The sequence below is a fragment of the Pseudomonas sp. JV245A genome (assembly GCF_032424515.1).
Taxonomy (GTDB): domain Bacteria; phylum Pseudomonadota; class Gammaproteobacteria; order Pseudomonadales; family Pseudomonadaceae; genus Aquipseudomonas; species Aquipseudomonas protegens.
In genome coordinates, this window is the sequence record NZ_VYKE01000023.1 from 1 (window position 1) to 57,369 (window position 57,369).

Genomic DNA, 57,369 nt, shown 5'->3' on the forward strand with positions numbered 1-57,369 from the left:
CTGGGCGATGGCCCGGGTCAGGTTGGTGGAATTGACTTCCGCCTGCATCAGGTCGTGACGCCAGGACTGTTCCAGTTGCAGGTACAACAGCCCGCACAGGCACAGAAACACGGTTGCGATGAAGGCCACCGCGGCCTTGAGCAGCGGCAAGCGCTTCAGGGTTCCACCAGGGGGATGATGAGGATCGTAGATGGGAACAGGCAAAAGGGTCGTCCTGACGGGAGTGGCCTGGGCTACAGGGCGGGTCCCTGGTTGTTTTCGAGACTGGCTGAACGGCCAGCGCCCTGCACAGTATAGGTTTTCTGGCCGCTGACCCGGGCCGGGAGCTCAGGCAGCAACCTTGAACGGCCCGGCTCCACCCTGGGGTTATCGGCCACCGCGAGCAATGCTTAAAGTGCCGATCGACGGCTCGAGCAATATTCGACAAACACCTCGGAAAGCGCCGCCAGCACAGTCTGGTCCGCTTCGGGCGCGGTGAACAGACGGTACTGCGCATCCGGCAACGGTGGCAAACCGTATTCCTCCCCCAGGGCACACAGCCCTGCCCCCAACTGGCTGGCCGCCATGGGTGCTATGGCGAACCCGGACAGCACGGCGGCGCGCAGGGCCCAATTGCTGCTGCAAAGCATAACCGTGCGCTGGGGAATGCCGGCCTGGGCCAGCCGGCCCAGGGCCGCGGCCCGGTAGGGGCAAGGCTCGGGAAACAGCGCCAGGGGCAAGGGGTCGGGCAAGAGCCCGGCAGGTTGCACCAGCCCGGCCCAGACCAGCGGTTCGGACCAGAGCAGGCGGCCAGGCTCGGCAGTTTCGCACAGCGAGCCCACCACCAATTGCAAATTGCCCTGGGCCAGCAGATCCAGCAGCGTACCGGGAATGCCAACCTGCACATCGAGCCGGATACCTGGGTAGCGCCCGGCAAAGTCCTGCAGCGCACGCAGCAGCCGGGGGTCGGCAAAATCCTCGGACAGGCCCACCCCCACGCGCCCGTGGAACGGCACCCGGGTCAGTTCGGTCCAGGCGTCGCGGTTCAACGCCAGGATCGCCCGGGCATAGGCCATCAACCGCTCGCCATCGGCGGTCAGCTGCTGCGAGCGGGTGGTGCGCTGGAGCAGCGGCTTGCCGACCTGCTGTTCCAGGCGCCGCAGGTGGCCGCTGACCGCGGACTGGGTCAGGTGCAGCTTGAGGGCCGCACGGCTGAACCCTTGTTCATCGACAACAGCAACAAAGGTGCGCAATAGCAGGGTATCGAACATATTTCAGAATGAAATCAATAAGACTTGAATAGACAATTTATATTTAAAAACAAGCTATGTTGCAATGACGGTCATCCCAACCCCAAGAGATTCGTCCATGACCCGGCTCCTGCACATTCAATGCTCGCCCCGCCTGCGCCGCTCCGCCTCCCTGGAAATCGCCCACGGCTTCATCCAGAGCTACAGACAGCAACGGCCGGACACCGAGGTCACCACCCTGGACCTGTGGAGCCTCGATTTGCCGGAACTCGATCAGACGGCCATGGACGCCAAATATGCGCGACTGGCCGGCCAGCCCCTGGGCAATGCCGAACAGCGGGCCTGGGCCCGGCTCCAGGCGCTGGCAGAGCCGCTGCACCAGGCCGACCTGTTGGTGTTTTCCATACCCCTGTGGAACTTCAGCATTCCCTACAAGCTCAAGCACTTCATCGACCTGGTTTCCCACCAGGGCATCCTCTTCAGCTTCGACCCCGAGAACGGCCTGCAAGGCCTGCTGCGCAACAAGACGGCGGTGGCGGCCTACGCCCGGGGCCTGGACTTTTCTTCCCGCTCCAGCACACCAGCGCCGGCATTCGATTTCCAGAAGCCCTATATAGAGGCCTGGCTGAATTTCATCGGGATTGCCAACCAGCACTCGCTGATCGTGGAAAAGACCATCCTCGGCCCGGACATCGACCAGGCCTCGCGACAGGCGGCCGCCGAGCAGGCACAGGCCCTGGCGCGGCAACTGGCGGTCCGCCAGTACTGAACCATACCCGGGCCGGCGCCGTGCATGTCCCTGCCCGCCAGCCCCACCCCGCTCTTTACCGCCGAGCCCAGGCACCCGCAGCGGGTAATACCCTCGCGGTTGTTTTGCCACTCATCCGACTGCCCCCGCCGCTGATCAAAAAAGCTGTAACGGCACCTTCACTCCATGCATTTCGGGTCTATAAACAATTCACAAAATCGTTTGCTTCGAATCACCACCCGTTCACCCATGCCCTTGTCGAGCATGGGGTGGTGCTGGAAGCTGGCCCCAAGGAGCGGGAGTTGACCGGAAGTACCACGCTGCAGCGTTTCACCTTCAGGCCCTGGCGTCATCGCGAACTGCTGCGGGCACTGATCGAACGCGAAGTAATAGGCCGCTACCGCGGCTCGATTGCCGGCCTGCTCTGGTCCTTTCTCAACCCCTTGCTCATGTTGCTGGTGTACACCTTCGTGTTCAGCGTGGTGTTCAAGGTGCGCTGGGGAACCGACAACGACTCGAACACCCAGTTCGCCCTGCTGGTGTTCACCGGGATGATGGTCTTCAACCTGTTCTCCGAATGCCTCACCCGAGCCCCCGGGCTGATCCTGAGCCACGTCAACTATGTGAAGAAGGTGGTGTTCCCCCTGGACATGCTGCCCTGCGTGATGCTCGGGGCGGTGCTGTTCCACACGCTGGTGAGCTTTGCCGTCTGGCTGCTGTTCCACCTCCTGGCCTTCGGCCTGCCGCCGCCCACCGCTCTGCTGTTTCCCCTGGTGCTGCTGCCCCTGGTGCTGTTCACCCTCGGGCTGTCCTGGGTCCTCGCCTCCCTGGGGGTCTACCTGCGGGATGTTGGCCAGGTCATCGGTGTACTGATGTCGGCCCTGCTGCTGATGTCGGCGGTGTTCTATCCGCTGAGCGCCCTGCCTGAGGCCTACCGGCACTGGCTCTACCTGAACCCCTTGACCCTGGTGATCGAGTCCTCCCGCGACGTGCTGATCTGGGGCGTGGTGCCCGATCTCGGCCTGTGGCTGATAGAGCTGAGCGTCGCGCTCGGCGTGGCCTTCCTGGGATGGGCGTGGTTCGAAAAAACCCGCCCGGGGTTCGCCGATGTGCTCTGAACTGGCGATCAAGGCCCAGGGCCTGGGCAAGTGCTACCCGATCTACGACCAGCCCCGCGACCGCCTGCTGCAACTGCTGCTGCCCCGCGGCAAGCAGCGCTATCGCGAATTCTGGGCCTTGAAGGACGTTGCGCTGGAAGTGCGCAAGGGCGAAACCCTGGGCATCATCGGCCGCAACGGCAGCGGCAAGTCGACCTTGCTGCAACTGATCTGCCGCACCAGCACCGCCTCCACGGGCAGCGTGACCAGCCATGGGCGGATCGCCGCCCTGCTGGAGCTGGGCTCGGGGTTCAATCCCGAGTTCAGCGGCCGCGAGAACGTCTACCTCAACGGTGCGGTATTGGGCCTCAAACGCGCGGAGATCGAGGCGCGTTTCGACGAAATCACCGCCTTCGCCAACATCGGCGAATTCATCGACCAGCCCACCAGGACCTATTCCAGCGGCATGCTGGTGCGCCTGGCCTTTGCTGTTTCGGTGTGCGTGGAGCCGGATATCCTGATCGTCGACGAAGCCCTGGCCGTCGGCGATGCTTCCTTCCAGTTCAAGTGCCTGGAACGCCTGGAGCGCCTGACCCGACAAGGCACGACCCTGCTGTTCGTGTCCCATGACATGAGCATGGTCAAGCGTTTCTGCAACCGTGCCCTCTACCTGCGCGACGGCGAAATCCGCGCCAGCGGTGCACCGGAGGCGATGGCCGAGCTGTACCTGCTGGACATGCGTGACGAACAGCGCCGCTGGGCCAGCGCGGGCGCCGTCCAGGTCAGCGCCAAGACACCGCTCAACCCGAAGCACGGCATGGCCTTCGGCACCCCTGAAGGGCGGATCACCTCAGCCGTGTTCAGCAATACCGGGGCGCTGTACTCAAGCTTTGCCCACGGCGACATGATCGAAATCGCCATCGATGCCCAGGTCAGCGACGCCATTGCCCGCCCCAATATCAGCCTGACCATCCAGGAAGCCCGGCTGCTGGTGGTCAGCGGGGTCAACGTCGCCCTGCAATGCGGCGAGTCCCGGCAAGGCTGGCGCAGCGCCTCGGTGTGCCTGCGATTCGCCGCCAACCTGGCGGCCGGGCGCTACCACATCACGCTCAAGCTGATGAATGGCGAAACGGAAGAAACCTCCCACCTGATTGAAAAGCAGGTGGCCATCCTGGCGTTCGACACCTTGCCGGGCAACAAGCACTTCCTGGGAATCGTCGACTTGCACATCGAACCTGTCACCCGCCCATCGCAGCAGCCCCAGGCAGTCGAGGAGCGTTCATGAGCGACAAGCAATGGCAAGTCGCGATCTTCGGTACCTTCGATGTAGCCAACTACGGCGACCTGCTGTTCCCCCTCATTGCCGAAGCAGCATTGCAGGCGCGCCTGGGCAAGGTGCGCCTGCACGCGTTCTCCTATCACTCGCGCAGCACGCCGCAATGGCCCTACCCCGTCACCTCGGTCAGTGAACTACCCCAGCTCATCGATAGCCTGGACGCAGTGCTGATCGGCGGCGGCTTCATCATTCGCTTCGACAAGGTCATCGCTGCCGACTACTACCCGCCCGACCCGCAGATCCACCACCCCACCGGGTACTGGCTGTCGCCTGCGCTGATGGCCCTGCAACACAATGTGCCGCTGATCTGGAACGCCCCCGGCATGCACTGCAACCCGATTCCATCCTGGGCGGCCCCGCTGGTCAGGCTGACCCTGGAGCAAAGCCCCCACGTCAGGGTGCGCGATGCCCTGTCTGCAAACACCCTGTCCGCGCTGAGCGAGCAGGCCCAGGTCGAGGTACTGCCGGATACCGCCTTTGGCCTGCCCAGCCTGATCGACCGGCAGCAACCCTCGGCGGCCTATCGCCAACTCTGTGCCCAGGCCGGCCTGACCGGGCCCTATCTGGTGGTGCATGCGATTGCCGGCCTGGAGAGCTTTCTCCAGCTATGGAAAACCCACAACGCGCTGTTCAGCCAGTGGCAGTTGCTGCTGTTGCCCATCGGCCCGGTGCTCGGGGACCATGAGTCGATTCTCGGGGCCGACCTGCCACGGGCCGTGCGCCTGCCGGCCTGGCCAGAGCCACTGCTACTGGCGGAGATCCTGGCCCAGGCCCAGGGCGTCATCGGCCACAGCTATCACCTGGCGATCACCGCCCTGGCCTTCGGCGTACCGGCCTTCTGTTCGGCCAACCTGAACCAGGGCAAGTACACCGCCTTGCGCGCATACCGCGGGATCCGCCCCCTGCCCGCCGAACAGCCCATCGATCCCCAATGGTTCCTGCAACACCTGAGCGAAACGGGGCCCTGCCCCGAGGTGATCGCCGCGCAAGAACAAGTGCAGCGCCATTGGGACCGGGTAGCCGAACTGATCGCCCAGGGCCCGCGCCCCACCAGCCAGGCGCTGAACCGCTTCTGGCAAGCCCTGCCCGGCCTGCTGGAGGCCCCCCTCCCGGACTGTCGCGAGGCAATCCTGAGCAAACAGGCCGAACTGGATGCGCTGAAAATCCAGGTACAGCAGTTGACGCTACTACGCCGCCACCAAACGGAACTCACCAGTCGGGTCGATGCCGAGCTGGGTCGAATCCATCGCTCCAACTCCTATCGCCTCACCGCGCCGTTACGCTCCCTGCGGCGCCGCCTGCAACATTTATTGGGAAGATGAATACGATGCTGAATCTGCCAATGCTGACCAGAGCCCCCTTGCACACTCAGCCCTTTCGCTGGGGGCGGATCACCGAACTGTATTCGCCCGCGGACGCCGCGGCCCTGGTAGCGACCTATCCCCGTGACTCCTTCAAGACGGTGTCCGGCTATGGCGGAGAAAAGGACTACGAGTACCAGGCGCGGCAACTGGTGGAAATGGGCACCGGGCGCATTATCCACGAGCACCACCTGAGCCCGGCCTGGCGCAGGCTGGCCAGCGAGTTGACCGCACCGGACTATCGCCTGGCGCTGTCGACGCTCACCGACATGGACCTCAGAAACGCTCCCATGGAGGTCAATGTCTTCCACTACGGGCCGCAGGCCTGCCTCGGCCCGCACCCGGACCTGGGCGACAAGCTGGTGACCCATATCCTGTACTTCAACGATTCCTGGAACATCGAGGACGGTGGCTGCCTGAATATCCTGGGCTCTGCCGACCCCACGGATGTGGTCGCGGTGATCCCGCCCCTGGTGGGCACATCGGCAGTACTGGTACGCGCCGAGAACTCCTGGCATGCGGTGACGCAGGTGGTAGCCAATTGCCGGACATCACGGCGCAGCATGACCGTGACCTTCTACCGGCCCGGCTCCCTCAGCTCAATGTGGCCCAGTGGCGACCAGAGCCCACTGCACAACTATGAGCCCGCTCATGACTAAGTCCCACTCGCAGGAGCAGGAGTCGACCCGGCTGCGGCTCGAGCACGCACAGGCCATCCTTCAGCGCAATGCCGCCCTGGCGCATATCGAACATATGCGGCGCTCGCGTTCCTGGCGCCTGACCCGCCCCCTGCGCATGCTGATGCAACTGCTGCGGCACGGGGTGATCAACGACGAGAGCGAGTACCCGACTCACCTGCCCTCTCTCGTCCAGCCTCTGCCAGCTTCCACCCCCTTGGAGCCCGATATCGTGGAGGACTCAGCACCCGGCTCTGCTGGTCAGTATTTTGACCTGCTGTGCTTTGCCAATATCGACTGGTCCGCCAGGTTCCAGCGACCACAGCAACTGATGACGCAGTTCGCTATCCAGGGTTATCGGGTGTTCTACATAATCCTTTCGCCGCTACCCGCGGCAGAACGGCCCTATACGGCGCACCCAGTCGCTCCCGGGGTCTTCGAAGTCACCCTGCGCGGGCATGCACGACAGGACTATTACGCCACCTGCATCACCGAAGGCAACCTGCGCGCCAATGCCGAGGCGTTGCAGGCCCTGGTGAGCGACTACCGGATCAAGACGGCGGTGTCGGTGGTTCACCTGCCCTATTGGACGCGCCTGGCCCTGCACCTGCGCAAGGCATACGGCTGGCCCGTGCAATACGACTGCATGGACGAATGGCAGGACTTCCCGAACATCGGTCAGCCCTTGCTGGACCAGGAACAGGTACTGGTGAAGCAGGCTGATCTGGTAACCGTCACCGCCTCCGTGCTGTACGACAAATGGGCCAGTACCAGCCGTCGCTGCCAGTTGGTTAGAAACGGGGTGGACTTCGACTTCTTTGCCCGATGCTGTACACCCAATACTCTGCTGGAGGAGCTTCAAGGCCCGATCATCGGCTTCTATGGTGCCCTGGCCGAATGGGTCGATTTTGAGCTGGTGGCGGCCATTGCCCGGCAACGACCAGAGTGGAATCTGGTGCTCATTGGCGATGTGTTCGTCCGTGACCTGGCCGGCCTCGACCGCCTGCCCAATGTGCACCTGCTGGGCCGCAAGCCTTACTCGCAGATGCCGCAATACCTGTACCACTTCGATGTCTGCATCATTCCTTTTCGCCTCTACAACGTGACCCACGCGGTGGATCCGGTGAAGTTCTACGAGTTCATCAGCGCCGGCAAACCCGTGGTCGCAGTGCCGCTGCTGGAGATGCAGATCTACGAGCCTTACCTGTATTTCGCCGACGGGCCGTCTGCCTTTGTCACGCAGATCGAAAGAGCCCTCGGGGAAACCGATCTGCAGCGCTGGAACCAACGGCTGGCACTGGCCAGGGAAAACGATTGGCGGCAACGCTTCGAAGACACGCGCGATGCGCTGGTCGAACTGTTTCCGAAGGTCTCGGTAATCATCGTCACCTACAACAATGTGCAGCTGACCCGCGGCTGCATCGACAGCCTGCTGCGCAATTGCGCCTACCCGAACCTGCAACTGATCATCGTCGACAACGCCTCGCGGGATTCCACCCGCAACTACCTGCGCTACCTGGCCCGCAGCGAACCCAATGTGAGCATCGTGCTCAACGAACAGAACCTGGGTTTCGCCGCCGCCAACAACCAGGGCCTGCGCCTTGCGCAGGGCCACTACCTGGTCCTGCTCAACAACGACACCGTGGTGCCCAGGGGCTGGCTCGCGCCCCTGCTGCGCCACCTCGACGACCCGGAGGTGGGGTTGGTGGGGCCGACCACCAATGCGGTGGGCAACGAGGCCCGGGTCAGCATCGACTACCAGGACCTCGACGACATGGAGGACTTCGCCGACCGGCGCGCCAGCCAGTACCGCGGGCGCTGCTTCGACATCCCGATGCTGGCTATGTTTTGCGTAGCGATGCGCCGCGAAGTGCTGGATCAGGTGGGCTGGCTGGATGAAGCCTTTGGCATCGGCATGTTCGAAGACGACGACTACAGCCGGCGAGTCCAGGCCGCCGGCTTGCGCACCGTATGCGCCGAGGACAGCTACATCCACCACTACGGCCAGGCCTCGTTCAAGGCCCTTATCGCCAGCGGCGAATACCAGCGGTTATGGGACAAGAACCAGGCCTACTTCGAAAGCAAGTGGGGGCCCTGGCAACCCCATCGTCAAGCACGCCGCAGAGCGAACGCCTACGCCACGGGAATGAAGCTCACCGACTGAATCTGCAGCCCGATACACCCACAAGGAAGATGCCGAACGTGCTGAAAAAAATAATTCAACAGCTCAGTGGTCGGGCAGTCGCAGCCCATGTTCCCCCGGACGACATGAGCGAGGAGCAGCGCAAGGCGCAGACCGCCGAGCACTGGTCACAGAACCAGGCCGGCTCGGATGCGTTTTCTGCGGATGTCTACTGGCTGGCAGTGCCTGCGGTGCAACAACGCCATCAGCAAAAGGCCACGGCCGGCAGCGGTCATGCTCACTGGGTACCCTATTGCCTGAACACCTTTCTGGCGGGCCGGTTACCGGTGCCGCGTATGCTGAGCATCGGCTGCGGCACCGGTACCCTGGAACGCGAGCTCTACAAACTCCAGGCCTTCCAGGACTGCGACGCCGTGGATATCGCCCCGGCGGCGCTGGACACCGCCCGGGCAGAAGCGGCGGCGCTGGGGACCCGGACCCTGCACTACAGCCTCACCGACGTCGAGCGGGTGCAACTGCCCAGCGCTCATTACGACGCCGTCTGGTTCAACGGTTCACTGCATCACATTCGCCAATTGGAAAAGGTCTGCGCCAATGTCCGCCAGGCCTTGAAGGCGGACGGCTGGCTGTTCTTCAACGAGTATGTCGGCGCCAATCACTTTGCCTTTGACCAGGCCCAGTGCGCAGCCATCAGCCATGCCTTCGCCCTGATTCCCCCGGCCATGCGCCGCTCTTTCGTCCAGGGTTCCTACGGTCAGGTGCAGAACAACGTACCGCTCCCTGATCCACAAGAGGTGGTGAAGGTTGATCCGTCCGAGGCGGTGCGCTCCCAGGACATCCTCAAGGTGGTGGAACAGCACTTCCAGATCCAGGCCCTCAACACCTGCGGCGGCACCCTGCTGCAATTTCTGCTGCATGGCATCGCCGGCAATTTCAAGGCCGATGATCCCCAGGCGATGCGGGTGCTGCGGATGCTGTTCGACATCGAAGACGGGCTGATCGAGTCGGGCACCCTGAACAGCGATTTCGTGATCGTTGCCGCGACCCCGAAACAGTCGGAGTCCGTGCTTTGACTCGCTCAGTATCCGGAACGCGGCAATGAGCACCGCCCTGTTCCAGCGCTGGCGTCGCCTCTATCACCGCCTGCCGCTGCCTTACCTGCTGAAAGCCTTGCTCCAGCGCCTGTATCACGGCGCGCTGGGACCTGGCTGGCGGGCCCTGCGTCGGCATCAGCGGGCCGCCAAGAGTTTCGTACCCGCTTGTAGCGTGCTACCGGCGGCCGACCCGCAATGGCCGGATTACGTGGTCTGGGGTGCCATCGACTGGGATTTCCGCCAGCAGCGTCCCCAGCACCTGGCCCGCGGCTTGAGCACCAGCGGACGCCGGGTTTTCTATGTCTCGGCCAGCCTGGAGGACGACGCTCGCGACGGTTTTACCTTGCGCCCGCTGGATGACCGAGGGCGGCTGTTCGAAGTGCGGCTGTTTGCACGCGCAGCCCCGCTCCTCTACCACGCTGCCCCGCAAGAGGCCGTGGTCCAGCAGTTGCGTCGCAGCATCGGCGAGTTATTGAGCTGGGCCCATTCGAGCCAGGTGATCTCCCTGGTCCAGCACCCGTTCTGGGCCCCCGTGGCCGGGGCGCTGCCGGCCAGCCGCCTGGTCTATGACTGCATGGACGACCATCAGGGCTTCGGCAACAACGCCCCGGACCTGCTGCAACTGGAGCATGAGCTGCTGCGCGAGGCCGATATCACGCTGTTTGCCTCGGCGTGGCTGGAACGCCACTGGAGTCGGCACTGCCCGCCTGCAAGCACCGGGCAACGCGCCGTATTGCGCAATGCCGCCGACTTCACCTATTTTTCCAAGCCCCCGGCCCAGTGTTATCAAGACCCGCAAGGCCGTCCCGTGATCGGCTACTACGGCGCGCTCGCCCAGTGGTTTGATGTGGATCTGCTGGCCGCTATCGCCGAAGCCTTCAGGCACTGCACGATCCTGCTGATAGGCGCAGATACCGGGCGGGTTGGTGCGCGCCTGCAGCGCCATGCCAACGTCAGGCTGGCCGGTGAAATCCCCTACGCACAGCTGTCCGCCTACCTGCAGGCCTTCGATGTCTGCATCCTGCCGTTTCGCATCGAGGCACTGACCCTGGCCACCAACCCGGTCAAGGTCTACGAATACCTGAGTGCCGGCAAGCCGGTGGTGGCGGTGGATCTGCCCGAGCTGCAGGAGTTCGGCCAGCAGGTATCCATTGCCAGGGATACCCCCTCCTTTATCGAAGCCATCGCCCAGGCGTTGCAGGAACCTGCCTGCGACAGCACTTCCCGCCAGCGCCAGGAATTCGCCGCACAACAGACTTGGGAGCACCGGGTAGAACAGTTGAAGGCCCTGGTGGAAGGCGAGCAAACCGGGCCCCTGATCAGCGTGATAGTAGTGACCTACAACAACCTGGCATTTACCCGCGCCTGCCTGGCCAGCCTGGCCGCCGATGCTCTGGGCCGCAATCTGGAGATCATTGTCGTCGACAATGCCTCCACCGACGGCAGCGTCGAGTTCCTTCGGCAGTGGGCCAGCGACAGCGCTCACTCGCTCATCCTCAACCCCGGCAACCTGGGTTTCTCCGCGGCCAACAATCAGGGCCTGGCCCGGGCTCGGGGCGAGTTCCTAGTCTTGCTCAACAACGACACCGAGGTCACCACTGGCTGGGCGCAGACCCTGCGCCGCCACCTGCAACGCAACCCGGGGCTCGGCCTGATCGGGCCGGTAACCAACAACATCGGCAACGAAGCGAAGATCGAGATCAGCTACCGCAGCCTCGAGGAGATGCCTGGCCGCGCTCGCCGGTACACCTGGCGCCATGTCGGCCAGGTGGTGCCCTGCGCCACCCTCGGTTTCTTCGCGGTCATGATGCCCAGGTCGACCTATGAGCGCGTCGGGCCCCTGGATGAAGCCTTCGGTCTGGGCTTTTTCGAAGACGACGACTATTGCCGCCGAGTCGAACAAGCAGGGCTGTCCTGCGCCTTTGCCGAAGACGTGTTCATTCATCACCATCTTTCTGCCTCGTTCAGCCAGATGCCCGGCAGCCAGCGCCAACAACTGTTTGAGCGCAACAAGGCCCTGTACGAGGCGAAATGGGGCCGACCCTGGACTCCCCACACCGCCAGGGAGCCATCATGAGGCTGGTCTATCTGTCACCGGTCAGCTGGCACAGCTTCGCGCAACGCCCCCATGAACTGGTGCGCCAGTTCCATGCGGCCACCCAGGCCCCCGTGCTGTGGGTCGAACCCTATCCCACGCGCTTGCCGGTACTGGCCGACTTGCTAACCCGCCCGCCATACCAGGGCCCGACCGTCCCCGTGCCGGACTGGCTGACCCTGGCCAGGCCCCGGGCCCTGCCCATAGAGCCCCTGCCCGGCTCGGGCTGGGTCAATCGCCTGTTCTGGCAGGAGCTCAAGCAACAGATCCGCCATTTTGCCCAGGCACCGACCCAGCTCGGCATCGGCAAACCCTCGAGGCTGGCCCTGCAACTGCTGCAGGAACCGATCTTCGCCGGCAGTTTCTATGACGTCATGGACAACGTACCGGCGTTCTATCGCGGCTGGTCGCGCCGTGCCATGCACCGGCGCCAGCACCAGACCGCCCGGGCTGTGGTCACCGCCCTGGCCTCTTGCACGACTTTGCAGCGCTACTGGCAACGGCAACAGGTCGATACCCGGCTGCTGCTCAATGGTTGCGCCAGCGAACGCCTGCCCGCCCTGCCCCTGTCCCGGCGCGCAGCACATGGAACACGCCCGGTGTTCGGCTACATCGGCACCCTCGCCAAGTGGTTCGACTGGGAATTCGTGCTTGCCCTGGCCGTGGCCTTTCCCGGGGCCGAGGTACGCCTGATCGGCCCCCAGCACGGACCTTCGCCCAGGGCACTGCCGGACAATATCCGGTGCTTGCCGGCGCTGTCCCACGAGGCCGCGCTGCAAGCCATGGCCGAGTTCGATGTCGGCCTGATCCCGTTCAAGTGCAACGACATCACCCGCTACGTCGACCCGATCAAATACTACGAGTACCGGGCCCTGGGCTTGCCAGTGGTCAGCACCGCATTCGGCGAAATGGGCACCAGGCGCCACCTTCCGGGAGTGTTTCTCAGCGACAGCCTCGACGACATCTCCCGAGTGATCCACCAGGCGCTGACGTTTACCGAGCCCCTGGCGGAGACCCTGAAGTTCCGCGAAGCCAACTCCTGGGCAAAACGCTTCGAGGGGGCCCATGCCGCGTTCCTGTGATGTGGTGGTGGTCAACTACAACGCCGGCCTTCTGCTGGAGGACTGCGTGATCTCGGTGCTGGCCCAGGACATCAACCGGCTGGTGCTGGTGGACAATGCCTCCCATGACGGCAGCCTGGAACAGGTTGCCACCCGGTTCGCCGCCGATGAACGCCTGCTCATCCTGCGCAACCCAAGCAACACCGGCTTCGCCGCGGCCTGCAACCTAGGCGCCAGTCACTGCGAGCAGCCACACATCCTGTTCCTCAACCCCGACACCGTATTGCAACCGGGCGCCTTGCAAGGAATGATCGACGCCCTGCGCCACACCCACGATCTGGGCATGGCAGGTGGCCTGTTGTGCAACTTCGACGGCAGCGAACAGCCCGGTGGACGTCGGGTCTTCCCCACTCCACGGCGGGCAATAGTACGCGCCCTCAACCTGTCGGGCCTGGCCTGGCTCTCGCCGCGACTGTTCTCCGACTTTCTTCTGCACCGCGAGCCCCTGCCCAGCCGTCCGACGCAGGTAGAAGCCATTTCCGGCGCCTGCATGCTGGTCAAGCGCGAAGCCCTGGACAGCGTCGGCGGCTGGGACGAAGGCTACTTCCTGCACTGCGAGGACCTGGACCTGTGCATGCGCTTTCGCCAGGAAGGCTGGAAAGTCTGCTTCGTACCCCAGGCCAGGATCTTTCACGCCTGGGGCGCCTGCAGCCGCACCCGCCCGGTGTTCGTCGAATGGCACAAGCACCGGGGCATGATCCGCTTCTATGGCAAGTTTTTTCGTGAGGACTATCCCCGGGTCCTCTCCTGGAGCATCTGCGCGGGTGTCTGGCTACGATTCAGTTTCGTGGTGGGCTACCACTGGCTGGCGCAGCTGGGACGGATACTCGGACAACCTCGCTAGTCCGGCAATGGCTCAGAGCACAACGTCGGCGTGGTACTTCCTGATAAACTGCGCCAATTCGTCACCCCGACAACCGCCATGACCACAGGCGGTTGCCCCGCAAAGCGACAAACATCCCATGCCCTTTACCGCTTCAAGCCCTTCCCGTTCAGAACCTTCCCGGCGCTTTTCCGTGGCACCAATAATGGATTGGACCGTTTATTTCTAAGGCTCTTATTTTGAAAGACCTAGAAAGAATCCGCACGCCTCACGTACCACTTTCTTACCACTGCACGTAAATCTAATTAGGTTACACGCTGCTGGCACTTCTGTTTACTGCTATTCCCCCTCCACATCTCATGGCAAAATACCTTCACTAAGCAATATACGTACCGAGCTTAAACTACGGACGCCAAAGTAATAACTCTCTAAATCAGAGGAAGAACTCCCCCCAGGTAAATTTATGCCCTTTCACATCAGGCAAAACTGGCATTCACAACAAGGAGCGTGTTTTATCATGAAGTGGTTTTTACTCACAGCAGGTGCTCTATTACTGACCGGCTGCAGCTATGAAAAGACTAATTTACGCAACGATACCGAAGCGGCTAAGTACGACCCCACTAACAGTGCTCGTATCCGTATCTTCTCCGCACCGGAAAAACCGGCCTCCTACATCCCCGGAAAAACCTGCGAAGCCTATTACAACCATCCCGAAAATGGTCGCTTGCAGGGAAGTATCGCTACACGTCACCATGATCCAAAACAGCGCTACATCCTTTGGCGCGACTCCGATGTGCTAGGAATGAAGATTGAAGACTACCAGAACCGCGTAATTGGCATACCCACCACCGCACATACAGAAGCCGTTAAATTCGACAGACTGGGCTACGACGAATTTGTAATTCCCGCAAACCAGCCAGTGTTGATCGACATTAACTACAAAACCGATAACGGCCACTGTTATCCCCCCACCATTCAGTTCGTCCCAAAGGCCGGGAAGGATTACGAGGCGAGTCTCGAATTTAGCAAGCAGAGCGCCTTGTCCTCCAAGTGCGCCATCAACCTAGTCAAACTCAGCGGTACGGGCGTCCTAAAAGAAACACAGGCCGTCTCAACCAGTTACTGCGGTAACGATGGCCATGGGCGTTACTTCACCGTCACTCCCTGAGCCCCCTCCGCCAGGTTCAGCTGCTATGGCACTTGAACCTGTCGCCTACTTTGCTCCAATCCCGACACCATCCGCACACAGCAACATCTTATGTTCAGTGGATGAGTGCGCCTCAATGAAGGTGATGAAGGTTGGAGTGCGAGACTCCGTATGCGACTTCAGTGCATGTAACACTAAAGTTCCACCCATAGCTTCATGTTATCCAATCAGAAAAAGTTTAGGACGGTTAGTTTTTCACTAACACCGCTGAAAGCCTTGTAATGCACGGCTTTCAGGTCACTGATAAAAATTAACTGCTGGCAAGTTAATTTTAAATCTTATAAAATTCTTTAAATTTAATATTTGACAAAAAAACCACCTTCAATCTAGCTTTAACTACCCTCCTGAAAGTTAGGTCTCAAGCCCAGTCCCTCCCCCTTTTTCAATGGCCTCATAAAAAACTAATCCTTTTCCCGAAGCTCTTCTCAGACTCGGCTGGCTATACTCCTATCAGCAAACGCTAAAACGCTCCTACTTTCGCGGGGTTCCCCAGGCTTCTCCCACCTCAGAGTAACTCAAAAGCCCGCAGGCCGGTTCCGACTTAACTGGGTTGCAGGGGGCAGAAAAAGAGATCCTTTTGACCCACAGGCAGGCGGTGCGCGCCAGGAGGTGAAGCACGCCGATCTCTACGGTGAAACAAATCACGGCTCCGAATACGCCATGTAGCACGTCAGCATCAACAATCATTATTTCGATCTCTTCGGGGCTCCAAGATCGAGCAACTGATTATCAGCACTCGCTTCTGACTCCCTGAAATAATGGGCATTCGCACGCCCGGATAATCGGAATGAACAGATCATTGAGGCCCCTCACCATAGTGACATTGCCGTCATAGTCTTCGGTTAATTCGGTGTTGCGATCCTTACATTTGTATGGCCGGCCTTTACGAGCAAGTTCCATACTGACTTCGAGCGCAACTTATCAGCAATTACAGCAGTGGCCAGAACGAATAGGTTGGAGTTGTCCCGACTAGCTGCTGACCGACGCCAGTGGCTTGCAGACAGACCTGACCTAGTAGACGTTAGCCTTGATCAGGCCCTGCTGCCGCCCCTGACACTAAGGATCTCTATTTTCTTAAAAGTTGGATCTGCGGCCGCATAGATACGGAGCTCGCTTACTTCATTGCCCAGCCCACCTGCAAGTCAATTGTGTAGAGCGTAACCTATGATTCATAGGGGACGCCAATAATAACGATAACGTTTTTGATATCACTGAAGTTAGTCAACTTCCACCCCAAGGGGCTGCATGGGGCGAAACAGACAAATAGACTCCTTCCAGCAAGTGCAGTGGCAGACTCAACGCTATTAGTCGTTTTGGCACTCTCGCTATACATGGCGCACATCTGGCCCAACCTCCGTAACATTCGCTCTATCGTGCTGTATGCGACCAACAATTCTTCATTCAGGAATGGCTATTAAACCTTGCGCACCTTGTAAATCTGAACATCCTCTTCTCGCTCCTGCTGAATACATCGATTTAACGCCTCGTCCCGGTGGAAGCATGGGAGCACTCATCCAGAAACATCTGAGGTGCTCGTCGTATTAACGATTCGGCTATAAGCAAGCAAATCGCTGCCTAACCCAGCTCCTGCCTGTCTTGGTGCACAGCACCCCAGGCTTCGGAGTAACTCCTTGTAGCTTTCAAGGGAGCTCCACCCTCTCATGAGTTAGAGCCTTAGGGACAGCCGGAAAGGGTTAGTCAAGCGATATGTTATTTAATATGCGCAGGTCATGTGGTTTTTTTGAAAAATCCCGTAGTATGCCGGCCACACTTGCCTTGCAAGCTGTCTGGATCGGCAGATATCATGCCCATTCCAGAGGAATGATTCTGCTGTTCCATAGTTTTTATTTTCGATGACAACCCGGAAGTCAGGAGACAGCCTAATGGCAAAATCCGTGCTAAACGAGCTGAATTGCTTTGAGTTGATTCAGGCATCCTATGCCGCACATGCGTTGTATTTTTTGACAAAAATCGAGATTTTCGAATTTTTAATTGCCGGCCCAAAAACTCTCGACGAATTGAATCAACTTAGCAAAGCCAAATCGGACATTCTCAATGACCTGCTGTTGCTTGCCACGAAGCTCAAGTTCATCCGTAAAAAGGATGAAAAATATTTAATAGCCAGAAAAGGGTTACAACTCACGAAAGCTTCAAAATCATGGTTCAGGCCTTATCTGCTAGTATGGGGAGCGCAGTTAGCCCCAGCAACCATTAAACTTGAAGAGCACTTTCTGACGGGTGACAATGCATTCAAACTAGCTCATAAAGATACAATATGGGATTACTACAACAAAAACCCCGAAGCCAGCAAGGTCTTTGTGGAGTTCATGCACGGCGTGACTAATCAATCGCTTATACCGGACATTGTCGAAGAGTTGATTATTGGAGACGCAAAAAGCCTAGTTGATGTAGCGGGCGGCACGGGTAGCCTTGCATGCGCGCTGGCGTCAAAATACGAAAAATTATCGTGTATTATCTGCGATCAGCCATCAAATAAAATCAATGCCGATCGACACATTCAGTCGCTCGAATTAGAAAACTGCCAATTCATTGGAACCAATATTTTCGGCGCGATTCCACCCGGACATGATGTTTATACTATCAAGCACGTATTGCATGACTGGGACAACTCCAACGTCATTCAGATATTGACTTCCATTGCAAAGGCGATGCGTCTTGACTCTCGCCTGGTAATTATTGAAGGACTGCTGGATCGAGAGTTTTCCGACTCGTTCGACAACCCCGAATTCATTCATACACGAAACTTTGAACAACGAGTATGGACGCCCGGGCAAGTAAGAAGCACCAAAGATTTTCAATCACTATGTTCTCAAGCGGGCCTGCGTATTGAAAGCATCCTTCCCTCGCGCGGGTTCGATATGAATTATATCGAGTGCCTTCGCAGTCCGAACTAAAACTTATATGCTCTGAGCAATTGAATTATCAACTGCTCAGAGTTACTCACATCATTAGCCTGCTTTTCGACTTCTCTCGAGACCACTGCGCTTGCCGTACAGCTTTCTGAATCTCCAGCTCAAATTTTAAGATCACTCTAGGAAAGCCTGCTAACTTAAGCCGCCTTATAGAGAGCTACAGAGAAAAATATAAAATCGTAAGCTAAGTATTCGGAGTGATTCAGCGTCGGGCTGATGTGATGCAGTAACTCATCACCTCATTTACTACGCGGGCCCACCTATAACAGCTCAGGCTCGTTCACTACCTAAATTACAGCACCTCCCCCCACGACTCAAAACCACTCAGCTGCACGATGCCCATTAACTGCGGTGCGATACTCAAGGCCTCAAGCAAGTCATCACAACTGATGCTCTTGATCGAGCTGAACTCGTACCTAGCCGCCACCTCGCTGACAGGCATCAGCTGGATAACGTCTTTCTTCTTGGAGGGCGCATAGACAAATAGGTTGCGGAAGTTGCCAGAGCCTTTCGAGCTCTTCAGCACAGCGTCAAACTACTTGATACGCTCTTGCCCCTGGACCGCTTCGGTCATATAGAGGATGAAACCAGCGTGACAACCGTTGTCTTATTACTTACGGCTGAATAGTTTGTTCAGGATTAGGGTACGGGCCTGCATGCTACTCCCCCAATTGCAGATACACACTGGCCCCAGTGATGTTGGCCAAACCATCCATAGATATCGGCACTTCGTAGCATCTGCCATTGAGCCAACACTTCAGATGGTCGAAGATCCTGCGGCCATCCAGTTCCAGCTCGCACTTACGCCCCCAGGCCTGTGGGCCTGTTTTCGGGCGAAGGTCTGGCTCTCTTGGTAAACTTGCACTCCGTCGCGCTTGATGCGGATCTGAGCCGTGTAGCTCACGCTCCCATCTGCCAGTTTTCTTGCCCTGATAGTCGCCATATGGAAAGTGGTACGCGTCAGTTTTTGGGTGGTACATCGTACCACCGAGCCTTTAAAAACGCCTGAAAACGCCCCAAAACACGCCTTAAACACGTAGAGCAAAATGGTCCAGAATTCAGCTACAGCCCCAGTAAACTCAAGCCCTACGCTGTCCCGGCGGTTTAGCGTTGCACCGATGATGGATTGGACGGACCGTCACTGCCGATTCTTCCTGCGCCTACTGTCCAAACACACCTTGCTCTACACCGAAATGGTCACCACGGGTGCACTGCTCAATGGTGATCACGAGCGCTTCCTGCGCTACCACCCGTCCGAGCACCCTCTGGCGTTGCAACTGGGGGGCAGCACGCCGGCGGATCTCGCGGCGTGCGCGCGCATGGCCCAGGAGCATGGCTACGATGAGGTCAACCTCAACGTCGGTTGCCCCAGCGACCGGGTGCAGAACAACATGATCGGTGCCTGCCTGATGGGCCATCCGGCGCTGGTGGCCGATTGCGTGAAAGCCATGCGCGATGCGGTGTCGATTCCCGTGACGGTCAAGCATCGGATCGGTATCAACGGGCGCGATAGTTATGCCGAGCTATGCGATTTCGTCGGCCAGGTCATGGAAGCCGGGTGCAGCAGCTTTACCGTGCACGCACGAATCGCCATTCTCGAAGGCCTCTCGCCCAAGGAGAACCGGGACATTCCCCCGCTGCGCTACGACGTGGCGGCGCAATTGAAGGCGGATTTCCCACAGCTGGAAATCATCCTCAACGGTGGGATCAAGACCCTCGAGGCCTGTCATGAACATCTGCAGACTTTCGATGGGGTGATGCTGGGCCGTGAGGCCTATCACAACCCCTATCTGCTGGCCGAGGTAGACCAGCAGCTGTTTGGCAGCACTGAGCCGGTGATTTCCCGGGCCGAGGCGCTGGCCCGGTTGCGCCCCTATATTGCCGAGCACCTGGCTGCCGGTGGCGCCATGCACCACATCACGCGCCATGTCCTAGGGCTGGGCACGGGCTTCCCCGGTGCTCGCAAGTTCCGCCAGCTGTTGTCGGTGGATATCCACAAGACCCAGGATCCGCTGGCCCTGCTGGATCAGGCCGGACAGTTGCTGGAAGGACGTTAAGCGTCGGCCGGGTTGAACCTGGCCGGGCTTTTGGCATCGTATCTACTGGACAGTGCCCCAGCATTCAAACGACTGTTTTCAGGTCACGGACTTTGGGGCCGTAGTTAGCATTCCGCGCCCTTGAGCGCCTGACAGCGCTCGGGTAATGTCGTCAGACCCATAGGACAGAGCACGCTCATGACTTCCAAGCTGGAACAACTGAAGAAAATCACCACCGTAGTGGCCGATACCGGTGACTTCGACGCCATCGCCCGGGTCAAGCCGGTGGATGCCACCACCAACCCTTCGCTGCTGCTCAAGGCTGCGGCCATCCCGGGTTATGCCGATCTGCTGAATGCCTGCGTCAACGACTGCAAAGGCGATGTCGGCCTGGCCAGCGACCGTTTCGGCGTGGCTGTCGGCCAGGAGATTCTCAAGGTCATTCCGGGCCGTATTTCCACTGAGGTGGACGCCCGCCTGTCGTTCGATACCGAAGCCATGCTCAAGCGCGCCCATCGGCTGATCGAGCTGTATGACAAGGCCGGCATCGGCCGTGATCGGGTGCTGATCAAGATCGCCTCTACCTGGGAAGGCATCCGCGCCGCCGAAAAGCTGGAGCGCGAAGGCATCCAAACCAACCTCACCCTGCTGTTTTCCTTTGCCCAGGCCGTGGCCTGTGCCGAAGCCGGGGTGTTTCTGATTTCTCCATTCGTAGGGCGGATCTACGACTGGTACAAGAAGGCTACCGGCAACGACTATCAGGGCGCTGACGATCCGGGCGTGCAGTCGGTTACCCGCATCTACAACTACTACAAGGCCAATGACTACAAGACCGTGGTCATGGGGGCAAGCTTCCGCAACCTCAACCAGATCGAGCAACTGGCAGGCTGCGATCGCCTGACCATCAGCCCGGACCTGATTGAGAAGCTGGCCGCCGACACCGGCAAGCTGGAACGCAAGCTGAGCCCGGGCAAGACTGGTGAAGCTCGCCAGAGCCTGAACGAAGCGCAGTTCCGCTGGGCCTCCAACGAAGACGCCATGGCCACCGAAAAGCTGGCTGAAGGCATCCGCCAGTTCGCCCGCGACCAGGAAAAGCTCGAAGCCCTGCTGGCTGCAAAGCTCTGATCGCTTCGCGTCAACGCAAAAAGGGCGAACCCTCACAGGTTCGCCCTTTTTTGTGCGCTAGCGTTTCAGTCGATCAGTGACGCTCCAGGGCATTCACCAGATCGTGAAAGGCTTCACGGTTGGAGTCATTAAGGCCCATGAGGATCTTGTGCGCCTCCAGGACCTTGACCCGTACCACTTCTTCCGACTGGTCCTGGGACGGCAGGTCGGTCAGGCATTCCGGACAGGGAATCGGGCGATCGACAATGTTGAACACCTGATCGAAGCCCATGGACTGCAACAGCCTGGTAATGTCTTCGTGGGTGGTGACGACGGTGGGCAACAGACCGACTTTCTGCCGAGACAGGATCGAGAGCTTGGCCAGCAGGCCCAGGGTGGTGCTGTCGATGCTGCGGGTTTCTGTCAGATCGATCACGATCGCCGAAAAATTCAGCGCGGTGAAAATCCGCTCAATAGTCGCATCCAGCGCCGAACACAGGGTCAGGCGCACTTCACCGACGAACTTCAGGACGAAGGTGCCATCCTGCTCGGCGAACTGGATTCTACCGGTACTCATTGAAGGTTCCTGCTCAACACTAACAGGGCGATATCATCCGGCATCTCCCCTAGCGTGGCCAATCCAAAAACTTGCCGCAAGCCATCCAGGCTGCCGCCCGCTGCCCTCACCCGTTCGGGCAAGGCTGCTTCTTTCTCTTTGAGTGTAGGCTCGGGCAAAAGGTCCAGGATGCCATCGGACATCAGCGTCAGGCTGAACACCGGCGGCAGCTCCAGAATGTGGTCTTCGTAGGTGGCCTCGTTGAACAGGCCCACCGGCAAACCACGCCCTTCCAGATAACGCACACTGTCGGGGGTGTACAACACCGGCAACGGCAAGTGCCCGCCAATGCTATAGGTCAACAAGCCAGTCTCCTCGTCGATGACTCCACCGACCATCGTGACGTGTTTGCCCAGCTTACAACTGATCAGGCCACGGTTGATATGGCCTAGCACTTCCGAAGGCTTGAACTCCGGCAAGGTGCCATTGCGCTTGGACTCGAACAGCAAACGGGTGGTCATGAACTTCAACAGCACGGTGACAAAGGCCGACGACGCACCATGACCGGAAACATCCGCCAGGTAGAAGGCCACCCGGCGCTCGTCGACACGGAAATAGTCGACAAAATCACCCGACAGGTACAACGACGGGATGATCTGGTGGGCAAAGTTGAATTCGTCAATCGACCAGGGGCTGGTCGGCAGCATGTTCATCTGCACCTGTCGACCGGCGTTCTGATCTTCCTGGAGCAGATTGAGGCTGGCTTCGAGCTCGCGGTTGGCGGCTTCAAGCTTCTCTCTGTAACGCTGGTTTTCCAGCAACAGGCGAGCACGATCCAGGGCGCGGCGCACCGAGTGCTCGAGCACGGCCAGATCTTCCAGCGGCTTGATCAGGTAGTCCGCCGCGCCCAGGCGCAGGGCTTCAACCGCATCGTTCATGACGCCCGCACCCGAAACTACGATCACCGGGGTTTGCGGGGACAGTTCGGTCACTCGACGGATAAGCTCGAGACCGCCCATCTGCGGCATGCGCAGATCGCAGATCACCAGATCGGGGTTGTCGCGCTCGAATACCTGAAGACCCTGCTGGCCGTTAGCGGCCTGCAGTACGCTGAAGCCACTGTCTTCCAAATAGGCCGCGAGGCTCGCGCGCACTACTTCGTCGTCATCGATTATCAGCAGCGTGGCACTGGTTTTTTGCATGTGGGCAAACGGCGCCAGAATTAGGTTGGCGTAGGTGCTCTGGCCTGGGGCTTGAGGCACGCTACTGGATTCGCTTTCTAGCCACTCTGCAAGCCCGGCCAGGACCTTGAGCCCTGCACGCCCGACCATCAGAGGTGCCCTTCTAAGGCGCAGACGGTACTCCCATCCGCGGGGCGTTTCAAGCTCATGCCGATGGTCGCCTGACGTCTTTACACCGCAAATCACCGGGAGTTATAAAAACCGCTAAAACCGCAACTCAATCGCAGGATGGAACCCATGAACCAAAACCAGCGTGACTACAGCGAAAAGCGCGATTACATCCGCATGCGGGTGGATGCAGAGGTCACGCTGATCCATCAGGGGCAGGTGATCGAAGCGGTCTGCATCGATCTTTCCAGCAGCGGCATGCAGGTGCAGGCACCACGTTCGTTCCAGGTCGGCGATCAGTTGAGTGTACGTATCGACTCAGAGCACGCAGCCCTCAGGGGGCTGGAAGCAGAGACGGAAGTGGTATGGGTCAACCCACAAGAAGGTGGTGGCCAGAAACTTGGACTTACAATCCTTAAAATGAAGTAAAGATTCCAACCCATGAAAAAGGCGGCCATCAGGCCGCCTTTTCAGTTTGTGCAGGACAGTCGAGCCTAGAAGTCGTCTTCGACCTTGCCGTCCTTGATCTTGAATTCGCGATTCTGCAGGTAGGCATTGCGAATGAAGGTGTATTTGTCACCGCGAATCAGCTTGTCCGCCGAGAGCAGGCTGGCACGGGTATCGACGACATCCACACCCATGGTGATGTTGCGCGCGGGGATGTCATTCATGTAGCGGTAGGGTTCGGTGTAGCTGTCGACATACTTGGCCGGCGCATCACGCAGGGTGCTTGGCCCCAGCAACGGCAGCATCACGTAGGGACCGCTGCCCACGCCCCAATGACCGAGGGTCTGGCCGAAGTCTTCGTCATTGCGCTGCAGGCCCATCTTGGTACCGACATCAAAAAAGCCCGCCAGGCCCAGGGTGGTGTTCATCAACAGTCGCGCAGTGTCGACACCGGCAGCACCAGGTTTGGCCTGGAGGATGTCATTGGCGAGGTTGCCGACATCACCGATGTTGCGAAACATGTTGTGGATGCCATCTTCCAGAAACTGCGGAGTGACGGCCTGATAGCCTTGCGCCAGAGGCTTCAGGGCATAAGTATCCAGCGTATCGTTGAAGGTGAAGATGGGACGGTTGATGCTTTCCCATGGATCATCTTCGGCCGCCTGGGCAACCAGGGGAGCCAGCGTCACACCGGCACTCATACATAGTGGAACTAGATAACGGCTCCAGCGCATAGCAGGAAACTCCTTCGATTGTTCTCTCGTGGGGCTATGCCCTGAGGATAAGTTCAGGAGTATAAAGCGGATATGCCGGTTTAGGCAGCATCACCGCAAACCGTCTTCAGCCGGGGTTCAGCCAACCTTGCTGCCATTCACCGTACTGTCACCTGCATGTCATGTTCTGCCGCTAGCCTCCAAGGGTATTTCAAGGACGCTGACATGCCCCACGCCGACGCCTCAGTGCAACCCGCACGCCCGTTGACTGCCGTACTCTTCGGCCTCAGTGGCTGCCTGGTGGATTTCGGCGCGCGGATGCGCCAGCAAGCCACGGACAAACCTGATCCGGAGCAAGCCCAAGCCACACCTAGCGCACTGGAAACGCTGCGGCGCCTGCATCAGCAAGGCATCCCCTGCGCCTGGCTGGAGCAACTGCTCCCCGCCAGTAGCCGCCAATTGGCTGCCATCCTGCCGGACTGGATCAAGCCGACACCTCACTCCCCCGCCCCCTGGCCCGCACCCGATGCCTGCTGGCAGGCGCTGATGGCGCTCAATGTCAAAGGCATCGACGGTTGTGTCCTGGTCAGCGGCGAACCCCTACTGCTGCAGTCGGGCCTCAATGCCGGCCTCTGGACCATCGGCCTGGCCTCTTGCGGCTCCCTGTGCGGCATGACCCCCAGCGAATGGCAGGCCCTGAGCCAGCAGGAACGGGAATTCAAGCGTGGCAAGGCCACGGTGCAGCTCTTCGGCCTGGGGGTGCATTCGGTCATCGACCATCTGGGGGAGTTGAACACCTGCCTGGCGGACATCGAACTGCGCCGGCTCAAGGGTGAAAAACCCTGACATAAGCCTGTTGATCAGGATCATGCACAGCGCCTGGGAGTGGATTACTCTAAGCCGTGGGCATGGACCTTTGACTCGACAGCGCGGTCCATCCCTGTGCCTATCAATAAAGGGAGAACGCCATGCCTGCCCGCGAACTGCAAGAACAACTCGACACCCTGCGCGAGCAATTGGAACAGAACCCACCGCTTTCCGAAGCCGAGCGCAACAATCTGCAAGAGCTGATGCAGCAGATCGAACTGCAACTCAAACTGGAGACCGGCACCCAGGACGCCAGCCTCGCCGACGGCGTCAACCTGGCCGTGGAACGCTTCGAACTGGAACACCCGGCGATTGCCGGAACCCTGCGCAATATCGTCCAGACCCTGGGCAACATCGGCATCTGAGCAACCCCCGGTAGCCAACCCCACAAAGCAAAAGCCCCGCTCTCGGAGCGGGGCTTTGCTTTTACTGGCGTACCAACCGGTGATTGGCGAAATCCGCGGTTTCGGTACTGCGGTAAGGGTTGATATCCAGCCCACCGCGGCGCACATAACGCGCATACACGGTGAGTCTCTCCGGCTTGAGCAAGCGTTGCAGGTCGAGAAAGATCCGCTCCACGCACTGTTCGTGAAAGTCCGAGTGCTGGCGGAAGCTCACCAGATAGGCCAGCAGGCTGGCGTGATCCAGAGCCGCGCCCCGGTATTGCACCACCACGCTGCCCCAGTCCGGCTGGCTGGTTACCGGGCAGTTGGACTTGAGCAGATGACTGTGCACGCTCTCCTCCACCACGCGCGAAGCATCGCAGCGCAGCAGTTCGGGGCGCGGGTGCTCATAGCTGTCGACACTGATATCCAGATCATCGATACACACCCCAGGCAGCGCCACCACGCCTTCGGCCTCGACCTCCTGCAGGCTGCGGATCCGCACGCCTACCGGCTTGCCGGCAGCAGCCGACAGATCAGTGCGCAAGGTGGCCTCAAGGGTCGCCCGATCATCGAACGGCGTCTGGTTCAGCGAATTGAGGTACAGCTTGAACGACTTGGATTCGATGATGTTCGGCGAATCGGCGGGAATGCTGAACTCACCGATAGCCACTACCGGCTTGCCCGACGGCAGCAGCCAGGACAACTCGAAGCAGTTCCAGTAGTCCACGCCCTTATAAGGAAGGGTATCGGCACTCAAGCCCAGCTCGGCCCATTTTGCCGCCCGGGGAATCGGGAACAGCAAGGACGGGGTGTAAGTGGAGACGTATTCACTGGACTTGCCCAGCGGCGAATGTTCGGCTGCGGGATGCATGGCGGAAACCTGACTGAAGAATCAGCGGATTCTATCAGCCTTTGCTCCCGCCTTTGAGCCCCGGATGCCTATGGGGTGACCGTCAGCTTGCCCACCATCCCGGCCTGGTAGTGCCCGGGAATGTTGCAGGCGAACTCCAGGTTGCCGCTCTTGCTGAAGGTCCAGGTCAGTTCCGCCTGCTTGCCCGGCTCCACCAGCACGCTGTTGGGATCGTCATGCTGCATGCCATGGTCCATGCCTGCCATCGAGCCGTGGCCCATGGCTCCATGATCCATCGCCTTCATGCCGGTCGGGGTGAGCATGCCGCTCTGCTGCATCTTGAGCATTTCCTGCTGGTGCTCGGCATGCATGGCCGCGTTGCCCAGATTGAACTCGTGCAGCAACTGCCCCTTGTTGATCAGCACGAATCGCACCGTCTCGCCGGCCTTGATCTCCAGGGCCTTGGGATTGAACGACATGTCCCCCATCACCACCTCGACACTGCGAGTGGCCTTGGCCGCAGGCGCCGGCTGGCCAAAATCGTAGGAGCCGGCCGGCGAGGCCCAGAGCGGTGCGCTCAACAGCATCAGGCAGCCCCCCAGGATCGACCGGCTTCGCCACAACAGGTTTTGCATACTCATCATCAGACTCCAACAAGATCGGGATTCAGCCTGTGGCACACTCTAGAGCCCTGCCGCTGCCAGCCAGCTGACATGCAGATTACAACTTTGTCAGCTTGCACTGCCCTGGCCTGCTGCACGGTATAAAGCCCGGGTTCCAACCGCCACGAGTCCCACCATGAAACTGCTGATCGTCGAAGACCAACCCAAAACCGGCCACTACCTGCGCCAGGGCCTGAGCGAGGCCGGCTTCAACGCCGAACTGGTGGCCGACGGCAGCACCGGCCAGCACCTGGCCCTGACCGGCGACTACGCTCTGCTGATTCTCGACGTGATGCTGCCGGGTCGCGACGGCTGGCAGATCCTCCAGGCGGTGCGCAGCGCCGGGCTGGAGATGCCGGTACTGTTCCTCACCGCCCGGGATGCCGTGCAAGACCGGGTGCACGGCCTGGAACTGGGGGCCGACGACTACCTGGTCAAGCCTTTTGCCTTCTCCGAACTGCTGGCCCGGGTCCGCAGCCTGCTGCGCCGGGGCAGCGCCGTGGCCCAGGAAACCAGCCTGCAACTGGCAGACCTGCGCCTGGACCTGATCCGCCGCCGGGTAGAACGCGGCAGCCAGCGCATCGACCTGACCGCCAAGGAGTTCGCCCTGCTGGAAATGCTCCTGCGGCGCCAGGGCGAAGTCCTGCCCAAGTCGCTGATTGCCTCCCAGGTCTGGGACATGAATTTCGACAGCGATACCAACGTCATCGAAGTAGCCATCCGCCGCCTGCGCCTGAAGATCGACGACGATTTCCCGAACAAACTGATCCATACCGTGCGCGGCATGGGCTACGTGCTCGAAGAGCGCCAGGCCTGATGCGCCGCCTGTCCCTGAGCGGGCGCCTGGCGCTGCTGTTCGCCGCCTGCACCGCAGTGGTCTCATTGTTGGCGGGGGTGTTGTTCAGCCGCGCCAGCGAAGCCCATTTCATCGAACTGGATCAGCAACTGCTGGACGGCAAGCTGTTGGCCCTGCGCAGCGCCTTGCAGGATGTCAACGAGGCCGGGGACTTCCCCCCGCGCCAGGCCAGACTGCAGGACGAGCTGAGCCACCAGCCGGACCTGCAGCTACGAGTCGGCGACGTCAATGGCCAGCTCTGGTTCGACAGCGCCCCCGGCCTGCCCGCCTCTCTGCCTGGCGGTGCCGGCCTGCGCAGCCTGGAGCAGGCCGGCACCGCCTACCGGCTCTACACAGCAGCGCTGAATCCCGGCCAGGCGGCCTCGCCGCAATTGACCCTGATCCTCGACATCACCCATCACCAGCACTTTCTGCAGCGCATGCAACACCTGATCTGGCTCACCGTGGGCCTCTCGGCCCTGGCCACTGCCCTGCTCGGCGCCTGGGCCGCCCGCAGTGGCCTGCGCCCGTTGCGGCGCATGGGCGCGGTGGCCGCCGGGGTCTCCGCCAGCTCCCTGACCCAGCGCCTGCCCCAGGAACAGATGCCCGCCGAGCTGGCGGAACTGGCCAGCAGCTTCAACGCCATGCTGGGCCGTCTTGAAGAGTCGTTTCAGCGCCTCTCGGCATTTTCCGCCGACATCGCCCACGAACTGCGCACCCCTTTGTCGAACCTGCTGACCCACACCCAGGTCACCCTGACCCGCCCCCGGCCGCTGGAGGACTATCGCGAAGCCCTGCACAGCAACCTGGAGGAGCTGCAATGGATGGCGCAACTGGTCAACGACATGCTGTACCTGGCCAAGGCCGACCACGGCTTGCTTACACCCAGGCGCGAAGCGCTGGAGCTGGCCCAGGAAACCGACATGCTGCTGGAGTTCTATGGCCCCCTGGCCGAAGACGCACAGATCGAACTGACCCGTGAAGGCCAGGCCGGCATTGCCGGGGACCGCAGCATGCTGCGTCGGGCGTTGTCCAACCTGCTGGACAATGCCCTGCGCTTCACTCCGGCCGGGGGCGCGGTCAAGGTGCGCATCAACGAAAGTGCCGGGCACCTGAGCCTGAGCATCGAGAATACCGGCGAAGGGATCGCCAAGGATGTACTGCCGCGCCTGTTCGACCGTTTCTACCGGGCCGACCCGGCACGGCGCGAAGGCAGCAGTGAACATGCGGGGTTGGGGCTGGCGATCACTCAGTCGATCATTCGTGCCCACGGCGGGCAGATCCGATGCGAATCGGCGGCGGGCTGGACCCGTTTCGTGATCGAGTTGCCAAGGCAGGATTGAGGGACTGTTCGCCGGCCAGCCGGCTCCTGCACCAATCGGACAGGAGCCGGCGGCCGGCGAAGGCGGGTCTCAGGAGTAGCGCAAAGCGTGGGCCGGCTCGACCTTGGACGCGCGCCAGGCCGGATACACGGTCGCCAGGAAGCTCAGAACGAAGCCGGCACCACAGATCAGCACCACGTCGCCGCCCTGTAGTTCAGAAGGCAGGTTACTGACGAAATACACATCGGAGCTGAAGATCTGCTGGCCGCTGATTCTTTCCAGCCAGCCCACCAGCTCACTCACGTTCAGTGCCGCGATTACCCCCAGCACCCCGCCGATCAGGGTGCCGACGATACCGATCACCGTCCCCTGGACCATGAAGATCGCCATGATCTGCCGTGGTGTGGCGCCGATGGTGCGCAGGATCGCGATGTCCGCCCCCTTGTCATTCACCACCATGATCAAGGTGGCGATGATGTTGAATGCCGCCACCGCCACGATCATCAGCAGCAACAGGCCGATCATGGTCTTTTCCATCTTCATCGCGCTGAACAGGCTGCCCTGGGTGTGGGTCCAGTCATCGGCGCGGAAGTCCGCCCCCAGGCCCTTGGCGATATCCGCCGAGACCTTTGGCGCGGCATACAGGTCCTTGACCGCCAGGCGCACGCTCTGCACCTGGTTCGGCTGCCAATGCTGCATTTCTGCAGCATCGGCCACATGGATCAGGCCCATGGAGCCATCCAGCTCGGCCCCCACCTTGAACACCCCAACCACGTTGAGGCGTTGCATGCGCGGGGTGATTCCCCCCGGTGCAGTGCTCACTTCAGGCACGATCAGGGTCAGCTTGTCGCCGACGTTCAGGCGAAAGCGCCGGGCCGTGATCTCGCCGATCACCACGCCGAACTCGCCAGGTTTCAGGTCTTGCAGGCTGCCCTGGACAATATGCTGGGCAACGATGGACACCTTGCCTTCCTGGGCCGGATCGATGCCGCTGATCTGGATCGGCTGCATCGCCCCCTTGTAGGAGAGCATGCCCTCCATCTCGGTAAAGGGCACCGCGGCGGTGACTTCCGGATTCTTCAGGGCCGCCGCGGCCACCGGCTGCCAGTCATCAATGGGCTTGACCCCAACGATAGTGGCGTGGGGCACCATGCCGAGGATGCGCGAGCTCATTTCCCGCTGGAAGCCGTTCATCACCGACAGCACCACGATCATCGCCAACACGCCCAGGGCGAGGCCGATCATCGAGGTCATGGAAATGAACGAAACAAAACGATTGCGCCGCTTGGCGCGGGTGTAGCGCGTGCCGATAAAGATCGATAAAGGTCTGAACATGGGCAAGGCACCCTGGAAAGATTAATGACCCGGCATCGACAGCCCAGCCGCCGACGCCGTGTGCGGGCGCATCAGATGGCGACCAGGTGACCTTCTTGCAGGTGCAGTACGCGGTCCATCTGCCTGGCCAGGTTCATGTCGTGGGTCACCACCAGGAAGGCGGTGCGCATCGAGGTACTGAGCTCCAGCATCAGGTCCTGAATTCCCTGGGCCGTGTGCGAGTCGAGGTTGCCGGTGGGCTCATCGAGCATCACCAGCCCCGGCTTGTTCACCAGCGCCCGGGCAATGGCCACCCGCTGGCGCTCGCCACCGGATAGCTCGGCCGGCTTGTGCTCCAGCCGATGGCCGAGCCCGACCCGCTCCAGCAGCGCGGTGGCACGCTGACGGGCTTCCGGGATCGGCGTGCGGCCAATCAGCAGCGGCATGCAGACGTTCTCCAGCGCGGTGAACTCCGGCAGCAGGTGGTGGAACTGGTAGACGAAACCCAGGGCGCGGTTGCGCAACTGGCCGCGGGCCTTCTCGCCCAGCGCCGAGAGTTCCTCGCCGGCCAGCCAGACGCTGCCCTTGGATGGCGTATCCAGGCCGCCCAGCAGGTTGAGCAAGGTACTCTTGCCCGAGCCGGAAGTGCCGACGATGGCCACTCGCTCACCCGGGTGCAGCTCCAGTTGCAGGCCAGACAGGACCACCACCGATTCCGGGCCTTCCTCATAGGACTTGCCCAGGTCGCGGCAGCTCAGGATTGCTTTTTCACTCATGCCCAACTCACTCATAACGTAGCGCCTCCGCAGGCTGGGTGCGCGCCGCACGCCAGGCTGGATACAGGGTGGCGAGGAAACTCAGGACCAATGCCGCGCCGCAGACCATCAACACATCCTCGGCCATCAGTTGCGACGGCAGGTAGTCGATGAAATACACGTCGGCATTCAGGAATTTGTGGCCGATCAGGCCTTCAAGGGCAGAAATCGCGGCACTCACGTTCAGCGCCGCCAGCATCCCCAGCACAGCACCGATCAAGGTGCCGACCACGCCGATCACCGTGCCCTGGACCATGAAGATCGCCATGATGGTCCCCGGCGTCGCCCCCAGGGTGCGGAGAATGGCGATATCGCCCTTCTTGTCGTTCACCACCATCACCAGGGTCGAGATGATGTTGAACGCGGCCACCGCGACGATCAGCAGCAGCAACAGGCCGATCATGGCTTTTTCCATGCGGATGGCCTGGTACAGGTTGCCGTGGGTACGGGTCCAGTCGCGAGCGTAATAGTGGTTCTCACCCAACTGCTGGGCGATTTCCCAGGCGGTGCGCGGGGCCTGGAACAGGTCGTCGAACTTCAGCCGCAGGCCTTGTACCTGATCCGCCTTCCAGCGGTGCAGGCGACCCAGGTCCTGGAGGTTGGTCAGGCCCAGGTAGCCATCGATCTCGCCGGCGCCGACATGGAAGATGCCCACCACGGTAAAACGCTTCATCCGTGGGAACATCCCGGCCGGGGTCACCGTGACTTCCGGGGCGACGAAGGTCAGCTTGTCTCCCAGGCCGACACCCAGCTTGGTTGCCGCCTTGTCACCAATGACAATGCCGAAGCTACCGGGCGCCAGCGCGTCCAACTGCCCCTGCTGCATGAAGTGGTCGATGATCGACACCTGCCGCTCCTGCTCGGGGTCGATGGCATTGAGCAGCACCTTCTGCACCTGGCCGTTGTTGGTCAACAGGCCCTGCATCTGGGTGAACGGCGCCACCGCCATCACTTTGGGGTTCTGCTTGACCTTGTCGGCCAGGCTTTGCCAGTCGCTGATGGGTTCGCCGGATTCGATGGTGGCGTGGGGCACCATGCCCAGCACGCGGGTGCGCATCTCATGATCGAAGCCGTTCATCACCGACAGCACCACGATCATCACGATCACGCCAAGGGCGAGTCCGATCATCGAAGTCAGGGAAATGAATGACACAAAATGATTGCGACGCTTTGCACGGGTGTAACGCGTGCCGATAAAAGCAAACAGAGGTCTGAACATGTCGGGGCTTGTGCAGAGGAAAAGAAGACGTCCTTGTGGCGGGGCCTGGTAAGCAGCTTTACACTCAGACCACTGCCTCTACCATGGGTTCGCCATGTCGACATTAGATGAAGAAGATCGCCGCGAATACTACCGTATCGAGGACACGATCGCACTGGAAATTAGCCCCTTGTCCGCCCTCGACGCGGCGAGCAAGGAAGTGTTGCAGGATGAGTCTCCACTGTTCAATCTGCTCAGTGAATTGCACCTGAGCGAATTCGAATCCCAGCATCTGCTGCGCCAGGTCAGCGAGCGCGATCGCACCCTGGCCAGCTACCTCAAGGCCATGAACAAACGCATCGACCTGCTCAGCCAGGTGGTGGCGCAAACGGTGTTCGGCAAGTTCGGCGAGCCGCAGCGGGTCATTCTGTCCGAGGGCGGCATCGAATTCAGCCATCACCAGTGCTACCCAACCGGCAGCCATCTGGCGGTGAAGCTGTTGCTGATGCCGCAGGCCCTGGGCCTGCTGCTGCGGGCCAAGGTCACCCACTGCGAGCCCCAGAGCTTTGGCACCTTCGAGATCGGCACCGAGTTCGAAGCATTGACCGATGCCCAACGCCAGTTGCTGGCGCGCTATATCCTGCAGAAACAGGCCCAGCAACGCCGCCAGGCCCGGGAACAGAGCGACCCCGCCGCCGGCTGAGCAGTACGCCCGACCCTCTCTTAAGGAACAACATCCGTGAAGGAGCAATTGTGACCCTGATCTATGGCCATCGCGGCGCTAAAGGCGAAGCACCGGAAAATACCCTGACCAGCTTTCAGGAGTGCCTCAAGCACGGCGTGCGCCGTTGCGAGCTCGACTTGCACCTGTCCATGGACGGCGAGTTGATGGTGATCCACGACCCGACCCTCAAACGCACCACAGACCGGCGCGGCAAAGTGGTGGAGCATTCCGCCGCCGAGCTGGTGACCTACGACGCGCGCAAGGGCGGCCCGGGCTGGGTCAACCCCTGCCCCATTCCGCGCCTGGAAGAGCTGTTCGAGAAATGCGACTTCGAGCACTGGCAGCTGGAGGTCAAGAGCGCCTCGCGCACTCGCGCCGCCACCACAGTGCTGGCGATTCGCGAAATGGCCCAGCGTTTCGGCCTGCTGGACAAGGTCACCGTGACCTCAAGTTCTCGGGAAGTATTGAAGGCCGCCGTGGAGCTGACCCCGGACCTGTCCCGCGGACTGGTCGCCGAATACGCCTGGCTCGACCCATTGAAGGTCGCCCAGAGCTATGGCTGCGAGATTCTGGCGTTGAACTGGACGCTGTGCACCCCAGAGCGTCTGCAACGGGCGCAGCGCCAGGGCTTGCATGTGTCGGTATGGACGGTCAACGAGCCTGCGCTGATGCGCAGGCTCGCCGACTTCGGCGTAGATAGCCTGATTACAGACTTTCCCGGTTTGGCCAGCGCCACCCTCGAGAATCGCTGAAATCGGTCTCCCCGGCCGGCTCAGGCCACCGGCCGGAGCCGCTCAAAAAAGGCGGTTGAGGCCATCGTATGCCGCTACCCGATAGGCTTCGGCCATGGTCGGGTAGTTGAAGGTGGTGTTGACGAAGTACTTCAGGGTGTTGAGCTCGCCCGGCTGGCTCATGATCGCCTGGCCGATGTGCACGATCTCCGAAGCCTGGTAGCCGAAGCAATGGACGCCGAGGACTTCCAGGGTTTCCCGGTGGAACAGGATCTTCAGCATGCCCTGAGGCTCGCCGGCGATCTGCGCACGGGCCATGCCCTTGAAGAACGCCTTGCCCACCTCGTAAGGCACCTTGGCCTGGGTCAGTTCCTGCTCGTTCTTGCCGATGGAGCTGATCTCGGGAATGGTGTAGATCCCGGTCGGCACGTCGTTGACGAAGCGCCAACTGCCGTTGTCGACAATACTGCCGGCCGCGGAACGACCCTGGTCGTGGGCGGCACTGGCCAGGCTCGGCCAGCCGATCACGTCACCGGCCCCGTAGATGTTCGGCACGCAGGTGCGGTAGTTCTCGTCAACTTCGATCTGGCCGCGGCTGTTGACCTTGACCCCGATGTTCTCCATGCCCAGCTTGTCGGTATTGCCGGTACGGCCGTTGCACCAGAGCAAGGCGTCGGCCTTGATCTTCTTGCCGGACTTGAGGTGCAGGATCACGCCGTTGTCCACACCTTCAACGCGGTCGTATTCCTCGTTGTGGCGCACGGTGATGTTGTTGTTGCTGAAGTGGTAGCTCAGGGCCTGGGAGATTTCAGAATCCAGGAAGCTCAGCAACTGGCCGCGGTTGTCCACCAGCTCCACCAGAACCCCCAGGCCACTGAAGATCGAGGCGTATTCGCAACCGATGACCCCGGCGCCGTAGACGATGAGTTTGCGCGGGGTGTGGCCGAGGCTGAGGATGGTGTCGCTATCGTAGATACGCGGGTGGCTGAAATCGATATCCGCGGGGCGATAGGGGCGCGAGCCGGTGGCAATGATGATGTGCTTGGCTACCAGCTTTTCCACCACGCCGTTGGCGCAGACCACTTCCACGGTCTGCTCGTCGGCGAAGCTGCCAGTGCCGAAGAACACATCGACCCGGTTGCGGGCGTAGTAGCCAGTACGCGAGGCCACTTGCTTGGAGATGACCTTCTCGGCGCTCTTGAGCACGTCCGGGAAGGAGAACCAGCGCGGCTCGCCAATGGCCCGGAACATCGGGTTGGTGTTGAACTGCATGATCTGCCGGACCGAGTGACGCAGGGCCTTGGACGGAATGGTACCCAGGTGGGTGCAGTTGCCGCCGACCTGGCGACGGCTATCGACCATCGCCACTTTGCGTCCTGCTTTCGCGGCGTTCATCGCCGCACCTTCTCCAGCGGGGCCTGAGCCCAGCACCACTACGTCGTAGTTGTAGACAGCCATGCGTACTCCTCAGAACAGGCCGAGACACCCTTCTGGCGTCTCCGGCTAAATCATGCCGCGGCCAGCGGCATGAAGGATCAATTTGGCTCGGTTACGAACCCGGGCACAGTCTATAGAAGCGTCAACGCCGCGCACATTAACCCTTGGTCGCGTCGTAGGCTACTTTTGCCTGCACTACAGGCTGCGCAACAGCGCACCAGGTTATTGTTTTTGCCCGGCCAGCAGCGCATCGAAAGCCGGGTTGCTGCGTGTGACGAAACCTGTAGCGCTGCGCATCACAAAAAATCCGGCGATGCCGTGTTTTTCCGCGTAGTCCCAGCCCGCCTCCGGGCCGAGTATCAGCAACAGCGTCGACAGGCCATCGGCCATCAACGCCGAAGGATGAATCACCGTTACCGAGGCCAACGGGTGGGCGATGGGTTGGCCGAGCCGGGCATCGAAGGTATGGGAGTAACGCTGGCCGTCCTGCTCGAAGTAATTACGGTAGTCGCCGGAAGTGGAAACGCCAAAACCATCCAGGGCGATCACCCGCTGGGCTACCTGCTGGTCATCACGCGGCTCCTCCAGGGCTATCCGCCATGGTGAGCCGTCGGGCTTGCGACCCACGGCCTTGAGCTCACCGGTGGCTTCGGCAAGGAAGCTGTCGATCCCCAGTTGCGTGAGCCGGGCAGCGATGCGGTCCACCGCATAGCCGGCGGCGATGCTGTTGAAATCCACCTCCACCGGCGCATCCTTGCACAGCTCCTGCCCTTCGATACGCAGGTGAGCGTGCCCTACCCGCTGCCGCACCTCAGCCAGGGCTGACGCGCCGGGAACCTTTTCCTCGCGCCCCTGAGGGCCAAAACCCCAGAGATCCAGCAGCGGTTCCACTGTCAGGTCGAAGGCGCCATCGCTGTCCCGGGACAACTGCTCACCCACTCGCACCAACTGCAACACCGGCTCCGGCATCGGCTGGCAGCTATCGGCGGGCAAGGCGTTGAAACGCTCGATGTCCGAATCGCTGCGATAGGTGGACATCTGCCCGTCGACCTCGGCCAGAATCCCCTCGACCTCAGCCTGTACCAGCGACGGCGCCGGCCCCTGGGCGTGGCGCACATACTGCACCGACCAGGTGCTGCCCATGGTCGGCCCGGAGAGGCTTTCCAGGCGCTCGCCGCCACAACCGGCCAACAGCACCAGCGCGGTGTACAAAGCGCTCCATCGCGATCGTTGCTTATCCGACAAGGTGTTCCTCCCGATCAACCGCCCTGCTGGGCCAGCTGGCAGTACAAATGGCCATTATGCGACAGACGGAGGCCGCCTGCCCGGCGTCCCACCGCCTTGGCTACGGGCAGAACCTTGATCTAGAGCCGCCCTGCCACCCCAAGAGTTTTTGTTGCCGGATGGCTTTCATACACATATCGTTACAAAACTGTTCAGCGTGCAGCCTCGAGCCCCGACTTTGCAGTAAGGGACGCATAACGACCAGGGATTGCTAACAAGACAGCCAAAGTGAGTGAAAAAAATGTCCACGACCACGGGCAAAGGCAAGGCGATCTTTCGCGTTGTCAGCGGCAACTTTCTCGAGATGTTCGACTTCATGGTCTACGGCTTCTACGCCACGGCGATTGCCAAGACCTTCTTTCCTGCGGACAGCGCCTTCGCCTCGTTGATGCTGTCCCTGGCGACCTTTGGCGCGGGCTTCCTGATGCGCCCCCTGGGAGCGATTTTCCTCGGTGCCTACATTGACCGTCACGGCCGTCGCCAAGGCCTGATCATTACCCTGGCACTGATGGCCGCGGGCACCGTGCTGATTGCCTGCGTGCCGGGCTACGCCACCCTTGGCGTCGCCGCGCCCTTGCTGGTGCTGCTGGGTCGCCTGCTGCAGGGCTTTTCCGCCGGTGTCGAACTGGGTGGGGTGTCGGTGTACCTGGCCGAAATCTCCACGCCGGGCCGCAAGGGCTTCTTCGTCAGTTGGCAGTCGGCCAGCCAACAGGCCGCAGTGGTCTTCGCCGGCCTGCTGGGCGTAGGCCTGAACCACTGGCTGAGCCCCGAGCAAATGGGTGACTGGGGCTGGCGCGTGCCGTTCCTGGTGGGCTGCATGATTGTTCCGGCGATCTTCATGATCCGTCGCTCCCTGGAAGAGACGCCGGAGTTCCAGGCCCGCAAGCATCGCCCTTCGCTGCAGGAAATCGTCCGTTCCATCGGCCAGAACTTCGGCATCGTCATCGCCGGCATGGCTCTGGTGGTGATGACCACCGTGTCCTTCTACCTGATCACCGCCTACACCCCGACCTTCGGCAAGGCCGAACTGCACCTGTCGGACTTCGACGCCCTGCTGGTAACCGTGTGCATCGGTCTGTCGAACTTCTTCTGGCTGCCGGTCATGGGGTCACTGTCGGACAAGATCGGCCGCAAGCCGCTGCTGCTGGGGGCGACCATCCTGGCCATCTTCACGGCTTATCCGGCACTGTCCTGGCTGGTGGCCAACCCCAGCTTCAGCCACCTGCTGATCGTCGAGCTGTGGCTGTCTTTCCTCTATGGCTCGTATAACGGCGCGATGGTGGTGGCCCTGACTGAAATCATGCCGGTGGAAGTGCGCACCACGGGTTTCTCCCTGGCCTACAGCCTGGCCACCGCGACCTTCGGCGGCTTTACCCCGGCGGCCTGCACCTACCTGATCCACGTCCTGGGCAATCAGGCGGCTCCGGGCATCTGGCTCAGTGGCGCGGCGGTGCTGGGGCTGATCGCCACCCTGGTGCTGTTCCGCGGCAATCGCCACGAACTGCGTACCGCGCAAGCGGCAACAGCGCGCGGCGCCTGAGACAAACGCTTCGCTGGCAAGCCAGCTCCTACGGTTGCGCCGACCTGGCTTGCCGGCGCAAGCCACAAACAAAAACGCCCCGACAGGTCGGGGCGTTTTCATTTCAGCAGTCGCTTAGCGTGGGAACGCTGGCGGGTTGACCCCGGCCATGTCTTCCATCACGCGCACTACCTGGCAGCTGTAACCGAACTCGTTGTCGTACCAGACGTACAGAACAACGCGGTTGTCCTGAACGATGGTCGCTTCAGCGTCGACCACACCGGCGTGACGCGAGCCCACGAAGTCGGTGGACACCACTTCCTGCGAGTTGACGAAGTCGATCTGCTTGTGCAGGTCGGAGTGCAGCGCCATGTAGCGCAGGTACTCGTTCATCTCTTCACGGGTGGCGGCTTTCTCGAGGTTCAGGTTGAGAATGGCCATCGACACGTTTGGCGTCGGAACGCGGATCGCGTTACCGGTCAGCTTGCCGGCCAGCTCAGGCAAGGCCTTGGCAGCAGCAGTAGCAGCACCGGTCTCGGTGATCACCATGTTCAGCGCGGCGCTACGGCCACGGCGATCGCCCTTGTGGAAGTTGTCGATCAGGTTCTGGTCGTTGGTGTACGAGTGAACGGTTTCGACGTGACCGTTGATGATGCCGAACTTGTCATTCACAGCCTTCAGCACCGGCACGATGGCGTTGGTGGTGCAGGAAGCGGCGGACACGATCTTGTCGTCAGCGGTGATTTCGTTGTGGTTGATACCGTGAACGATGTTCTTCAGCTTGCCTTTGCCTGGCGCGGTCAGAACAACGCGATCGATACCCGGGCAGGCCAGGTGCTGGCCCAGACCGTCGGCGTCACGCCATACACCGGTGTTGTCCACCAGCAGAGCGTCCTTGATGCCGTACTGGGTGTAGTCCACCTCGGTCGGGTTCTTCGCGTAGATGACCTGGATCAGGTTACCGTTGGCGGTGATGGTGTTGTTTTCTTCGTCGATGGTGATGGTGCCGTTGAACGAACCGTGCACCGAGTCGCGACGCAGCAGGCTGGCGCGCTTGGTCAGGTCGTTTTCGGCGCCCTTGCGCACCACGATGGCGCGCAGACGCAGGCCGTCGCCACCACCGGTTTTCTCGATCAGGATGCGCGCCAGCAGACGGCCGATACGACCGAAGCCGTACAGGACTACGTCAGTGCCTTTGCGGGCCGAAGCATTTTGCTGGCCAACCACATCAGCCATTTCTTCGCGAACGAACTGCTCGGCGCTGCGGCCATTGCCTTCGTTACGGAATTTGAACGCCAACTTGCCCAGGTCTACCGATGCCGCGCCGAGCTTGAGCTCGCTCATGGCTTTAAGCAGAGGGAATGTTTCGTGGACGGAGAGTTCGCTATCGTCGGAGGAACGGTGGCGAGCAAAGCGGTGAGCTTTGAGAATCGCGATGACAGACTGGTTGATCAGGCTGCGGCCATAGATCGAGCTCACCACGTTGTTATTGCGGTAGAGCTGACCGATAAGCGGAATCATCGCTTCTGCGAGTGCTTCACGGTCGATCCATTCACCAAGACACTGGTCGGGCTTCTGAGTCACGGGAACCTTCCACATGTAGGGGCAGAAAAAAGGGGCTACATTATGCCGCCCAGTTCCTGTCGTAGCAATGCGCGCCTGTCGTGCGGAACGTAACAAAAAGCCCTTGCAAAAAAACACCACTGTGCTGGAGACCAGTGAAACCGCGGCTTCCAGCAGCGTCAATTTTTTGGACATCACACCAGCCTGTCTGTAACCCTCCGTAACACCAGCCGAAATCGGCACTACATTTCAGGTCAAGAAGCGCATTTTGTTGTCATAGCCACTACATTTGCCCCAACCAGCGTATTAGACGCATCAGCCACTGACAGTGGCTGCCCGGGGCCGTTACAATTACCGACTTTGTCGCAACGCTTGGAGCTTGACCGTCCGTGCCCGTCCTGCGTCTACCGCTACTCCCTGCCGCCGCCGGCAAACAGCATTGGGGCAACTTGCCCGGTGCCGCCCTGAGCCTGGCCATCGCCGAAGCCGCCAGCGCTGCCAAGCGCTTCACCCTCCTGCTGACTGCCGACAGCCAAAGCGCTGACCGGCTGGAACAGGAGCTGAGCTTCTTCGCCCCGGATCTGCCGGTGCTGCATTTTCCTGACTGGGAAACCCTGCCCTACGACCTGTTCTCGCCGCACCAGGACATCATTTCCCAGCGCATCGCCAGCCTCTATCGGCTGCCTGAACTGGAACATGGCGTGCTGGTGGTGCCGATCACCACTGCCCTGCACCGCCTGGCGCCCACCCAGTTCCTGCTGGGCAGCAGCCTGGTGCTGGACGTCGGCCAGAAGCTCGATGTGGAACAGATGCGCACCCGCCTGGAAGCCAGTGGTTACCGCTACGTGGACACCGTCTACGAACACGGCGAATTCACCGTGCGCGGCGCACTGATCGATCTGTTTCCCATGGGCAGCAAGCTGCCCTATCGCATCGACCTGTTCGACGACGAAATCGAGACCCTGCGCACCTTCGATCCGGAGAACCAGCGCTCCATCGACAAGGTCGACTCGGTGCGCCTGCTGCCGGCCAAGGAGTTCCCGCTGCAGAAAGAAGCGGTGACCCGCTTCAAGGCGCGCTTTCGCGAACGCTTCGATGTGGACTTCCGCCGCTGCCCGATCTTCCAGGACCTGAGCAGCGGGATTACCCCGGCCGGTATCGAGTACTACCTGCCGCTGTTCTTCGAAGAGACCTCGACCCTGTTCGACTACCTGCCCCAGGACACCCAGGTGTTTTCCCTGCCGGGCATAGAACAGGCCGCGGAAAACTTCTGGAACGATGTACGCAACCGCTATGAAGAGCGCCGCGTCGACCCTTCGCGCCCGCTCCTGCCCCCGGCCGAACTGTTCCTGCCAGTGGAAGACTGCTTCGCCCGGCTGAAGAACTGGCCGCGAGTGGTGGCCAGCCAGCAGGACATCGAAACCGGTGTCGGCCGCGAACGCTTCCCGGCCCACGAGCTGCCGAACCTGGCCATCGAAGCCAAGGCCAACCAGCCGCTGGCAGCACTTTCGGGCTTTCTCGACGAGTTCCCCGGGCGAGTGCTGTTCACCGCCGAATCCGCCGGCCGCCGGGAAGTGCTGCTGGAGCTGCTGGAGCGCCTCAAGCTGCGGCCCAAGACCGTCGACAGCTGGCCGGACTTCGTCGCCAGCAAGGAACGCCTGGCAATCACCATCGCCCCGCTGGACGAAGGCCTGGTGCTGGACGATCCGGCCCTGGCCCTGGTGGCGGAAAGCCCGTTGTTCGGCCAGCGAGTAATGCAGCGTCGGCGCCGGGAAAAGCGCGCCGATGCCAACAACGATGCAGTGATCAAGAACCTCACCGAGCTGCGTGAAGGCGCGCCGGTGGTACATATCGACCATGGCGTCGGTCGCTACCTGGGCCTGGCGACCCTGGAAATCGACAACCAGGCCGCCGAGTTCCTGACCCTGGAATACGCCGAGGGCGCCAAGCTTTATGTGCCCGTGGCCAACCTGCACCTGATCGCCCGCTACACCGGCAGCGACGACGCCCTCGCGCCCCTGCATCGCCTGGGCTCGGAAGCCTGGCAGAAGGCCAAGCGCAAGGCCGCCGAACAGGTGCGCGATGTGGCTGCCGAACTGCTGGACATCTATGCCCGCCGCGCCGCCCGCGAAGGCTATGCCTTTGCTGACCCGAAGGCCGACTACGCCACCTTCAGCGCCGGCTTCCCCTTCGAGGAAACCCCGGACCAGCAGAGCACCATCGAAGCGGTGCGCGAGGACATGCTGTCGGGCAAGCCCATGGACCGCCTGGTATGCGGCGACGTGGGCTTCGGCAAGACCGAAGTGGCCATGCGCGCTGCCTTCATCGCGGTCCACGGCGGCAAGCAAGTGGCGATTCTGGTGCCCACCACCCTGCTCGCCCAGCAGCACTACAACAGCTTCCGCGACCGCTTCGCCGACTGGCCGGTGACCGTGGAAGTGATGAGCCGCTTCAAGTCCACCAAGGAAGTGAATGCTGCGGTGGCGGACCTCGCCGAAGGCAAGATCGACATCGTCATCGGCACCCACAAGCTGTTGCAGGACGATGTGAAGATCAAGAACCTGGGGCTGGTGATCATCGACGAAGAACACCGTTTCGGTGTCCGCCAGAAAGAGCAGCTCAAGGCGCTGCGCAGCGAAGTCGACATCCTGACCCTGACCGCCACGCCGATCCCGCGGACCCTGAACATGGCCGTCTCGGGCATGCGCGATCTGTCGATCATCGCCACCCCGCCGGCCCGGCGCCTGTCGGTGCGCACCTTCGTCATGGAGCAGAACAAGAGCACGGTCAAAGAGGCCCTGCTGCGCGAACTGCTGCGTGGCGGCCAGGTGTACTACCTGCACAACGACGTGAAGACCATCGAGAAATGCGCCGCCGACCTGGCAGAACTGGTGCCCGAGGCGCGGATCGGCATCGGCCACGGGCAGATGCGCGAACGCGAACTCGAACAGGTGATGAGCGACTTCTATCACAAGCGCTTCAACGTGCTGATCGCCTCGACCATCATCGAGACCGGCATCGACGTGCCCAGCGCCAACACCATCATCATCGAGCGCGCCGACAAGTTCGGCCTGGCCCAGTTGCACCAGTTGCGCGGTCGGGTCGGGCGCAGCCACCACCAGGCCTACGCATACCTCTTGACGCCACCGCGCCAGCAGATCACCCCGGACGCGGAAAAACGCCTGGAGGCCATCGCCAACACCCAGGACCTGGGAGCCGGCTTCGTCCTGGCCACCAACGACCTGGAGATCCGTGGCGCTGGCGAACTGCTGGGCGACGGCCAGAGCGGGCAGATCCAGGCCGTGGGCTTCACCCTCTACATGGAAATGCTCGAACGCGCGGTGAAGGCCATCCGCAAGGGCGAACAACCGAACCTCGACCAGCCACTGGGTGGCGGCCCGGAAATCAACCTGCGCCTGCCGGCGCTGATTCCCGAGGACTACCTGCCGGACGTGCACGCACGCCTGATCCTCTACAAGCGCATCGCGTCGGCCACCGACGAGGACGGCCTGAAGGACCTGCAAGTGGAGATGATCGACCGCTTCGGCCTGCTGCCGGAGCCGACCAAGAACCTGATCCGCCTGACCCTGCTCAAACTCCAGGCCGAGCAACTGGGGATCAAGAAGGTCGACGGCGGCCCACAAGGCGGCCGCATCGAGTTCGCCGCAGATACACCGGTAGACCCACTGGCCTTGATCAAACTGATCCAGGGCCAGCCCAAACGCTACAAATTCGAAGGCGCAACCCTGTTCAAGTTCATGGTGCCGATGGAGCGCCCGGAAGAGCGCTTTAATACATTGGAGGCCCTGTTTGAGCGCCTCACCCCGAAATCTGCTTGAAGGACGCCCCATGCGCCTGTTCCGCTCCCTGACCCTGCTCGTGGCCCTGGTCGCGCCAACGGCCTTTGCCGATGACCTGTACCAGGTGGAAATGATCCTCGTACGGCAGAACGCCGAGCCGCTGATCGTCAGCCGTGCAGCCCCCGAAGACTGGGCCGCCGGCGCTCAACGGCTGAGCCCGGACAGCCTGCGTACCCCGGCCCTGGGCAGCATCGTGGAAAAGCTCGGCGCCAGCGGCAGCTACAGCGTGCTGTTGCACAAGGCCTGGCAACAGACCCTGGGGGAAACCCCGGTAAAGGTTGCCCTCAGCGATGGCCCGGAACAGTTCGGCCAGTTCCCCATCGAAGGCACCCTGAGCCTGAAGCTAGGGCGCTTCACCGATGTGGACGCGGACTTCTGGGTCAACCAGATCGACAGCAACGGCCTGGTCACCAGCAGCGAGCGCCTGAAACAGCAGAGCCATACCAAGAATGGCCAGCTCAACTACCTGGACAACGGCCACCTGGCGCTGCTGATCAAGATCACCTCGCTGACCGCACCGGCACCGCGCCCCGCTCCAACTGAAATTCCGGACTGATCGAAGTCCCTATGACCCCGCCCCTGACCAAACCCCTGGCCCCCTCCTGGGTCAACCGCTTCAAGGAACAAGCCTTGGAGCGTGGCCGGCGCTACGCCCTGGAAAAACGCGTGCGCATCGCCACGGCCGGAGACAGCGCTATCACCGCCAGTTGCGAAGGCTCCGGCGGCACTATGTACCGGCAAACCATCACCCTGCGCGAATCGAGCAAGGGCAACCTGCTGCTGATCGACGCCCACTGCACCTGCCCAGTACGCAGCAACTGCAAGCACATCGCTGCGGTGCTGCTACAAGTGGAGGAAACCCTGGCCTACCCGGCGGCAGCCCAGGACGCCGAACTGCTGGAAAAGCTCTCCGCAGTCCTCGACAGCCGTCGCCCCGCTGCCCTGCCCCAGGTACTGCTGGAGGACGTGCGCCCGGTGCCGCGGCTGTGGCTGGCAAGCATCGAGTTCAGCGCCTTCGAACCGCGCAACGGCAAGATGCAGCGCTACATCCAGCACCGCGCCGCACTGTCGTTCAACTACAGGGGCGAATACGCCAGCGGGCAGAAGAACACCGATGTGATCATCCGCCAGGAACACCAGAGCCTGCGCATCAAGCGCCAGCCCGAGCTGGAGCAGGGCTGGCGCGAGCAATTGCGAGGCCTGGGCTTCAAGATCGCCACCCGGCAGAGCAAGGCACTGCCGGAAAGCGCCGGCGAGTTGTTCGAGATGGTCAACGACAGCGCCTGGCTGACCTTCACCCTCAATGAGTTGCCGAAGCTGCGCAGCCAGGGCTGGGAACTGCAGATCGACGAAGACTTCGGTTTCGACCTAACGGCGGTGGACGACTGGTATGCCAGTGTCGATGAAGTGCCGGGGCGCGACTGGTTCGACCTGGAACTGGGGATCATCGTCAACGGCGAACGCTTGAGCCTGCTGCCGATCCTGCTCAACCTGATGCGCTCCCACACCGAGATCCTCAACCCCGAACGCCTGGCCAGGCGCCGTGACGACGAGTTGATCCTGGTGAACATCCCCAATCGCCTCAACTCTCCCCATGGCCCGCTGCAAGTGGCCCTGCCCTATGGCCGCCTGAAACCGGTACTGGCGACCCTGGGCGAGTTCTACCTGCAGGAACCGGGAGAGACCACCCTGCGCCTGAGCAGCGCCGACGCCACGCGCCTCAACCCGCTGCAGGACCTGCCGCTGCTCTGGGAAGGCGGCGAGCACATCCGTACCTTTGCCCAGCGCCTGCGGGACATCAGGGACTACTCGGCGCCGGTACCGCAGGGTTTGAATGCCACCTTGCGCCCTTACCAACTCGAAGGACTGAGCTGGATGCAGTCCCTGCGACAGCTGGAGGTGGGCGGCATCCTCGCCGACGACATGGGGCTGGGGAAAACCCTGCAGACCCTGGCGCACATTCTCAGCGAGAAAAACGCCGGGCGCCTGGACCGCCCCTGCATGGTGGTGATGCCCACCAGCCTGATTCCCAACTGGCTGGACGAGGCCGCGCACTTCACTCCGCAACTCAAGGTCCTGGCACTGTATGGCGCCGGGCGCAAAAGACATTTCGAACAACTGGCCGACTACGACCTGCTGTTGACGACTTACGCGCTGCTACCCAAGGACATCGAGCGGTTGGCGGCGCAACCCTTGCACGTGCTGATCCTGGATGAGGCGCAGTACATCAAGAACCCGTCGAGCAAGGCCGCCCAGGCCGCCCGGGAGCTCAACGCCCGGCAGCGCCTGTGCCTGTCCGGCACGCCCCTGGAAAACCACCTGGGGGAACTCTGGTCGCTGTTTCACTTCCTGCTGCCGGGCTGGCTCGGCGATGCCAAGAGCTTCAACCGTGACTACCGGGTACCGATTGAAAAGCACGCCAGTGAGGTGCGCCTGCAGCACCTCAACGGCCGGATCAAGCCCTTCCTGCTGCGCCGTACCAAGGAGCAAGTGGCCACCGAACTGCCGCCCAAGACCGAAATTATCCACTGGGTCGAGCTCAACGAGGCGCAGCGTGATGTCTACGAAACCATGCGCCTGGCCATGGACAAGAAAGTGCGCGACGAAATCACCCGCAAAGGTGTGGCGCGCAGCCAGATCATCATTCTTGAAGCCCTGCTCAAACTGCGCCAGGTGTGCTGCGACCTGCGCCTGGTCAACGACTCGCCACCCACACGGGGCAGCTCCTCAGGCAAGCTCGACAGCCTGATGGAAATGCTTGAAGAACTGTTTGAAGAGGGGCGGCGGATTCTGCTGTTCTCGCAGTTCACCTCGATGCTGAGCCTGATCGAGGCCGAGCTGAAACGGCGCAACATCGCCTACGCCTTGCTCACTGGCCAGACCCGGGACCGGCGCACTCCGGTACGGGACTTCCAGAGCGGCAAGCTGCAGATTTTCCTGATCAGTCTCAAGGCCGGTGGTGTCGGCCTCAACCTGACCGAAGCCGATACGGTGATTCACTACGACCCGTGGTGGAACCCGGCCACCGAGAGCCAGGCTACCGACCGCGCCTATCGCATCGGCCAGGAAAAGCCCGTGTTCGTCTACAAGCTGATTGCCCGAGGTACGGTGGAAGAAAAGATCCAGCACCTGCAGCAGGAAAAATCGGACCTGGCGGCAGGCGTGCTTGATGGGCGCAAGGCCGGTGACTGGAAGCTGCAGAGCGACGACATCGAAGCCTTGTTCGCCCCACTGCCGGACAACAAGGGCGGCCGCTGAGACCGGCCACGTGCGGGGGCATCCAGAATTGCCCGGAGCCCCCTTGCGAAGTCGTCAGTCGATCAACTGGGCATCCTTGAGGGCACCCAGTGCCGCCAACCAACGCGGATCCTGCTTGTACTCGATATTGGCGAAGGCCTGGCCACGCATCCGCGCGATGCGTGGCGAAGGCTGCACCTTGAGGCGCTGCACGGCACTCAGGGCCAGCTCGGCGGCAGCACGGTCATTGCATACCAGCCCCATGTCGCAACCGGCGGTCAGCGCCGCTTCGATCCGGCTTGCCGCGTCCCCGACGACATGGGCGCCGGCCATGGACAGGTCATCACTGAAGATCACCCCGTCAAATTGCAGCTCTCCACGCAGGATGTCCTGCAACCAGTAGCGCGAGAAGCCGGCCGGTTGAGGGTCGACTTGCGGATAGATGACGTGCGCAGGCATCACTGCCGCCAACTGCTTGCTCAGACGAGCAAAGGGCAGCAGGTCCTTGGCGCGGATTTCATCCAGACTGCGCTCGTCATTGGGGATCGCCACATGGGAGTCGGCCTCGGCCCAGCCGTGCCCGGGAAAGTGCTTGCCGGTAGCGGCCATGCCGGCGCTGTTCATACCGCGGATAAACGCACCGGCGAGCAACGCCGCCTGTTCGGGGTCGCCCTCGAAAGCCCGGCTGCCCACCACCGCGCTGCGCTGGTGATCAAGGTCCAGTACCGGGGCGAAGCTCAGGTCCAGCCCCACCGCCAGCACCTCGGTGGCCATGACCCAGCCACACTGCTCGGCCAGGTACTCGGCATTCGGATTGTCGGCCAGAGCACGCATGGCCGGCAGGCGCACAAAGCCCTGGCGCAGACGCTGCACCCGACCGCCCTCCTGGTCCACGGCCAACAACAGGTCCGGGCGAATCGCCCGAATCGCCGCGCACAGCTCCCGCACCTGGCGCGGATGTTCGATATTGCGGGCAAAGATGATCAACCCACCGACCTGCGGCTGGCGCAGGAGTTGGCGATCTTCGGCCGTCAGCCAGGTACCGGCGACGTCCACCATCAAAGAGCCTTGCAGGCCAGCAGTCATAGAAATTCCTTAAGCACTACGATGGCTTCCAGGCAACGCTGATCGAGCCGCATCCGCATGGATGCAGCCGGGCCGAGCAGCATCGGCGCAGGGAAGGCACGGGATATAGAACGAGAATCGGCATGGGCGGCTAGCTTAGCGGATGTAAGCTGTCGCGCCCACCCGTGGGTCAGGCCTTGGCGGCTGCCGGGGCCGATTTGCTGCGCGGCTTGAGCTGGGCGCTGGCCATGACTTCGTCGGTGACGCCGGTTTCGGCACGCATGCCGGCGGCGAGGAACGGCACCATCAGGCGCATCACCTGCTCGATGGAGGTATTGACCCCGAAATCGGTTTCGGCGATAGCCCGCAGCGCCTTGATCCCGGACATGCTGAACGCCGCAGCACCGAGCATGAAGTGCACGCGCCAGAACAGCTCGATGGGCGGAATACGCGGCGCCGCTTCGTTGACCAGCAGCATGTAGCGGCGGAACACCTTGCCGTACATGTCCTCCAGATAACGCCGCAAGTGCCCCTGGCTCTGGCTGAACGCCAGCCCCAGCAGACGCATGAAGATCGACAGGTCGTTACCGCTGCGCGGCTGCACTACCAGGGCCTGCTCGACGAGGATTTCCAGCAGCTCTTCCAGGCTCGGCTTGTTCTCCGGCCTGGACTGACGGCGCTCAAGCTCACGATCGAGACTGATGCAGAACGGGCCGAGGAAACGCGAGAATACCGCCTGGATCAAGGCCTTCTTGGACCCGAAATGATAGTTGACCGCTGCCAGGTTGACCCCGGCCTTGCTGGTGATCAGCCGCAATGAGGTTTCGGCAAAACCTTTTTCCGCGAACAACTGCTCGGCAGCATCGAGAATGCGTTCAACGGTTTCCGACTGGGCCATGGCTACTCCGCCTGACAAACACTTGTTTGAAACATACGTTTCAGGCTTTGCAATGTCAAGCCTGCCGGCCTCTGCGCAAGCCGTCCGGCGCGCTATTTAATCACACCTGCCGGCCACTGTAGCCAGCCTTAGGCGCAGGATTGCGGCCCCCGGATGACAACCGCTCGGCCGCCACAGGCAAAAGGAAGATTGCCAAGCGACGTTCACTGTATATAATCCCAGTCACTGTATAAAAAGACAGAGCGATCGACATGCTAAAACTGACGCCACGCCAAGCTGAGATTCTGGCTTTTATCAAACGCTGCCTCGAAGACAACGGCTACCCGCCCACCCGTGCGGAAATTGCCCAGGAACTGGGATTCAAATCGCCCAACGCCGCTGAGGAACACCTCAAGGCCCTGGCCCGCAAAGGCGCCATCGAGATGACCCCGGGTGCCTCCCGCGGAATCCGCATTCCCGGCTTCGAAGCCAAGGCCGACGATACCCTGCCGATCATTGGCCGTGTCGCCGCCGGTGCACCGATCCTGGCCCAGCAGCACATCGAAGAGTCCTGCAATATCAACCCGACCTTCTTCCACCCTCGCGCCGACTACCTGCTTCGCGTCCATGGCATGAGCATGAAGGACATCGGCATCTTCGACGGTGACCTGTTGGCGGTACACACCACTCGCGAGGCCCGCAATGGCCAGGTCGTGGTGGCGCGCATCGGTGATGAGGTCACGGTCAAGCGCTTCAAGCGCGAAGGCAGCAAGGTCTGGCTGATTGCCGAGAACCCTGAATTCGCCCCCATCGAAGTCAACCTGAAAGATCAGGATCTGGTGATCGAAGGCTTGAGTGTCGGCGTCATTCGCCGCTAAAGGAGGCTCCATGCAGTTCCCCCACACACCACAGCAAGCACAACTGCCACTGTTCGAGGCGTTCCTGGCCCAGCCATTGGCGCCCGCCCTCAAGGAAGTGGTCGAATCGCCCTGGAACAAAGATCCAGAAGCCTTCAGCGAGCTGTCGTTACGCGGCGCCGCCGGGAACTGCCTGAACCTATTGGCACCGATCCTACGGGAACTCAGCCAGGACCAGGACGCGCGCTGGCTGACACTGATCGCCCCGCCCTCCAGCCTGACCCAAAGCTGGCTACGGGACGCCGGCCTGAATCGCGAGGGGATCCTGCTGCTGCACCCCCGGGGCAATCAGAGCCCGCAACAACTCGCCTGCGAGGCCCTGCGCCTGGGTCGCAGTCATACCGTAGTCAGCTGGTTGAACCCGTTGAGCGCCAGCGCCCGGCAACAGCTGATCAGCGCCGCACGTACTGGCGATGCGCAGAGCCTGAATATTCGCCTGGGATGAAACACCGGGAAAGCGTGGGATTTTCGCTTGAATGACACAAGGCTTCTCCAGGATTGAGAAGCCGGAACAAATGCGACGGATGACCGGAGAAACCCGATAGACGGGCTTAGTGCAGAACCCGCGGGCCATCTTCCTTGTCAATTTCACCTTCAACCAGTCGACCGGCCATCTGTACGCCGACGCTCAACATGGCCTTGGCCACTTCCACGTGCTGACCTTGCAGAAAGGCTTTGGCATCCTCGGAGAAATCCAAAGTAACCAGAGAACCCTCGTCCTCAGCTCTGCGCAGCTCGATACGGCCGTCTGGCAACTCGACAATTTCTAGAAAGGACGTTGGCATAAAGGTCTGGTCTCCACGAAAGGGCGGGATTATATCAGTCATCACCCCCGCCCCGCTCAGGATCTTGCAGGGGGATCGTGCCCCCTCACCAGGAATTACTTCCCGATCCTTGCAATCAACACCTAGCCACACCGACCCCAAGCCCGCGCCAGCCCCCTTCAGAAATTCGGCTTGTATTCAAAACCCGCCGAGGCCTGGCTGTCGGAAAACGGCGTGATCAGCGACTTCTTCAGGGCCAACCGATTGACCAAGGAGCCGGGAAACATCTGAATGGAGTTGTTGAAGTGCTCCACATTCAGGTTGAACAGGGTAATCGCCCCACCGATATTGCCTTCCTGCTCGGCAACCTCACGCATCAGGTTGCTCAACAACTCGACGGACTTGAGGTCGGGGTAGGCCTCAAACGCAAGATTCAAACCGCCCAGCAAAGCCTTGGTGCCCTGGTCTACCGACTTGAGCGCATCACCGTCGGCTGCGGATGGCAAGCTACCAATGGCACTACGCAGCCCAACGATCTTTTCCAGCAACTGGCTTTCATAAGCCTGGAAGCCAGCCACTTGCGGCTCCAGCATGTCCAGCACCTTGATCCTCTGGCGCTGGTAGGTCAGCACATCCGACCAGGCCCGCTGGGCACGGTTATGCGCACCGACAATCTTGTTGTAGTGCACATAGGCAAGAACGCCCAAGGCAATCGCGATGACCAGCAACAACTCCATACTCTACTGCTCCATTTCATCAGTGACCTTCAGCGGAAGATCGAAATTGTTGTCGTGCAGCTCCGCCAACTCATGCACCAAGGCCAGCACCGGAAACAGGTTAGGCAACGGCAGGCCCTGCTCGATATTGGCGTAGAAGCTCGGCAGATCGTCAAACGTGCCCGGATCCTTGTAGGCCATGACCTCGGCATCATCGAAGCTCAGACATAAATGGCCCTCGCTGGAGAATTCCAGATTCACCTTTTTCAGCCGCCGACGAAGTTCCAGCAAGAAAGCCAGGGTGGTGGGCGTTGCGAACTTCGCGCAAGCCAGCTCACTATCACCGGTGAAATTGAAGCTTCTGTTGAAGTCATCGGAAGTGGTCTCAAAGACTTTGCGCTTCTTGCTCTTGGTATTTGGCAGATCACTGCGCACCATCACTCCTCTGACCCAAGGAAAGTCCACCACCAGGCTGAAGCGATCGAAACTCTCATAGACCCGCTCGCTCTCGCCATCGGATTTGCGTTTGTAGTGGGAGTTCACATAACGCAGATGGTGAAAGACAAAGGACAACTGATGCCGCGGGCCCTGGTAGGTCCCCCTGGCTGAAGCCTCGATACGGCGGCTGTCATTGCCGCGATCATAGTCGTCGAACTCACTGCTCAGTTGCGTGAAACGCTCATCGGCGGTTCCGCCCGGGTCCCAAAGGCCGTTACTGAGAAATGAACACTTACGGGCTATTTTCTGCGGTAACTCGTCTAACACGGCTTTACGACCCATCCAGGTATACAAGGTGGCAAAACCCAGGCAGGCCGTCGCAAACCACATCAGCTCCACACCCGCCATGGCCGGGATCGCCGACACAATAGCCAGCATCAACAGCAGCCAGGACTGGGCATGATCGAAATCCAACCCTCCCCTGAAGGACTGGAGCCTGGCGATGACCCTCAATAGATCCTCGTTGCTCCTGGCTCGAGCCACCTCTGCATTGCTAGTGGCCAACAACTTCACCAACTCGGCATCGTGCTTGAGAAACTGCATTACATTTCCTTGATCAAGTTGCCAACCTCAGGAACATCTGGAACAGCAGCAAGAGCATGGCCGTCATGCAACTGCGCCAACCGATGCACCAGCTCCAGCAGTGAATACAGCTTCGGCAACTCGATACCCGCCTTGATCCGCTCGCGAAAGACCGCCAGGTCACTCAGCGAGCCCGGATCGGCATGGGCAATGATGTCCGCATTATCAAAGCTCAGACAGAGCCGCCCTTGACTGGAAAACTCCAGATTGACCCGGTAAAGGTGGCGTGAAAGCTCCATCAGGAGGTCCAGGGTTGCTGGCCTGGCGAAGTGTTCGCAACAGGCCTGATCATTACCGCGCAGTACAAAGACCTGGTCGAAATCGTCGCGACCGGTCTTGAACGGCTCCCCCGCCAATGACACTTCCAGGGGACTGGAGCGAACCGTAATCTCTGTCACCCACGGGAAATCCAGCACCAGGCTGTAGCGGTTGTACGTGTCGTAGACAGTGCGATAGCTGCCGCCGGCACCACGCTCTTGCCTGGAATTGACGTACTGCAGATGGTGATACTCGAACGCCAAGGACTGGCGAGGCCCCTGGTAGACACCCAGGAGCGAGTCCTGGATATGACGTCGCTCATTACCCCGCTGGTAATCGCTGAACTCGTTGTTCAGCCTTTTCAGGCGCCAGTCGGCACTGCTGTCGGACTCGCTCAAGCCATGATGAAACATTACGCACTTGCGCACGATGCTTGCCGCCAGATCAGTCAAGGAGCCAGAGGCCCCTTTGCTGACGTAATAGCTAAAGAAACACAGAGCCAGAAACACCCAGAACATCCCGCCCATGCCGTCCATCAGCAGCGCGACAGCCAGGGAGGCAAGCGCCAGGACCAGAAGCGTTATTGCCTGCACATGGTCGAATTCCAGACCGCCGGGGAATATCTCCAGCCTGTCGAGCACTTCCAGCAAGTCAGTATTGGACTGGGCACGAACCACTCGCACCCGGCAATCGTTCAGCAGGCGAAGCAGCGCCTGGTCACGCAAGAAGAACAGCATGAATCTTCCTTGATCAAATAGTCACGCCACCAATCAAGCAGCGCTCAGGATCAACACTCGTTAAGGCCATCCCTGAAACGAATGGCCAGGGCCTTGAGGTTCTGCCGCCAGCTTTCCAGCTCTTCCCGACTCAGTGCCTGCTCGGGCTCCTCTTCATCCAGATTGACCGCAACAATCAGTGGCTGGGTTACGTCGCCCTTGGGCTTGTGCGGCGCCTGTGGCGGCTGAAACAGCTCGCTGTAAGCAGACAGCAGTTGCGCCAGCCAGGTTTGCGGGCTGTGCGCCAATTCCACCAGCTCTGCCAGCTCGGGAATGGCAATGCTTTGCAGCACTTCACGATTGAGGATCTGCTCGACCCGGGCCGCATTGGCCTGCGGCAGCCGATAGAACCCGGCAATTTCATGGCACAGCCCCAGCAAGGCCCCGTACAGGTGGAACAGCACCGACTCGCGCCCCGCCTGGACCTGCGCCTGGGCATTCATGGCCCGCCCTTCCTCAGCGCGTGCCAGGGCTTCGAGCGACAGACCGGCAAAGTAGATTTTCTGATTGGTACGGGTATAGAGCTCGTGGGCCATATGGGCAGCCTCCACTGCGAAAAGAGAACCAGATGCAGACGGCACAGTTTCAGGGATCACTCCAGCTTGCCGCAAGCAAAAGAAAGGCCGCATGCCCCCTTGAAGGAGTCATGCGGCCCTGTTGGTCGCTACACCGAGAAGCTAGCCCTCGGCAGGCCAAGCACTTAGCGCTTGTCTTCGACCTTCCATTTACCGCCGTCGTAGAAGGCACGCCAGCCGGTCGGCTTGCCGTCGACTTCGGTCTGCACGTACTGCTCCTTGGTCTTGCGGCTGTAGCGCACCACCGCAGGGCGGCCGTCCGGGTCCTTCTGCGGAGCTTCGCAGAGGAAGTGGTACTTGGGATCGATCTCATCCTTGTGCGGGATCAGTTCCAGCACCAACGGCGCACGGGTCTCGCGGTTTTTCGGGAACTGACTGGCCGCCAGGAACAGGCCCGAAGCGCCATCGCGCAGGATGTAGGTGTCGTTGACCTTCTCGCACTTGAGCTCGGGCATCTTCACCGGGTCCATCTTCGGCGGCGCCGCGTCACCGCTTTTCAGCAGCTTGCGAGTGTTCTTGCAGGTCGGGTTGGTGCAACCGAAGAACTTGCCGAAACGGCCGGTCTTGAGCTGCATCTCGCTGCCGCACTTATCACACTCCAGGCTCGGGCCTTCATACCCCTTGATCCGGTAGCTGCCCTCTTCGATCTCGTAGCCGGCGCAATCCGGGTTGTTACCGCAGATGTGCAGCTTGCGCTTTTCGTCCAGCAGGTAGGCATCCATCGCCGTACTGCAGATCGGGCAACGATGCTTGCCGCGCAGCACCAGGGATTCGGACTCGCCCTCGTCATCCGCGGCGATCTCGTCGCCAGGCACCAGGTTGACGGTGGCCTTGCAACGTTCCTTGGGTGGCAGGCTGTAGCCCGAGCAGCCGAGGAACACGCCAGTGGAGGCGGTACGGATCTGCATCGGCCGGCCGCAGGTCTGGCATGGGATATCGGTCATTACCGGCTGGTTGGCGCGCATGCCGCTTTCGGCGCCCTCGGCCACTTCGAGCTTCTTCTTGAAGTCGCCGTAGAATTCGTCGAGGACGTTCTTCCAGTCGCGCTCGCCCTGGGCCACGTCATCGAGATTCTCTTCCATGCCGGCGGTGAAGCCGTAGTCCATGAGATTGGAGAAGCTCTCGGAAAGGCGCTCAGTGACGATGTCGCCCATCTTTTCCGAATAGAAACGACGGTTGTGCAGGGTCACATAGCCGCGATCCTGGATGGTCGAAATGATTGCCGCATAGGTCGAAGGACGACCAATGCCGCGCTTTTCCATTTCCTTCACCAGGCTGGCTTCGGAGTAACGCGCCGGGGGCTTGGTGAAGTGCTGGCTCGGATCGAGCTTGATCAGCTTCAGCACTTCGCCCTGGGCCATTTCCGGCAGCACATCGTCATCGCCCGGCTTGGCCATCTGCGGCATGACCCGGGTGTAACCGTCGAACTTGAGGATGCGGCCCTTGGCACGCAGCTCGAAGTCGCCAGCGGCGACGCTGACGGTGGTGGACAGGTATTGCGCCGGCAGCATCTGGCAGGCGACGAACTGGCGCCAAATCAGCTCGTAGAGGCGCTCAGCGTCACGTTCCATGCCCGACAGCTTGCTTGGGTGGGTGTTCACATCGGACGGACGAATCGCTTCGTGCGCCTCCTGGGCCCCTTCCTTGCTGCTGTAGACATTGGGCGAAGCCGGCAGGTACTTATTGCCGAACTCGTCTTCGATATAGGTACGCGCCATCGCCACGGCATCGGCCGAGAGGTTGGTGGAGTCGGTACGCATATAGGTGATGTAGCCGGCTTCATACAGACGCTGGGCCATCATCATGGTCTTCTTCACGCCGAAGCCCAGGCGATTGCTCGCAGCCTGCTGCAGGGTGGAGGTGATGAACGGCGCCGATGGCTTGCTGCTGGTGGGCTTGTCTTCACGCTTGGCGACGCTGTAGGCCGAGGCCTTGAGCTTCTCCAGGGCGGCCATGGCCTGTGCTTCGTTGAGCGGTTTGAAGGCTTCGCCGTTTTCACGGGCCACTTCAAAACGCACATTCGAGCCCTTGGCAGTGCCCAGGTCAGCGTGTACTTCCCAGTATTCTTCCGGGATGAAGGCACGAATCTCACGCTCGCGCTCCACCACCAGCTTCACGGCTACCGACTGCACGCGACCGGCAGACAGGCCACGGGCAATCTTCGCCCACAGCAGCGGCGAAACCATGTAGCCCACCACGCGGTCGAGGAAGCGTCGCGCCTGCTGGGCATTGACTCGATCAATGTCCAGCTCGCCCGGCTGGGAGAAGGCTTCCTGGATCGCCTTCTTGGTGATTTCGTTGAACACCACGCGCTTGTAGCGGCTGTCATCACCGCCGATGGCTTCCCGCAGGTGCCAGGCAATGGCTTCCCCTTCGCGGTCCAAGTCCGTTGCGAGATAGATGGTGTCGGCATCCTTGGCAAGGCGGCGCAGCTCTTCGATGACCTTTTCCTTGCCAGGGAGGATTTCGTACTTGGCTTTCCAGCCGTGCTCGGGATCGACGCCCATGCGCGACACCAGCTGCTTGCGAGCCTTTTCCTTCGGCGACAGAGCCGGGGCTTCGCCCGCAGCGGCCTTGCCACGCTTGGCGGCTGGCTCCTTGGCGGCACTTGCCGAACCGCTGGTGGGCAGGTCTCGGATATGGCCGATACTCGACTTCACCACGTATTGGTTACCCAAGTACTTGTTGATGGTCTTGGCCTTAGCCGGGGATTCCACAATGACCAGCGATTTGCCCATGGATCAGAAAATTCCTGAATTCGAGAAGTGAAAGGCGGTTGGCGCCTGACGCGGCACCGCTATATATAGTGGCAACAGGGTGAGGTCAAGCGCAGGGTACTGCGCGACCTGTACTCATGCCGGTGAAAAAAGACTGGGTTCGGCCTGCACCAAAGCAAAGCGCGGGACCTGCTCGCCGTCAACTTCGACCGACTCCAGGAACATGCTCAAGGGCCGCACCCAAAAGCCGTAATCCCCATACAGGGCTTGGTAGAACACCACTTCTTCTTCCGTTTCCGAGTGCCGCGCCACGCTGAAAACGCGGTACTGCGGCCCCTTGTAATGCTGATAGAGCCCGGGTTGTAACTGCATGCTCTGGCCCTCGTGCAATTTTTTTCAAAATAAAGACAAACAAATCTTCAGAAAAACAAAAACCGGGGCACTGGGCCCCGGCTTCCATCAACCCAACGCTTAAACGCGTTCGAAGACGGTCGAGATACCCTGGCCAAGGCCGATGCACATGGTGGACACCCCGAAGGTGCCGCCATTCTGCTTCATGACGTTAAGCAGGGTCCCGGAGATACGTGCGCCGGAGCAACCGAACGGGTGACCCAGGGCGATCGCGCCGCCGTGCAGGTTAACCTTCTCGTTCATCTTGTCGAGCACTTTCAGATCTTTCAGCACTGGCAGGGCCTGTGCAGCGAAAGCTTCGTTGAGCTCGAAGAAGTCGATATCGTTGATGCCCAGGCCCGCGCGCTTCAGGGCTTTCTGCGTGGCCGGTACTGGACCATAGCCCATGATGGCCGGATCCACACCTGCAACGGCCATCGAACGAATCACCGCCATCGGCTGGATACCCAGGTCCTGGGCACGCTGGGCCGACATCACGATCATGCACGAGGCACCGTCGGTGATCTGCGACGAAGTACCGGCAGTCACGGTACCACCTTT

49 protein-coding genes and 3 pseudogenes (1 of these 52 only partly in view) are annotated in these 57,369 nt (G+C 60.9%); 27 read left to right on the plus strand and 25 right to left on the minus strand.

Features of this window, described 5'->3' with window-relative positions:
* Window positions 1-204 (minus strand): annotated as a pseudogene (locus tag F6S12_RS09560) (diguanylate cyclase); the annotation flags it as partial.
* A 185-nt stretch (window positions 205-389) separates the two neighbouring features.
* On the minus strand, window positions 390-1,250 hold the full coding sequence (locus tag F6S12_RS09565; RefSeq protein WP_194237324.1) for a LysR family transcriptional regulator: 861 nt from the start codon (window positions 1,248-1,250) through the stop codon (window positions 390-392).
* A 97-nt stretch (window positions 1,251-1,347) separates the two neighbouring features.
* Between F6S12_RS09565 and F6S12_RS09570 the strand changes: the two genes are divergently transcribed.
* From F6S12_RS09570 to F6S12_RS09625, 12 genes are all read left to right on the plus strand, one after another.
* Complete coding sequence (locus F6S12_RS09570; protein ID WP_152686072.1) at window positions 1,348-1,998, plus strand: FMN-dependent NADH-azoreductase; 651 nt, start codon at window positions 1,348-1,350, stop codon at window positions 1,996-1,998.
* A gap of 281 nt (window positions 1,999-2,279) precedes the next feature.
* Window positions 2,280-3,095 carry an ABC transporter permease gene (locus F6S12_RS09575; protein ID WP_011060351.1) on the plus strand — a complete coding sequence of 272 codons (816 nt, stop codon included), beginning with the start codon at window positions 2,280-2,282 and terminating at the stop codon, window positions 3,093-3,095.
* Complete coding sequence (locus F6S12_RS09580) at window positions 3,085-4,359, plus strand: ABC transporter ATP-binding protein (protein ID WP_041116990.1); 1,275 nt, start codon at window positions 3,085-3,087, stop codon at window positions 4,357-4,359. Before F6S12_RS09575 ends, F6S12_RS09580 begins: the two co-directional genes overlap by 11 nt.
* Complete coding sequence (locus F6S12_RS09585; protein ID WP_194237326.1) at window positions 4,356-5,732, plus strand: polysaccharide pyruvyl transferase family protein; 1,377 nt, start codon at window positions 4,356-4,358, stop codon at window positions 5,730-5,732. Before F6S12_RS09580 ends, F6S12_RS09585 begins: the two co-directional genes overlap by 4 nt.
* 5 nt (window positions 5,733-5,737) lie before the next feature.
* Entirely contained in the window at window positions 5,738-6,430 is a 693-nt protein-coding gene (locus F6S12_RS09590; protein ID WP_152686071.1) for a 2OG-Fe(II) oxygenase family protein, read from the plus strand.
* Window positions 6,423-8,612, plus strand: a complete 2,190-nt coding sequence (locus F6S12_RS09595) for a glycosyltransferase (RefSeq protein ID WP_152686070.1) — start codon at window positions 6,423-6,425, stop codon at window positions 8,610-8,612. Before F6S12_RS09590 ends, F6S12_RS09595 begins: the two co-directional genes overlap by 8 nt.
* A gap of 29 nt (window positions 8,613-8,641) precedes the next feature.
* Window positions 8,642-9,664 (plus strand): class I SAM-dependent methyltransferase, encoded by a 1,023-nt coding sequence (locus tag F6S12_RS09600; protein WP_228102258.1) that lies wholly within the window; start codon window positions 8,642-8,644, stop codon window positions 9,662-9,664.
* A 25-nt stretch (window positions 9,665-9,689) separates the two neighbouring features.
* Window positions 9,690-11,762: a glycosyltransferase gene (locus F6S12_RS09605; protein ID WP_315868863.1), complete on the plus strand. Its 2,073-nt coding sequence runs from the start codon at window positions 9,690-9,692 to the stop codon at window positions 11,760-11,762.
* Window positions 11,759-12,862 carry a hypothetical protein gene (locus F6S12_RS09610; protein ID WP_194237328.1) on the plus strand — a complete coding sequence of 368 codons (1,104 nt, stop codon included), beginning with the start codon at window positions 11,759-11,761 and terminating at the stop codon, window positions 12,860-12,862. The genes F6S12_RS09605 and F6S12_RS09610 overlap by 4 nt, the downstream gene beginning before the upstream one ends.
* Window positions 12,846-13,745 (plus strand): glycosyltransferase family 2 protein, encoded by a 900-nt coding sequence (locus F6S12_RS09615; protein WP_194237329.1) that lies wholly within the window; start codon window positions 12,846-12,848, stop codon window positions 13,743-13,745. Before F6S12_RS09610 ends, F6S12_RS09615 begins: the two co-directional genes overlap by 17 nt.
* Before the next feature lie 496 nt (window positions 13,746-14,241).
* A complete protein-coding gene (locus F6S12_RS09620; RefSeq protein ID WP_125063430.1) occupies window positions 14,242-14,892 on the plus strand; it encodes a hypothetical protein in 651 nt (216 codons plus the stop codon).
* Between the two features lie 1,922 nt (window positions 14,893-16,814).
* Window positions 16,815-17,846 carry a methyltransferase gene (locus tag F6S12_RS09625; protein WP_125063429.1) on the plus strand — a complete coding sequence of 344 codons (1,032 nt, stop codon included), beginning with the start codon at window positions 16,815-16,817 and terminating at the stop codon, window positions 17,844-17,846.
* Window positions 17,847-18,174: 328 nt separating this feature from the next.
* On the opposite strand, the pseudogene F6S12_RS33775 reads toward F6S12_RS09625, so the two are convergent.
* Both F6S12_RS33775 and F6S12_RS09635 read right to left on the minus strand, forming a co-directional pair.
* Window positions 18,175-18,471: pseudogene (locus tag F6S12_RS33775) on the minus strand (Presumed portal vertex protein); the annotation flags it as partial.
* Window positions 18,472-18,646: 175 nt separating this feature from the next.
* Window positions 18,647-18,807: pseudogene (locus tag F6S12_RS09635) on the minus strand (site-specific integrase); the annotation flags it as partial.
* A 103-nt stretch (window positions 18,808-18,910) separates the two neighbouring features.
* Here F6S12_RS09635 and dusA point away from each other — a divergent pair.
* Window positions 18,911-19,921, plus strand: coding sequence for a tRNA dihydrouridine(20/20a) synthase DusA (gene dusA, locus F6S12_RS09640; RefSeq protein ID WP_053157178.1), 1,011 nt, complete (start codon window positions 18,911-18,913; stop codon window positions 19,919-19,921).
* A gap of 177 nt (window positions 19,922-20,098) precedes the next feature.
* Window positions 20,099-21,025, plus strand: a complete 927-nt coding sequence (gene tal / locus F6S12_RS09645) for a transaldolase (protein WP_011060293.1) — start codon at window positions 20,099-20,101, stop codon at window positions 21,023-21,025.
* Between the two features lie 73 nt (window positions 21,026-21,098).
* On the opposite strand, the gene rssC is transcribed toward tal, so the two are convergent.
* On the minus strand, window positions 21,099-21,581 hold the full coding sequence (gene rssC, locus F6S12_RS09650) for an anti-sigma factor antagonist RssC (protein ID WP_003218919.1): 483 nt from the start codon (window positions 21,579-21,581) through the stop codon (window positions 21,099-21,101).
* Window positions 21,578-22,762, minus strand: coding sequence for a two-component system response regulator RssB (gene rssB / locus F6S12_RS09655; protein ID WP_315868867.1), 1,185 nt, complete (start codon window positions 22,760-22,762; stop codon window positions 21,578-21,580). The genes rssC and rssB overlap by 4 nt, the downstream gene beginning before the upstream one ends.
* Before the next feature lie 276 nt (window positions 22,763-23,038).
* Here rssB and F6S12_RS09660 point away from each other — a divergent pair, with 276 nt between their 5' ends.
* Entirely contained in the window at window positions 23,039-23,338 is a 300-nt protein-coding gene (locus tag F6S12_RS09660) for a PilZ domain-containing protein (protein WP_011060291.1), read from the plus strand.
* A 65-nt stretch (window positions 23,339-23,403) separates the two neighbouring features.
* On the opposite strand, the gene F6S12_RS09665 is transcribed toward F6S12_RS09660, so the two are convergent.
* Entirely contained in the window at window positions 23,404-24,090 is a 687-nt protein-coding gene (locus F6S12_RS09665; RefSeq protein WP_011060290.1) for a VacJ family lipoprotein, read from the minus strand.
* Window positions 24,091-24,294: 204 nt separating this feature from the next.
* On the opposite strand from F6S12_RS09665, the gene F6S12_RS09670 reads away from it, so the two are divergent.
* Together F6S12_RS09670 and F6S12_RS09675 are read left to right on the plus strand one after the other, a co-directional pair.
* Window positions 24,295-24,915 carry an HAD family phosphatase gene (locus F6S12_RS09670; protein ID WP_152686069.1) on the plus strand — a complete coding sequence of 207 codons (621 nt, stop codon included), beginning with the start codon at window positions 24,295-24,297 and terminating at the stop codon, window positions 24,913-24,915.
* 122 nt (window positions 24,916-25,037) lie between these two features.
* A complete protein-coding gene (locus F6S12_RS09675; RefSeq protein ID WP_011060288.1) occupies window positions 25,038-25,301 on the plus strand; it encodes a DUF4404 family protein in 264 nt (87 codons plus the stop codon).
* A 61-nt stretch (window positions 25,302-25,362) separates the two neighbouring features.
* On the opposite strand, the gene queF is transcribed toward F6S12_RS09675, so the two are convergent.
* The gene (gene queF / locus F6S12_RS09680; protein ID WP_011060287.1) at window positions 25,363-26,193 is read right to left on the minus strand and encodes an NADPH-dependent 7-cyano-7-deazaguanine reductase QueF; all 831 of its coding nucleotides are present in this window, start codon (window positions 26,191-26,193) and stop codon (window positions 25,363-25,365) included.
* 68 nt (window positions 26,194-26,261) lie between these two features.
* Window positions 26,262-26,813, minus strand: coding sequence for a plastocyanin/azurin family copper-binding protein (locus F6S12_RS09685; RefSeq protein ID WP_019093682.1), 552 nt, complete (start codon window positions 26,811-26,813; stop codon window positions 26,262-26,264).
* Between the two features lie 157 nt (window positions 26,814-26,970).
* Here F6S12_RS09685 and F6S12_RS09690 point away from each other — a divergent pair, with 157 nt between their 5' ends.
* Both F6S12_RS09690 and F6S12_RS09695 read left to right on the plus strand, forming a co-directional pair.
* Window positions 26,971-27,651, plus strand: coding sequence for a heavy metal response regulator transcription factor (locus tag F6S12_RS09690; protein WP_041116967.1), 681 nt, complete (start codon window positions 26,971-26,973; stop codon window positions 27,649-27,651).
* Window positions 27,651-29,012: a heavy metal sensor histidine kinase gene (locus F6S12_RS09695; protein ID WP_194237330.1), complete on the plus strand. Its 1,362-nt coding sequence runs from the start codon at window positions 27,651-27,653 to the stop codon at window positions 29,010-29,012. The genes F6S12_RS09690 and F6S12_RS09695 overlap by 1 nt, the downstream gene beginning before the upstream one ends.
* A 69-nt stretch (window positions 29,013-29,081) precedes the next feature.
* On the opposite strand, the gene F6S12_RS09700 is transcribed toward F6S12_RS09695, so the two are convergent.
* The 3 genes from F6S12_RS09700 to F6S12_RS09710 all read right to left on the minus strand — a co-directional run bounded on the left by F6S12_RS09700 (window position 29,082) and on the right by F6S12_RS09710 (window position 32,339).
* Complete coding sequence (locus tag F6S12_RS09700; protein WP_011060283.1) at window positions 29,082-30,326, minus strand: lipoprotein-releasing ABC transporter permease subunit; 1,245 nt, start codon at window positions 30,324-30,326, stop codon at window positions 29,082-29,084.
* A 71-nt stretch (window positions 30,327-30,397) separates the two neighbouring features.
* Window positions 30,398-31,081, minus strand: a complete 684-nt coding sequence (gene lolD, locus F6S12_RS09705) for a lipoprotein-releasing ABC transporter ATP-binding protein LolD (RefSeq protein WP_015634822.1) — start codon at window positions 31,079-31,081, stop codon at window positions 30,398-30,400.
* 7 nt (window positions 31,082-31,088) lie between these two features.
* Entirely contained in the window at window positions 31,089-32,339 is a 1,251-nt protein-coding gene (locus F6S12_RS09710; RefSeq protein ID WP_152686068.1) for a lipoprotein-releasing ABC transporter permease subunit, read from the minus strand.
* A 94-nt stretch (window positions 32,340-32,433) separates the two neighbouring features.
* Here F6S12_RS09710 and F6S12_RS09715 point away from each other — a divergent pair, with 94 nt between their 5' ends.
* Both F6S12_RS09715 and F6S12_RS09720 read left to right on the plus strand, forming a co-directional pair.
* Window positions 32,434-33,021: a PilZ domain-containing protein gene (locus F6S12_RS09715; protein ID WP_011060280.1), complete on the plus strand. Its 588-nt coding sequence runs from the start codon at window positions 32,434-32,436 to the stop codon at window positions 33,019-33,021.
* A 50-nt stretch (window positions 33,022-33,071) separates the two neighbouring features.
* On the plus strand, window positions 33,072-33,794 hold the full coding sequence (locus F6S12_RS09720; RefSeq protein WP_015634820.1) for a glycerophosphodiester phosphodiesterase: 723 nt from the start codon (window positions 33,072-33,074) through the stop codon (window positions 33,792-33,794).
* Between the two features lie 42 nt (window positions 33,795-33,836).
* Here the strand turns inward: F6S12_RS09720 and sthA are convergent, their stop codons facing one another.
* Window positions 33,837-35,231: a Si-specific NAD(P)(+) transhydrogenase gene (gene sthA, locus F6S12_RS09725; RefSeq protein ID WP_011060278.1), complete on the minus strand. Its 1,395-nt coding sequence runs from the start codon at window positions 35,229-35,231 to the stop codon at window positions 33,837-33,839.
* A gap of 201 nt (window positions 35,232-35,432) precedes the next feature.
* Window positions 35,433-36,407 carry an FAD:protein FMN transferase gene (locus F6S12_RS09730; RefSeq protein WP_011060277.1) on the minus strand — a complete coding sequence of 325 codons (975 nt, stop codon included), beginning with the start codon at window positions 36,405-36,407 and terminating at the stop codon, window positions 35,433-35,435.
* 328 nt (window positions 36,408-36,735) lie between these two features.
* On the opposite strand from F6S12_RS09730, the gene F6S12_RS09735 reads away from it, so the two are divergent.
* Complete coding sequence (locus tag F6S12_RS09735) at window positions 36,736-38,034, plus strand: MFS transporter (protein ID WP_011060276.1); 1,299 nt, start codon at window positions 36,736-36,738, stop codon at window positions 38,032-38,034.
* Between the two features lie 114 nt (window positions 38,035-38,148).
* Here F6S12_RS09735 and F6S12_RS09740 read toward each other — a convergent pair whose 3' ends face one another.
* Window positions 38,149-39,612 carry a glyceraldehyde-3-phosphate dehydrogenase gene (locus tag F6S12_RS09740; RefSeq protein WP_011060275.1) on the minus strand — a complete coding sequence of 488 codons (1,464 nt, stop codon included), beginning with the start codon at window positions 39,610-39,612 and terminating at the stop codon, window positions 38,149-38,151.
* A gap of 353 nt (window positions 39,613-39,965) precedes the next feature.
* On the opposite strand from F6S12_RS09740, the gene mfd reads away from it, so the two are divergent.
* The 3 genes from mfd to F6S12_RS09755 are packed head-to-tail and all read left to right on the plus strand — an operon-like array spanning window position 39,966 to window position 46,694.
* Window positions 39,966-43,415 (plus strand): transcription-repair coupling factor, encoded by a 3,450-nt coding sequence (gene mfd, locus F6S12_RS09745; protein ID WP_011060274.1) that lies wholly within the window; start codon window positions 39,966-39,968, stop codon window positions 43,413-43,415.
* A gap of 10 nt (window positions 43,416-43,425) precedes the next feature.
* Entirely contained in the window at window positions 43,426-43,992 is a 567-nt protein-coding gene (locus tag F6S12_RS09750) for a CsiV family protein (protein ID WP_011060273.1), read from the plus strand.
* 11 nt (window positions 43,993-44,003) lie between these two features.
* The gene (locus F6S12_RS09755) at window positions 44,004-46,694 is read left to right on the plus strand and encodes a DEAD/DEAH box helicase (RefSeq protein ID WP_315868864.1); all 2,691 of its coding nucleotides are present in this window, start codon (window positions 44,004-44,006) and stop codon (window positions 46,692-46,694) included.
* Window positions 46,695-46,748: 54 nt separating this feature from the next.
* Here F6S12_RS09755 and nagZ read toward each other — a convergent pair whose 3' ends face one another.
* Both nagZ and F6S12_RS09765 read right to left on the minus strand, forming a co-directional pair.
* Window positions 46,749-47,747 carry a beta-N-acetylhexosaminidase gene (gene nagZ / locus F6S12_RS09760; protein WP_169893376.1) on the minus strand — a complete coding sequence of 333 codons (999 nt, stop codon included), beginning with the start codon at window positions 47,745-47,747 and terminating at the stop codon, window positions 46,749-46,751.
* A gap of 181 nt (window positions 47,748-47,928) precedes the next feature.
* Complete coding sequence (locus F6S12_RS09765) at window positions 47,929-48,636, minus strand: TetR/AcrR family transcriptional regulator (protein WP_152686067.1); 708 nt, start codon at window positions 48,634-48,636, stop codon at window positions 47,929-47,931.
* A 251-nt stretch (window positions 48,637-48,887) separates the two neighbouring features.
* Here F6S12_RS09765 and lexA point away from each other — a divergent pair, with 251 nt between their 5' ends.
* Together lexA and sulA are read left to right on the plus strand one after the other, a co-directional pair.
* Entirely contained in the window at window positions 48,888-49,493 is a 606-nt protein-coding gene (gene lexA, locus F6S12_RS09770) for a transcriptional repressor LexA (RefSeq protein WP_011060269.1), read from the plus strand.
* A gap of 10 nt (window positions 49,494-49,503) precedes the next feature.
* Window positions 49,504-49,977 carry an SOS-induced cell division inhibitor SulA gene (sulA, locus tag F6S12_RS09775; protein WP_011060268.1) on the plus strand — a complete coding sequence of 158 codons (474 nt, stop codon included), beginning with the start codon at window positions 49,504-49,506 and terminating at the stop codon, window positions 49,975-49,977.
* Window positions 49,978-50,083: 106 nt separating this feature from the next.
* Here the strand turns inward: sulA and F6S12_RS09780 are convergent, their stop codons facing one another.
* From F6S12_RS09780 to fadA, 8 genes are all read right to left on the minus strand, one after another.
* Window positions 50,084-50,317, minus strand: coding sequence for a hypothetical protein (locus F6S12_RS09780; protein WP_011060267.1), 234 nt, complete (start codon window positions 50,315-50,317; stop codon window positions 50,084-50,086).
* A gap of 158 nt (window positions 50,318-50,475) precedes the next feature.
* The gene (locus F6S12_RS09785) at window positions 50,476-51,033 is read right to left on the minus strand and encodes a LemA family protein (RefSeq protein WP_015634814.1); all 558 of its coding nucleotides are present in this window, start codon (window positions 51,031-51,033) and stop codon (window positions 50,476-50,478) included.
* A gap of 3 nt (window positions 51,034-51,036) precedes the next feature.
* On the minus strand, window positions 51,037-52,053 hold the full coding sequence (locus tag F6S12_RS09790) for a hypothetical protein (RefSeq protein ID WP_152686066.1): 1,017 nt from the start codon (window positions 52,051-52,053) through the stop codon (window positions 51,037-51,039).
* Window positions 52,053-53,087, minus strand: a complete 1,035-nt coding sequence (locus F6S12_RS09795; RefSeq protein WP_315868865.1) for a hypothetical protein — start codon at window positions 53,085-53,087, stop codon at window positions 52,053-52,055. Before F6S12_RS09795 ends, F6S12_RS09790 begins: the two co-directional genes overlap by 1 nt.
* Before the next feature lie 50 nt (window positions 53,088-53,137).
* The gene (locus F6S12_RS09800; protein ID WP_047336171.1) at window positions 53,138-53,662 is read right to left on the minus strand and encodes a DUF6586 family protein; all 525 of its coding nucleotides are present in this window, start codon (window positions 53,660-53,662) and stop codon (window positions 53,138-53,140) included.
* 164 nt (window positions 53,663-53,826) lie between these two features.
* Window positions 53,827-56,439, minus strand: a complete 2,613-nt coding sequence (gene topA, locus F6S12_RS09805; protein WP_011060262.1) for a type I DNA topoisomerase — start codon at window positions 56,437-56,439, stop codon at window positions 53,827-53,829.
* A 114-nt stretch (window positions 56,440-56,553) separates the two neighbouring features.
* Window positions 56,554-56,790 carry a DUF1653 domain-containing protein gene (locus tag F6S12_RS09810; protein ID WP_019093731.1) on the minus strand — a complete coding sequence of 79 codons (237 nt, stop codon included), beginning with the start codon at window positions 56,788-56,790 and terminating at the stop codon, window positions 56,554-56,556.
* 99 nt (window positions 56,791-56,889) lie between these two features.
* Window positions 56,890-57,369, minus strand: the 3' end of a protein-coding gene (fadA, locus tag F6S12_RS09815) for an acetyl-CoA C-acyltransferase FadA (protein WP_011060261.1). The gene runs 696 nt beyond the window's last position; the window shows 480 of its 1,176 coding nt (coding positions 697-1,176); the start codon falls outside the window, past its right edge; its stop codon occupies window positions 56,890-56,892.

What these genes read in the sequence shown, in the direction of transcription:
- F6S12_RS09565 (WP_194237324.1), bottom strand. Translation starts at nt 1,250, where the DNA reads ATGTTCGATACCCTGCTATTGCGCACCTTTGTTGCTGTTGTCGATGAA.
- F6S12_RS09570 (WP_152686072.1), top strand. Translation starts at nt 1,348, where the DNA reads ATGACCCGGCTCCTGCACATTCAATGCTCGCCCCGCCTGCGCCGCTCC.
- F6S12_RS09580 (WP_041116990.1), top strand. Translation starts at nt 3,085, where the DNA reads ATGTGCTCTGAACTGGCGATCAAGGCCCAGGGCCTGGGCAAGTGCTAC.
- F6S12_RS09585 (WP_194237326.1), top strand. Translation starts at nt 4,356, where the DNA reads ATGAGCGACAAGCAATGGCAAGTCGCGATCTTCGGTACCTTCGATGTA.
- F6S12_RS09590 (WP_152686071.1), top strand. Translation starts at nt 5,738, where the DNA reads ATGCTGAATCTGCCAATGCTGACCAGAGCCCCCTTGCACACTCAGCCC.
- F6S12_RS09595 (WP_152686070.1), top strand. Translation starts at nt 6,423, where the DNA reads ATGACTAAGTCCCACTCGCAGGAGCAGGAGTCGACCCGGCTGCGGCTC.
- F6S12_RS09600 (WP_228102258.1), top strand. Translation starts at nt 8,642, where the DNA reads ATGCCGAACGTGCTGAAAAAAATAATTCAACAGCTCAGTGGTCGGGCA.
- F6S12_RS09605 (WP_315868863.1), top strand. Translation starts at nt 9,690, where the DNA reads ATGAGCACCGCCCTGTTCCAGCGCTGGCGTCGCCTCTATCACCGCCTG.
- F6S12_RS09610 (WP_194237328.1), top strand. Translation starts at nt 11,759, where the DNA reads ATGAGGCTGGTCTATCTGTCACCGGTCAGCTGGCACAGCTTCGCGCAA.
- F6S12_RS09615 (WP_194237329.1), top strand. Translation starts at nt 12,846, where the DNA reads ATGCCGCGTTCCTGTGATGTGGTGGTGGTCAACTACAACGCCGGCCTT.
- F6S12_RS09620 (WP_125063430.1), top strand. Translation starts at nt 14,242, where the DNA reads ATGAAGTGGTTTTTACTCACAGCAGGTGCTCTATTACTGACCGGCTGC.
- F6S12_RS09625 (WP_125063429.1), top strand. Translation starts at nt 16,815, where the DNA reads ATGGCAAAATCCGTGCTAAACGAGCTGAATTGCTTTGAGTTGATTCAG.
- dusA (WP_053157178.1), top strand. Translation starts at nt 18,911, where the DNA reads ATGGTCCAGAATTCAGCTACAGCCCCAGTAAACTCAAGCCCTACGCTG.
- tal (WP_011060293.1), top strand. Translation starts at nt 20,099, where the DNA reads ATGACTTCCAAGCTGGAACAACTGAAGAAAATCACCACCGTAGTGGCC.
- rssC (WP_003218919.1), bottom strand. Translation starts at nt 21,581, where the DNA reads ATGAGTACCGGTAGAATCCAGTTCGCCGAGCAGGATGGCACCTTCGTC.
- rssB (WP_315868867.1), bottom strand. Translation starts at nt 22,762, where the DNA reads ATGCAAAAAACCAGTGCCACGCTGCTGATAATCGATGACGACGAAGTA.
- F6S12_RS09660 (WP_011060291.1), top strand. Translation starts at nt 23,039, where the DNA reads ATGAACCAAAACCAGCGTGACTACAGCGAAAAGCGCGATTACATCCGC.
- F6S12_RS09665 (WP_011060290.1), bottom strand. Translation starts at nt 24,090, where the DNA reads ATGCGCTGGAGCCGTTATCTAGTTCCACTATGTATGAGTGCCGGTGTG.
- F6S12_RS09670 (WP_152686069.1), top strand. Translation starts at nt 24,295, where the DNA reads ATGCCCCACGCCGACGCCTCAGTGCAACCCGCACGCCCGTTGACTGCC.
- F6S12_RS09675 (WP_011060288.1), top strand. Translation starts at nt 25,038, where the DNA reads ATGCCTGCCCGCGAACTGCAAGAACAACTCGACACCCTGCGCGAGCAA.
- queF (WP_011060287.1), bottom strand. Translation starts at nt 26,193, where the DNA reads ATGCATCCCGCAGCCGAACATTCGCCGCTGGGCAAGTCCAGTGAATAC.
- F6S12_RS09685 (WP_019093682.1), bottom strand. Translation starts at nt 26,813, where the DNA reads ATGAGTATGCAAAACCTGTTGTGGCGAAGCCGGTCGATCCTGGGGGGC.
- F6S12_RS09690 (WP_041116967.1), top strand. Translation starts at nt 26,971, where the DNA reads ATGAAACTGCTGATCGTCGAAGACCAACCCAAAACCGGCCACTACCTG.
- F6S12_RS09695 (WP_194237330.1), top strand. Translation starts at nt 27,651, where the DNA reads ATGCGCCGCCTGTCCCTGAGCGGGCGCCTGGCGCTGCTGTTCGCCGCC.
- F6S12_RS09700 (WP_011060283.1), bottom strand. Translation starts at nt 30,326, where the DNA reads ATGTTCAGACCTTTATCGATCTTTATCGGCACGCGCTACACCCGCGCC.
- lolD (WP_015634822.1), bottom strand. Translation starts at nt 31,081, where the DNA reads ATGAGTGAAAAAGCAATCCTGAGCTGCCGCGACCTGGGCAAGTCCTAT.
- F6S12_RS09710 (WP_152686068.1), bottom strand. Translation starts at nt 32,339, where the DNA reads ATGTTCAGACCTCTGTTTGCTTTTATCGGCACGCGTTACACCCGTGCA.
- F6S12_RS09715 (WP_011060280.1), top strand. Translation starts at nt 32,434, where the DNA reads ATGTCGACATTAGATGAAGAAGATCGCCGCGAATACTACCGTATCGAG.
- sthA (WP_011060278.1), bottom strand. Translation starts at nt 35,231, where the DNA reads ATGGCTGTCTACAACTACGACGTAGTGGTGCTGGGCTCAGGCCCCGCT.
- F6S12_RS09735 (WP_011060276.1), top strand. Translation starts at nt 36,736, where the DNA reads ATGTCCACGACCACGGGCAAAGGCAAGGCGATCTTTCGCGTTGTCAGC.
- F6S12_RS09740 (WP_011060275.1), bottom strand. Translation starts at nt 39,612, where the DNA reads ATGTGGAAGGTTCCCGTGACTCAGAAGCCCGACCAGTGTCTTGGTGAA.
- F6S12_RS09750 (WP_011060273.1), top strand. Translation starts at nt 43,426, where the DNA reads ATGCGCCTGTTCCGCTCCCTGACCCTGCTCGTGGCCCTGGTCGCGCCA.
- F6S12_RS09755 (WP_315868864.1), top strand. Translation starts at nt 44,004, where the DNA reads ATGACCCCGCCCCTGACCAAACCCCTGGCCCCCTCCTGGGTCAACCGC.
- F6S12_RS09765 (WP_152686067.1), bottom strand. Translation starts at nt 48,636, where the DNA reads ATGGCCCAGTCGGAAACCGTTGAACGCATTCTCGATGCTGCCGAGCAG.
- lexA (WP_011060269.1), top strand. Translation starts at nt 48,888, where the DNA reads ATGCTAAAACTGACGCCACGCCAAGCTGAGATTCTGGCTTTTATCAAA.
- sulA (WP_011060268.1), top strand. Translation starts at nt 49,504, where the DNA reads ATGCAGTTCCCCCACACACCACAGCAAGCACAACTGCCACTGTTCGAG.
- F6S12_RS09780 (WP_011060267.1), bottom strand. Translation starts at nt 50,317, where the DNA reads ATGCCAACGTCCTTTCTAGAAATTGTCGAGTTGCCAGACGGCCGTATC.
- F6S12_RS09785 (WP_015634814.1), bottom strand. Translation starts at nt 51,033, where the DNA reads ATGGAGTTGTTGCTGGTCATCGCGATTGCCTTGGGCGTTCTTGCCTAT.
- F6S12_RS09790 (WP_152686066.1), bottom strand. Translation starts at nt 52,053, where the DNA reads ATGCAGTTTCTCAAGCACGATGCCGAGTTGGTGAAGTTGTTGGCCACT.
- F6S12_RS09795 (WP_315868865.1), bottom strand. Translation starts at nt 53,087, where the DNA reads ATGCTGTTCTTCTTGCGTGACCAGGCGCTGCTTCGCCTGCTGAACGAT.
- F6S12_RS09800 (WP_047336171.1), bottom strand. Translation starts at nt 53,662, where the DNA reads ATGGCCCACGAGCTCTATACCCGTACCAATCAGAAAATCTACTTTGCC.
- topA (WP_011060262.1), bottom strand. Translation starts at nt 56,439, where the DNA reads ATGGGCAAATCGCTGGTCATTGTGGAATCCCCGGCTAAGGCCAAGACC.
- F6S12_RS09810 (WP_019093731.1), bottom strand. Translation starts at nt 56,790, where the DNA reads ATGCAGTTACAACCCGGGCTCTATCAGCATTACAAGGGGCCGCAGTAC.